Consider the following 55,812-nt stretch of genomic DNA (forward strand, 5'->3'; position numbering starts at 1 on the left):
GAGACAGGGCGTGGTTTTGCAGTGGTGGCCGATGAAGTGCGGGCCCTGGCGAGCAAGACGCAGAGCTCCACCGGCGATATCCAGGCGCATATCGTTGCCTTGCAGCAGGGGGCGAAAGAGGCTGTGGCCACCATCGGCCAAGCCGGGCGTCAGGCCAGCGAAGGGCTGCTGGTGCTGCGCGATAACGAACGTCGCCAGCAGTCGGTGCAGGCGGCGGTGGAGCAGGTGCATGCCGCAATCGGCCTGGCGACTCGCGCCGCCGAACAGCAAGCCAGCGGCGCCCAGGCGGTGCGGGGGCGGGTCGAGAATATCCACGCGCAGGCAGAGCGCTCGGCCGAAGTGGTGATGCAGACCACTGCCAGCAGCAAGGTGCTGGATGATCTGGCGGCGCAGTTAAGGGCGAGCCTGGGGCAGTTCAGGGCTTGAGCAGGTGTCGATCCAGACAGGCACGAGATATCGTTGAGTTGCGCAGCGGCGGCAGCATTCTCGTAACGCTGTGCTTGTAGCGTCAGCGGTACGGTGCCGAACCGACGGGCTGGCCGCGCGATAAATATCGCGCGACAGCATTCGTCAACGTTGTGGCAAATTGATATCGCTCAAGGCCCGGTTGTTGTAGCTTCGCTAGGCTCGCACCTTTCTGGGTGCGGCTGGGGCGGCTTCACACTCATGGAGAGAATAATTAATGCAATGGATGGGCGACATGCTGTCGGCGGTTTATGACGCGCGCGATACGCAAACGTTGTTGGAAGAGGTCAAGGCAGCCGCACGCCATCTGGGCTTCGATTACTGTGCCTATGGCCTGCGCACGCCGCTGCCAGTCACCAAGCCACGGATCTTCATGCTCAGCAACTACAGCCGGCCATGGTGTGATCATTACCATGCCAATGGGTACCTGCTTCTTGATCCGACGGTCCGCCACTGTCAGCGCTCGATGCAGCCAGTGGTCTGGGGCGACGAAATATTTGCCGACGCTCCGCAATTGTGGGATGAGGCGCGGCAGGCCGGTCTTCGCCACGGGTGGGCACAATCGTGTCTGGAGGGGAGCAAGGGCGGGGGGATGCTGACCCTGGCGCGCTCCGGTGAAGGCATCGGCGAAGGTGAGTTGCGTGCCCATGAGACGCGGATGCGCTGGCTGGCGAATGTCGCCCACCAAGGCTTCTCGCGGCTGCTGTCGGATTCCTGGCAACCGCAGCCGCAGTCCCCGCTTTCCGAACGGGAGCGCGAAGTGCTGCGTTGGGCTGCCGATGGCAAGACGCTCAACGAGGTTGCCGACATCCTCACCTTGTCGATTGAAACGGTGAAATTCCACACCCGCAATGCCGGCGCCAAACTGGGCGCTGCGAATCGTACGGCAGCGGTAGCGCGGGCGGCGCTTCTGGGGTTGCTGGCCTAGCGCGAACGCCCTGCGCTTATGTGCAGAAGTACCCTGCCAAATAGTGCAGTTTTGCTATCACCCTACTTCGAGTCGAATACGCGTCCTTTCCACATTGGCCGGAGGACGCGAGATGGAGATCGTCGTTGGAACACAGCAGGAGCTAGGGCAGACGCGCCTGCTGCAGATGGACCGTTATCGTTATCGGGTATTCGTCGACACCCTGGGTTGGGAGCTGGCTTGTGATCCAGGTCGCGAGCGTGATCAGTTCGACCATGACGAGACGCTCTATGTGCTTGCCTGCAACGATCAGGAGCAGGTCATAGGCACCGCGCGCTTGCTGCCAACCAGCCAACGCTACCTGCTTGCAGAGGTGTTCCCGCAGTTGATGGGCGATCAGACACTGCCATGTGATTCGCGTATCTGGGAGCTGTCGCGCTTCTCCGCCATGGACTTTGGCCTGGCCGGGACGAGCTCTGGCGGCCAATTTTCCTCCGTCGTTGCCACACAGTTGCTGGATGCCGTGTTGCGCTGCGCGGCCGCTCGGGGCGTGCGGCAGTTGATCACCGTGTCACCACTGGGCATCGAGCGGTTGCTGCGCCGTGCAGGCTATCGCGCCCGTCGAGCCGCGGCGCCGATGCGCGTGGGCGATCATTGGCTGTTCGCCTGCTGGATCGACGTCCCGACCCAGGCCTGCACAATTGGGGAGGTTACAGATGCCGCGGACTATCGTTCAATCCACCGCGCCGCATAGAAGCCCCTGGCTGCGGCCTGGACACCATCACTTGAAAGGACTTCTCCATGGATAACATTCTGGTCGTAATCGGTCATCCTGACTTGAGCAGCTCGCGGGCCAATGCCGCCATCGTCGAAGCCCTGCAAGGCAGCAATGTCACACTGCACCCCCTGTCGGCGGCATTGGGCAGCAATGGCTTCGACATTGCCGCCGAGCAGAAGCTGCTGTGCGCCCATGAGCGTATCGTGCTGCTGTTCCCGCTTTACTGGTACTCGTGCCCGGCATTGATGAAGCGCTGGATCGACGATGTCTTCACGCCCGGTTTTGCCTATGCACGCGGTGGCGACAAGCTGCAGGACAAAGAGTTTCTGATCGTCACCACCGTCGGGGCGCCAGCGTCCGGCTACCGCGCGGGCGGGTTCAACCGGTTCACGCTGGATGAGCTTCTGCGACCGCTGCAGCAGACCGTCGCCTATGTGAAAGGTCATTACCTGCCGCCGATTCCGTTGTTCGAGTCGGTGTTCATCGCCGATGAGCCGCTGGACGAGTCGGCGCGTGAAATCGCGGGCTTGATCACCAGCCGCCAGGAGTCGCCCGACGAGGCCTACGAGAAGCTCCTGCTCAAGGCCGAATTGGCTGCCATCGCCCTGCTGCAGCAATGACTGGGGCGTGCAGATGATGCCAGCGGCCCTGATTTGCGCCCCCAAGGATGTTCGCCTGGTCGCCGAGCTTGCGCAGCTGGATTTCCTGCACTGCGCTGCGGTGCGCGTCGGTGGGCGCATCACGGCCCTGCAGGCTTACTGCGCGATGACTGCGCATATCCCGGCGTGGCTGTCTGCGGCTTTTCGCCTTCGTGACTTCGTTTCCCGCCGGTTTCGGGTGGCCGACATCCATGGTTTTACACCCCGAACGGCCGAGCGGGAACCTGCGGTGGGCGAGCGCCTCGACTTCTTCACGGTGGAGGCGATCGATGCGCATCGGCTGGTCCTCACCTCCCGCGATACGCATCTGGCGGTCATGGTCTGCCTCGATCTCACACCTGCGGGCGAGGGGGGGCAGCGCTTGAGCGTGACGACCTCCGTCCAGCGATACAACGCCTTTGGAAGGCTCTACATGATCCCGGTCGGCCCTGCGCACGGCCCCATCGTCAAGCGCATGCTGAAGAACGCTGTGCTCGCCTTCCCCGTCGAACCCTATTAGGTAATCAACATGGAACGTCAGTTACCCCTGACCCCACAGGTCTTGCACAAGGGCACTGTGGACGACGTACTGCTCTCCGGATTTCAGGATCTTCTTCCGGCTCGTCTGACCCTCGAAGAGACCGACTTCCTGCTCGAGCATCTCGATGAGCGCGGTTGTGCTGTGTTGGGCGCCCTGTATCGCGACGACGATCAAGGTGGCCGGGTGCTTGCCAGCGTCCCCGCCACACTCGGGCAGGAAGACTTCGATTCCCTCGACAGTTTCGAAATGAATGCCCAGGGCTACTATGCGTTGCACGAGGGCGGCTATCGACTGTCCGCCGCCTGGCTGCCGCGCCAGGTCGAGTGCTACCTGCAGAGGCGTTTCGGGTTGCCGGTAGCAGATCCGGCGTTGGTCACTCAATTGGCCGACACGCTGCACGCGCTGCCGGGCTGGACACGTGCCAACCTGTCGTCGTACGGCCTGATGAACGACACCAACAACTACTTTTTCTACAACAAGCCCCATGAGCACGTGCCTGGCCTGATGCTGATCGAAGTGGCTCGTCAGGCGATGTACCACTATTTCTACAGCCATTCGGGTTACCGGCGCGGTGAAATCTCGATCTCGATCGAAGATTTGTCCGTCTCCTTCAACAACTACACCGAGTCCACCTATGCGGTGGAGGTCGTGGTCCAGCACAGCGCTGGCGAGAAGCGCGCCCAGCCCCGGACGGTGGACAAGACCGCGATGTTCTTCCAGAACGGTAATCTGGTCACCACGCTGCGCCTGCGTGGCAGTGCGATCAAGATGCCGCTGTTCAAGCGCATGCGCACGGTCAACTTTCCGGAGAACCACTGGTTCGCCCCCTCCGACCGGGTGTTGCCGCAGGTCTTGTTGCACACGGCGCAAGGCACGGCAGTCGAAGGGTTGCTCGAGCATGTTTCATTGCGGGCGGTGAGGTTTCGCATGGAGGAAAACGCGCAGGCCCCTGAGGTGGTGCAACTGTCCATCTATGTACGGGACATGGGTTTCCTGAGCTTCCCGATCGCAGAATGCCGACCTTCGCAACAGCCCTCGGTGCAACTGGCCGTATTCGCCAAGCTCGATCGCGCCACCCTGTCCACGCTCAAGGAAGTCATCAAGTGCCATTGCTTCCACGAGCCCTTGCAGGAGCTGTCGGTGGCTGCCCAGGCGAGCAATGATGCCCAGGGCACGCCTTGCAATGATCGGCAGAGCGGGTAACTGGCGTGGCCTCGGGATACCCGTTGACACGCCAGTCGATCACCCTCGGACGACACCTGAACCTGAAGAACCGTGTGTACTTCGCACCCATGGGTATCGATCTGGGTCGTGAAGGTTGCCTGACGCCGCAGATGCTGACCTTCTACAAGGGCATCATCGACGGAGGCTGCGCCATGGTGGTGTTGGCCAACTCAGCAGTCGATGCATCCACGCGGCTGCACGAGGGAGGGTTGTGCCTGTACGAGCAGCGTCACGTCGAGCACTTGGCGCCGCTGATCGACTACGGGCGGGAAAATGCCTGCCCTGTGGTCGTGCAATTGCAGCACTACGGCAGCCAAGGCGATCTGGCGCGCAGTGGCGGTGTTCTGCTGACGCCCAGCCGGGCGGTGGGTAGTCGAAGCCGTCGCGGTACGAGGGTCATGACTCACGAGGACGCCCGCAGCGTCTGTGCCCAGTTCGCCAATGCCGCACGTCTGGCGCAGCAAGCCGGTGCGCGCATGGTGCAATTGCAGGCCTCCAATGGCTACCTGTTGAGCAGCTTCCTCTCGCCCTACAGCAACCGACGAACGGATCGCTACGGCGGCTCGCCGTTGCGCCGGGCCCGTCTGCTGCTGGAGGTCATGGACGCGATCGTGGAGGCAACCCAGGGCGGAATCGACATCTCCGTGCGTCTGGGTATCGATGATTGCCTGGGTGACAAGGGGCAGCAACCGGCACTGCTCGAGCAGGTGGTCCCTGCGCTGGAGCGTGCAGGTGTGGCGGCCTTGATGTGTTCGGCGGCAATCAAGGAAACGTTCCACTACATGCTGCGTGCCGATCCGCGTGTTCACGCCATGCTGGTGCATGGCGTGAAGCACATCCGCGAACTGACGTCGCTCCCGGTCGGCTTTGCCGGCTTCACAGGCTCGCTGGCCCAGGCCGAGGCCTTGCTCGAGCTGGGTGTCACTGACCTGGTGGGCATGAGTCGTGCCCTGTTCGCTGACAACGATCTGGTGAACAAGTCGTTGCAGGGCAAGCCGGGAAGCGTTCAGGCCTGTCGATTCGAGGGCAACTGTTTCCGTGACAAGAGCAATCCCCAGCTGGATCGCGTGTACTGCTGCGTCAATGAGCGGTACAAGCGGCCAGCCTCTATTCGATATGACTAAGGAGAGTCCAGATGCAGTTCCAGGGAAAGACCATCGTTGTCACCGGTGGCAGCAGTGGTATCGGCCTGAGCATTGCCCGGCGGCTGAGCGAGGAGGGGGCGCGCGTCGTCGTGCTTGGGCGCAGCCTGGAGAAGGGGCGTTCGGCGCTTGAGCAACTGGGCGCGCAGGCCAGTTTCATCCCGTGCGATGTCGCTGAGCCTGGCGCGGTGCGCGATGCCTTCGCCGAGATCGAGGCGCGTTTCGGCGGACTCGACCATGCCGTCAATGCCGCGGGTATCACTGCACCGTATGCGCAGGTCGCCGACCTTCAGGTACAGGACTGGGAGCGGGTCGTGCGTATCAATCTGAACGGCCCGTTGTATTGCCTGCAACATGAGTTGCGGTTGATCGCCAGGAAGCCAGGTGGCTCGATCGTCAATCTGTCCTCCTGCGCGGGGGTGATGGCCATGCCCAACCAGGCTGCTTATGTGGCGAGCAAGGCAGGGCTCAACGCCCTGACCCAAGTGGTGGCGATGGAGAATGCCTGCGACCGCGATGGACGCCACGCGGTGCGTGTCAATGCGGTAGCGCCAGGGCCGATTCTTGGCGGGATGAATTCTCCGGAACGGCTGGCGGCCAATCCTGCGGGCACCGAGCGCAAGATCAACGCCACTGTCATGAAGCGCTTCGGCGAGGCAAGCGAGGTGGCTGCTGCAGTGCTGTTCCTGCTTGGCGACGGCGCCAGCTACATGACTGGCAGCGTGTTGAGCGTCGATGGCGGTTATCACATCGGCAAGTTCGAGTGAGGCGCTGATGGCTCACATATTCATTACGGGCGTCAGTTCGGGCATCGGGCTGGCACTGGCCAGGTTGCACCTTGAGCGGGGCGATGAGGTCTGGGGTATTTCGCGACGGATACCAACGGCGCTGCTGGAGCATCCGCGCATGCATTTCCGGGCGCTGGATCTTTGTGCGGGCGAGGCTGTCCAGCCTGTTCTGCAGGCCTTCATCGGTGAGACGACATTCGAAACGGCCTACCTTAACGCCGGAACATTCGGTAGCGCGCCGGAGCTTGCGAGCAATACGCCAGTGGAGTCCTTCCGTTCGGTGCTGGAGCTCAATCTGGTGGCGGTGAAATGGGTGCTGGACCTGCTGCTGTGCCGACAGGCCAAGGTTAGCCAGGTGGTGTTCTCGGCCTCGGTTTCAGGCATCCGTCAGCGCGCAGGCATGCTTTCCTACAGCGTCTCCAAAGCCGCCCTCAACGCCCTGGCCAAGGTCTACCAGTTGGAGAATCCGCAGGTGTTCTTTGCGGTGCTGGGGTTATGCAATGTCGCCACCACCGTGGCGCAAACCATCCTGCAGGCCGACGAGCGCTTTCCCGAACTGGTGGCCTTGCGAGAGCGCTCGACGCAGCCGGGGTACATCGTCAGCGCACAACAACGCGCCGCGCAAATCGTCGACCTGCTTGGCCGACGTCACGCAATCGCGCTGCAATCAGGACAATTCTACGAAGTCAGAGAGCTTCTCGAACGCATGCACATGGAGGTTTGCCAATGAATCAATCCCGTTACGCCAACATCGTCCGGATCGGCGCGATCTATGACATCGTCGCCACCCTGCCATTTGCCGTTCCATTGCTGAGTGCCTGGGCATTCCAGCTTTTTGCAGGGCTCGATGCCTGGCTTGGCCTGGGTACGTCCTTCAGCGTGCTCGACCCCACCTCGATGTTCTTCATCAATCTAGGTGCCCTGGCTTATGTCATCTGGGGTGTGGCGCGCCTGCGCGAACCTTCGGTGGCCAATGGTCGACTCGATGCGTTGCTGCGTCTGTTGGTCGTCGGTCTGCAGATGGTGGCTCTGAGCCAGGGAGCGACGCCGATCCTTTGGGGGCTGGCGGTGGTTCTGTCGATTTTCGCGGTATTGCAACTGCGCAGACCGAACCATGCCGTTAGTGCCGCAGCGGAAAAACGCGCGCTGGGCTATTGAATGGCTGTGCCCGGGCCGCCTGCGCCCGGGCCTCGATGCTACGCCTTGTTCAGGTACATCCGCGTGGTCAGCAGGTATACCGGCAATCCCGATACCAGGATCAGCAACGCCGCATAGGGCGCTGCCGCTGCGAACTCGACGTTGGCCGTGTGCGCCCAGACTTCCGTGGCCAGGGTGGTCATGCCCGTGGGGCTGAGCAGCAGGGTCGCGGTCAGCTCCTTCATGGCGTCCAGGAACACCAGGGCGAAGGCCGCCGCCAGTGCCGGGAAGATGATCGGCAGGGTGACCCGGCAGAACGCCGCGAAGCTGCTGGCGCCCAGGGTGCGGGCGGCTTCCTCGAGTGTCGGCGAGGCCTTGTTCAGCGCTGTGCGCACTGGCGCCTGGGCCAGGGGCAGGAAGAGCAGGGCGTAGGCCAGGATCAGCAGTGCAGTGGTCTGGTAGAGCGCTGGCACGTAGTGCAGGGCGAAGAACACCAGTGTCAATGCGATCACCAGGCCCGGCAGAGCATGCAGCAGGTAGGGCAGGCGTTCGGCCCAGATCGCCAGACGGCCTTTGTAGCGCACCACCAGGAAGCTGATCGGCAATGCCAGCACTACGCAGAAGCCAGCACCGCCAAGCGATACCGACAGGGAGGTGAGCAAGGCCTTGCCGATTGCCGCGACCGGGAAGGCTGCCGATGAGCCGACACTCAGCCAGTAGCCGAGCATGGCCAGCGGAATCCCGCTGCCCAACACCGCCAGTCCAAGGCAGAACAGTTGTGCCGGCAGGCTCCAGCCTTTGAGTCGCAATGGCTGTGCACGACGCGCCACGCCCTGGCCGATGCGCACGTGGCGGGCCTTGCCGCGTACGCGCAGTTCCAGCCAAAGCATCACCAGGCACAGTGCCAGCAGCACAGCCGAGAGCATTGCCGCGTTAGCGTTGCTGAACTCCAGTTCGAACTGCTGGTAGATCGCCGTGGTGAAGGTCTGCAGGCCGAGGATCGACAGTGCGCCGAACTCCACCAGCATGTGCAGGGCGATCAGCAACGCACCGCCGAGCATGGCTGGCCACAGCAACGGCAGGGTGACCTTGAGGAACACGTCCCAGCGGCTGCAGCCGAGGGTGCGGGCCGACTCCTCCAGCGAGGTGTCCAGATTGCGCAGGGTAGCGGCCACCGGCAGGAACACCAGCGGATACTTTGACAGCGCCATCACCAGGATCGCCCCGCCGAGCCCTTCGAAGTCCGAGCTCAGCGACACCCAGGTGAAGCTGCTGACGAACGACGGTACGGCAAACGGCAGACACAACACCACGCCCCACAGGCGGCGCCCGCGCAGGTCGCTGCGTTCGAGCAGCCAGGCCAGCGCCAGGCCGACCACCATGCACACCAAGGTGACACCGACCATCAGCAGCAAGGTGTTGCGCAGCAACCCCCAGACGAAGGGGCGCCAGAGCAGGCGCAGGGCTTCATGCCAGCCGGCTTCCCAGGCTTTGATGGCGACATACAGCAATGGCAACAGGCTCATCGCCACCAGGAACAGCACAGGCAGCACCACCCATACGGAGGGGCGCTTGCGGCGTGGCACGAAGCGTACCAGGGCCGGGTCGGGCGCGGCGGCAGTCATCAGAGCAAACCGACCTCGCGTTCGAGCTCGATGGCTTCTTCGGCATTGCCGAGGTCTGCCGGGCTGATCTTCGGTGGGCGCAGCTCTTCGAACGGCTTCAGACCGCGGTCAGACACCATGCCTTTGTGCAGTGGATATTCGGCGGTGGTCTGGGTGATCACGCGCTGGCCTTCTTCGCTGGCCATCCAGTTGAGCAGCGCTTGGGCTTCCTTGGGATGCTTGCTGGCCTTGACCGCTGCGGCGCCGGAAATGGTGACCAGGTTGCCGGCATCGCCATCGGCCAGGTAGTACAGCTTGGAGTCGAGCTTGCCGCGCTCGCGCTCCAGGGCGTACCAGTAATAGTTGTTCACCAGCACGGCAGCGACTTCGCCTTTTTCCACCGCTTTCAGGGCGACCATGTTGTTGGTGTAGGTCTTGCCGAACGCCTTCAGGCCGGTGAGCCATTCTTCGGTGGCTTCGCGGCCGTGCATCTTGAGGATGGCCACGGCCTGTTCCTGGAAGGCGCCGCTGGTCGGTACGTAACCGACGCGGCCGTCCCACTCAGGATCGGCAAAGTCCATCACGGTGGTGGGTAGGTCTTTCTCGTCGATCTTCTTCGGGTTGTAGACCACCACGCGGGTGCGCGCGGTCACGCCCATCCAGGTGCCGTTGGCGCCCACGTATTCCTTGGGCAGCATGTCCAGGGTGGCGTCGTCGATTTTCGCCAGCAGGCCCAGTTCGCCCAGGTTGTTCAGGGGTGGGGATTCTTCGGTGTAGATGACGTCGGCAGGCGAGCGTGTGCCTTCCTCGATGATCTGGCTGGCCAGCTGGTTGCTGCTGCCCTTGCGGATATTGATGTGGATACCGGTCTTGGCCTCGTAGGCCTTGGCGATGGCTTCGCCGATTTCCTTGTGCTGGCCGTTGTACAGGGTCAGGCTGACCGGTTCGTCTGCCAGGGCGGCCGGCGCGCCAATCACCAGGCCCAGGACAGCGGCGGCCAAGGTGCGCATCAGCGGTTTCGGGCGGATCGTCATGCGGGTACTTCCTCGCTTACGGCTACATATTTCGAAACAATGGTAAACGAAATCGTTTCTCATGTGGCCGTATGAGGGCAAATAGTCGGGAGGAGGCGGATGCTGGCGCGGCGGGAGGGCAAAAAACGCAGGCAAGAAAAAACCCACTAGCAAGCTAGTGGGTTTTTATATGGTGCCCAGGAGAAGACTCGAACTTCCACGACCGTTAAGTCACTGATACCTGAAACCAGCGCGTCTACCAATTCCGCCACCTGGGCACACATTTTGTCGAGGTCACATGATGCTTTACATCAGGTTTCATCTCAACTACAACGTCGGCTGCCCGTCGTTGTGGTGCGCACTATACGGATGCCCCTGAGGGCTGTAAAGCCCCGGATCGAAAAAAATTTCAAAAAATTCAAGTTGTTGATTCCAGTGACCTATTGCCGCTGCCGGGGCGCCCGGCAGGGGCTGTCCAAGGCAAAGATTTCCGGTTTCAATACGCGTATGCCAGAATCCCTATCTATATACCCCAAGGTGAACCCCTTCTGATGGCCGATTGGCAATCCCTCGATCCCGAGGCCGCTCGCGAAGCGGAAAAATACGAGAATCCCATCCCCAGCCGTGAGCTGATCCTGCAGCGCCTTGCCGACCGTGGCGAACCCGCCGCGCGCGAGGAGCTGGCGGCAGAGTTCGGTCTGTACGAAGAAGACCAGATCGAGGCCCTGCGCCGCCGTCTGCGCGCGATGGAACGTGATGGTCAGCTTATCTATACCCGGCGCGGCACCTATGCCCCGGTAGACAAGCTCGACCTGATCTGCGGCCGTGTCTCCGGCCACCGCGATGGCTTCGGCTTCCTGATCCCTGACGACGGCAGCGAAGACCTGTTCCTCAGCCCTGCGCAGATGCGCCTGGTGTTCGACGGCGACCGTGGCCTTGCCCGGGTCTCTGGTGTCGATCGCCGTGGTCGCCGCGAAGGCGTGCTGGTCGAGATCATCTCCCGCGCCCATGAAAGCGTGGTTGGCCGCTACTTCGAAGAAGGCGGCATCGGCTATGTGACCCCCGACAACCCGAAGATCCAGCAGGAAGTGCTGGTGACTGCGGGGCGCAACGGCGGCGCCAAGATCGGCCAGTTCGTCGAGATCAAGATCACTCACTGGCCGACCCCGCGGTTCCAGCCGCAAGGTGACGTGGTCGAGGTGATCGGCAATTACATGGCGCCGGGCATGGAGATCGATGTCGCCCTGCGCAGCTACGACATTCCGCACGTCTGGCCCAAGGACGTGATCAAGGAAGCGCGCAAGTTCCGCTCCGAAGTAGAAGAGAAGGACAAGGAAAAACGCATCGACCTGCGCCACCTGCCGTTCGTCACCATCGACGGCGAGGACGCCCGCGACTTCGACGATGCCGTCTATTGCGAGCCTTTGGGCAAGCTGCGCCTGTTCTCCGGCGGCTGGCGCCTGTACGTGGCGATTGCCGACGTTTCCAGCTACGTGCGCCTGGGCTCGGCCCTGGACGTCGAGGCCCAGCAGCGCGGCAACTCGGTGTACTTCCCCGAGCGTGTGATTCCGATGCTGCCCGAGGAACTCTCCAACGGCCTTTGCTCGCTGAATCCGCATGTCGATCGCCTGGCCATGGTCTGCGAGATGACCATCAACAAGGCCGGCCAGATGGTCGACTACCAGTTCTATGAAGGCGTGATCCACTCCCATGCGCGTCTGACCTACAACAAGGTCAGCAGCATGCTCGAGCACTCCCGCACTCGCGAAGGCAAGGCGCTGCGTGAGGAGTACAGCGCAGTCCTGCCGGACCTCAAGCACCTCTACGCGCTGTACAAGGTGCTGGTCGATGCCCGCCATACCCGTGGTGCAATCGACTTTGAAACCCAGGAAACCCGGATCATCTTCGGCGAAGACCGCAAGATCGACGAAATTCGTCCGACCGTGCGCAACGACGCCCACAAGCTGATCGAGGAATGCATGCTGGCGGCCAACGTCGCCACCGCCGAGTTCCTGCAGAAGCACAACGTGCCGTCGCTGTACCGCGTGCACGATGGTCCGCCACCGGAGCGCCTGGAAAAACTGCGCGCCTTCCTCGGTGAACTGGGGCTGTCGCTGCACAAGGGCAAGGATCCATCGCCGAAGGACTACCAGGCCCTGCTGGCGAGCATCGCCGGGCGCCCGGACTTCCACCTGATCCAGACCGTCATGCTGCGCTCGCTGAGCCAGGCGGTGTACAGCACCGAGAACAACGGCCACTTCGGCCTGAACTACGAGGCTTACACCCACTTCACCTCGCCGATCCGCCGTTACCCTGACCTGCTGGTGCACCGCGCCATCCGCAGTGTGATCCGCTCGAAGATCGATACCCCGCACGTCAAGCGCGCCGGTGCGATGAGCATTCCCAAGGCGCGGATCTACCCGTACGACGAGAACAGCCTCGAGCAGATGGGCGAGCAGTGCTCGATGACCGAGCGCCGCGCCGATGAAGCCACCCGCGACGTGGTCAACTGGCTCAAGTGCGAATACATGCGCGACCGCGTGGGTGAGACTTTCCCTGGCGTGATCACCGCAGTGACCGGTTTCGGCCTGTTCATCGAGTTGACCGACATCTATGTCGAAGGCCTGGTGCACGTCAGTGCGCTGCCGGGCGATTACTACCACTTCGATCCTGTGCACCATCGCCTGGCCGGTGAGCGTACTGGCCGCAGCTTCCGCCTGGGCGACACCATCGAAGTCAAGGTGATGCGCGTCGACCTCGAGCAGCGCAAGATCGACTTCGAGCTTTCCGAGGCCGCGATCAAGGCGCCGGGCGGCCGCAAGCCGCGTAGCGAATCGGCTGACACCGGCAAGCCTGCGGGCACCAAAGGTTCGGTCAGGTCCGAGCCTGCACCGGCTACCGAGGCGAAGATTTCGCCCAAGCCGCGCAGCCGCAAGAGCGAAGCTTCCGAGGCCTACTTCCCGAAAGATGCCGTGCAGCGTAATGCCGAGGTGCGCAAGAGCCGCGAAATGAAGAAGGCGCTGATGGGGGATGCGCGGCAGCACACCAGTGCCAAGGCCGAGAAGGGCACCAAGGCGTCCGGCAAGACCAAGCATCGCAAAGGCCCGTCGAAGTCCGGCGCGCCACGTAAGGGCAAGAGCGGCAAGTCATGAGTCAGCTGGAAAAAATCTACGGCGTGCATGCCGTGCAGGCGTTGTTGCAGCACCATCCCAAGCGGGTCAAGCAGATCTGGTTGTCGGAAGGGCGTAGCGAGCCACGTCTTCAGACGCTGCTGGCGCTGGCTGCAGAAAACCGCGTTGCGGTCGGCCAGGCCGAGCGCCGTGAGCTGGACGCCTGGGTCGAGGGCGTGCACCAGGGTGTGGTCGCCGAGGTGAGCCCCAGCCAAGTGTGGGGCGAGGCGATGCTCGAGGAGTTGCTCGAGCGCACCGAGACGCCGCCGCTGATCCTGGTGCTCGACGGTGTCACCGACCCGCACAACCTCGGCGCCTGCCTGCGCACCGCCGATGCTGCGGGCGCGACGGCCGTGGTGATTCCCAAGGACAAGTCGGCCACGCTCACCGGCGTGGTGCGCAAGGTCGCCTGTGGTGCTGCCGAGGTGATTCCGCTGGTGGCCGTGACGAACCTGGCGCGTACCCTGGAGAAACTCCAGCAGCGTGGCCTTTGGGTGGTCGGCACTGCTGGCGAAGCGGAGCAGGAGATCTATCAGCAGGACCTCACCGGGCCCCTGGTGATGATCATGGGCGCCGAAGGCAAGGGCATGCGCCGCCTGACCCGCGAGCATTGCGACTTCCTGGTGAAGCTGCCGATGGCCGGCAGTGTCAGCAGCCTGAACGTCTCGGTGGCGACCGGGGTGTGTCTGTTCGAGGCGGTGAGGCAGCGTCAGGCCAAGCGTTGAGAGCCTGAAGCGGCGGCGTTCCTTTCGCGGGCAAGTCGGACCGCCGAACCGCCGCTCCCACGGGGCCTGTGCAGGTCTGTAGGAGCGGGCTTGCCCGCGAAAGAGTCACCGCCGCTCTCACATACCCCACCAATATGTTTCCGACTGTTCAAATAATCGCCAATCACCTTGCTTGTCCAACCCGCCTTCTCTACAATTGCGCCCCTTGCCGGGCTGGCAGGTGCGCATGCGCCTTCCCTCAAGCAAGACATACAGTGTCATTCACTCCTTGTCTGACCAGATTCGCTGGCAGACTACTAACCCGTAAGGAGCATTCATGCGTCATTACGAAATCATCTTCCTGGTTCACCCGGACCAGAGCGAGCAAGTCGGCGGCATGGTCGAGCGTTACACCAAGCTGATCGAAGAAGATGGTGGCAAGATCCACCGCCTGGAAGACTGGGGCCGTCGTCAACTGGCCTACGCAATCAACAATGTTCACAAGGCTCACTACGTGATGCTGAACGTTGAGTGCACCGGCAAGGCCCTGGCCGAGCTGGAAGACAACTTCCGCTACAACGATGCCGTGATCCGTAACCTGGTCATCCGTCGCGACGAAGCCGTTACCGGCCAGTCCGAGATGCTGAAGGCTGAAGAGAACCGCAGCGAGCGCCGTGAGCGTCGCGAGCGTCCTGAGCATGCTGACTCCGCCGATGGCGACGACAGCAATGACAGCGACTCCAGCGATAACGCTGACGAGTAATCCACGGACCTTTAGAGGAGCCTATTAAATGGCACGTTTCTTCCGTCGTCGTAAATTCTGCCGCTTCACTGCTGAAGACGTGAAAGAGATCGACTTCAAAGATCTCAACACCCTGAAAGCTTACGTATCCGAAACCGGCAAGATCGTTCCAAGCCGTATCACTGGTACCAAAGCTCGTTATCAGCGTCAGCTGGCTACCGCTATCAAGCGCGCCCGCTTCCTGGCCCTGCTGCCCTACACCGACAGCCACGGCCGCTGAGACCGGGTCGTCGACAAGCAGTAAGGGATAGGCATGCGAGCGTTGGCTGATTTCATCATGCGCGGTCGTGTGCAGGCCACTGTCGTGGTGGCTGGTTGTGCGGCATTGCCGCTGTTGTTCTGGTTGAGTGCCGCCGCCGGGAGCCTGGTGTTCCTGCGGCGTGGTTTCAAGGACGCATCCTCGGTCATCGTGTGGGGCATCTTGCCCGCGCTGGCCTGGTGGGTCTTCGGCGAGCCGCGCACCTTGATGGTGCTGCTGGGGACGCTGGGGCTGGCTGCGCTGTTGCGCGCCGGGCATTCCTGGAACCGGGTGCTGTTGTCCAGCATCGCCTTGGGCCTGTTGTACGGTGTCATCCTCGGTTCAGTGTTTCGCGAACCGATCGAAGCTCTGGCGCGAGCGCTTGAAAAAGCCCTGCCGCAGATGCTCGACGGTCTCTACCAGCAGTTGACGGTAGAGGAGCAGGCACACCTGGGGGCACTCATCGTACCGGTGCTCAACGGCCTGATTGCAGCTTTGCTGCAGGTCGTCAGCGTTCTGGCCCTGATGTTGGGCCGGTACTGGCAGGCCGCGTTGTACAACCCGGGAGGTTTCGGCCGCGAGTTTCAAGCGGTGCGGATTCCCCTGGTGCCGGCACTGGTGCTGCTGGCGTGCATGGTGTTCGGACCGAACTTCGGTTCCGCCGTCGCCTTGCTTACGCCGCTGTGCAGTGTGCCGCTCATGTTCGCGGGCATCGCCCTGCTGCATGGGCTGGTGGCCCAGAAACGCCTGGCCAGGTTCTGGCTGGTGGGGTTGTACGTAACGCTGGTGCTGTTCATGCAGCTGACCTATCCGTTGCTCGTGGTCTTGGCCATTGTCGACAGCCTGATTGATTTTCGCGGTCGCCACTCCCCCAAGGGGAATGATTCCGCGAACGGTGAAGGTTAAAAGTTAAGAGGTTTTACCAAATGGAACTGATCCTGCTGGAAAAAGTCGCCAACCTGGGCAACCTGGGCGACAAAGTAAAAGTTAAGGCTGGTTACGGCCGTAACTTCCTGCTGCCATTCGGCAAGGCCACCGTTGCCAACGCCGCTAACCTGGCTGCATTCGAAGAGCGTCGCGCAGAGCTGGAAAAAGCCGCTGCCGACAAGAAAGCTTCGGCTGAAAGCCGCGCTGCCCAACTGGCCGAGCTGGAAGTGACCATCACTGCCACCGCTGGCGACGAAGGCAAGCTGTTCGGTTCGATCGGCACCCACGACATCGCTGATGCCCTGACCGCCTCCGGCGTTGAAGTGGCCAAGGCTGAAGTTCGTCTGCCGAACGGCACCATCCGTCAGGTTGGCGAATACGACGTAGCCGTGCACCTGCACAGCGACGTTGAAGCCACCGTACGTGTGGTCGTCGTAGCTGCCTAAGCTGCGCTGACTGACTGGCCCCTCGCGGGCCAGCCGGTTAACATCGGGCACGGTCCTGTTTTTCAGGCCGTGCCCTTTGTCTTTTTGAACCCCCCCAGAATTCTTGCGTGGCCATGAACGAGATTACCAATCCCGAACAGCTCGACCTGCAAACCGCTGCCCTGAAGGTGCCGCCGCATTCCATCGAGGCCGAACAGGCTGTGCTCGGTGGCTTGATGCTGGATAACAACGCCTGGGAGCGAGTGCTGGACCAGGTGTCCGATGGCGATTTCTACCGGCATGACCACCGCCTGATCTTCCGTGCCGTGCACAAGCTGGCCGATGCCAACCAGCCGTTCGACGTGGTCACCCTGCACGAGCAACTGGACAAGGAAGGCCTATCGACCCAGGTCGGTGGCCTGGCGTACCTGGCCGAGCTGGCCAAGAACACTCCGTCGGTGGCCAACATCAAGGCCTACGCCGCGATCATCCGCGAGCGGGCGACGCTGCGCCAATTGATCAGCATCAGTACCGACATCGCCGACAATGCCTTCAACCCGCAAGGGCGCAACGCCGAAGAGATTCTCGACGACGCCGAGCGGCAGATCTTCCAGATCGCCGAGGCGCGGCCCAAGACCGGTGGCCCGGTGGGGGTCAACGAGCTGTTGACCATGGCCATCGACCGCATCGACACCTTGTTCAACTCCGACAGCGACATCACCGGTGTGTCCACCGGCTTCACCGACCTGGACGAGAAGACCAGCGGCCTGCAGCCCGCCGACCTGATCATCGTCGCCGGCCGTCCGTCGATGGGCAAGACCACCTTCGCCATGAACCTGGTCGAGAACGCGGTGCTGCGCAGCGACAAGGCCGTGCTGGTGTTCTCCCTCGAGATGCCTGGCGAATCGCTGATCATGCGTATGCTCTCGTCGCTGGGGCGCATCGACCAGACCAAGGTCCGTTCCGGCCAGCTCGACGACGACGACTGGCCGCGCCTGACCTCGGCGGTCAATCTGCTCAATGACCGCAAGCTGTTCATCGACGACACCGCCGGGATCAGCCCCTCGGAGATGCGTGCTCGTACCCGCCGCCTGGCGCGCGAGCACGGCGAGATCGCGCTGATCATGGTCGACTACCTGCAGCTGATGCAGATCCCGGGCTCGGCTGGTGACAACCGGACCAACGAAATTTCCGAGATCTCGCGCTCGCTCAAGGCCCTGGCCAAGGAATTCAACTGCCCGGTCATCGCCCTGTCCCAGCTCAACCGCTCCCTGGAGCAGCGTCCGAACAAACGCCCGGTGAACTCCGACTTGCGTGAATCCGGTGCAATCGAGCAGGACGCCGACGTGATCATGTTCGTCTACCGTGACGAGGTGTATCACCCAGAGACCGAGCACAAGGGCGTGGCGGAAATCATCATCGGCAAGCAGCGTAACGGCCCGATCGGTTTTGTACGCCTGGCCTTCATCGGCAAGTACACCCGCTTCGAGAACCTCGCGCCGGGCATGTACAACTTCGACGACGACGAATAACCACCCGGAACTGAATCGGCCCCTCTGTGGGAGCGGGTTTACCCGCGAATGCGAGGTTGAACCCGCCATCGCATTCGCGGGTAAACCCGCTCCCACAGGGGGCGATGTTTTTCTGGGCGATCACTATGATTCCGACCACCACCGTCGGATTTGGTCAAAATTTGTGCTATATTCCGCGCCCGCGATTTCCCTGCACACCAGAACCGGTCACTGACATGCAAGCAGCCAAACCACTCTACGACTATCCCAAGTACTGGGCCGAATGCTTCGGGCCAGCGCCTTTCCTGCCAATGAGCAGGGAGGAGATGGATCAGCTCGGCTGGGACTCCTGCGACATCATCATCGTGACCGGTGACGCCTACGTCGACCATCCGTCGTTCGGCATGGCCATCATCGGCCGCCTGCTGGAAGCCCAGGGCTTTCGCGTCGGCATCATCGCCCAGCCGAACTGGCAGTCCAAAGACGACTTCATGAAGCTCGGCGAGCCGAACCTGTTCTTCGGTGTCGCGGCCGGCAACATGGACTCGATGATCAACCGCTACACCGCCGACAAGAAGGTCCGTTCCGACGACGCCTACACGCCTGGTGGCCTGGCCGGCAGCCGTCCGGACCGCGCCAGCCTGGTGTACAGCCAGCGCTGCAAGGAAGCCTACAAGCACGTGCCGATCGTGCTCGGTGGCATCGAGGCGTCGCTGCGCCGCATCGCCCATTACGACTACTGGCAGGACAAGGTCCGCCACTCGATCCTGGTCGATGCCAGCGCCGATATCCTGCTGTTCGGCAATGCCGAGCGCGCGGTGGTCGAGGTTGCCCAGCGCTTGTCCAACGGCGAGAAGATCGAATCCATCACCGACGTGCGTGGCACTGCGTTCATCCGTCGTGACACCCCCGAGGGCTGGTACGAGATCGACTCCACCCGCATCGACCGTCCGGGCCGTGTCGACAAGATCATCAACCCCTACGTCAACACCCAGGATACCCAGGCCTGCGCCATCGAGCAGGCCAAGGGCGAGGTGGAAGACCCGAACGAAGCCAAGGTCGTACAGATTCTCGACAGCCCGCGCGTGACCCGCGAGAAGTCGGTGATCCGTCTGCCATCGTTCGAGAAGGTACGCAACGACCCGGTGCTCTATGCCCACGCCAACCGCGTGCTGCACCTGGAGACCAACCCGGGCAACGCCCGTGCCCTGGTGCAGAAGCATGGTGAATTGGATGTGTGGTTCAACCCGCCACCCATTCCCATGAGCACCGAGGAAATGGACTACGTGTTCGGCATGCCCTACGCGCGCGTGCCGCACCCGGCCTACGGCAAGGAGCGCATCCCGGCCTACGAGATGATCCGTTTCTCGGTGAACATCATGCGCGGCTGCTTCGGCGGCTGCACCTTCTGCTCGATCACCGAGCACGAAGGCCGGATCATCCAGAACCGCTCCCACGAATCGATCCTGCACGAGATCGAGGAGATGCGTGACAAGGTGCCGGGCTTCACCGGCGTGGTCTCCGACCTGGGCGGCCCGACCGCCAACATGTACCGCATCGCCTGCAAGAGCCACGAGATCGAGAAGCACTGCCGCAAGCCGTCATGCGTGTTCCCGGGGATCTGCGAGAACCTCAACACCGACCACAGCTCGCTGATTTCGCTGTACCGCAAGGCCCGCGCGTTGCCGGGGGTGAAGAAGATCCTCATCGCCTCGGGCCTGCGTTACGACCTGGCGGTCGAGTCGCCGGAGTACGTGAAGGAGCTGGTCACCCACCACGTAGGTGGCTACCTCAAGATCGCCCCGGAGCACACCGAGCGTGGTCCGCTGGACAAGATGATGAAGCCGGGCATCGGCAGCTACGACCGCTTCAAGCGCATGTTCGAGAAATACTCGAAAGAAGCGGGCAAGGAGCAGTACCTGATCCCGTACTTCATCGCGGCGCACCCAGGCACCACCGACGAAGACATGATGAACCTGGCCCTGTGGCTCAAGGGCAACGGTTTCCGCGCCGACCAGGTGCAGGCGTTCTACCCTTCGCCCATGGCCTCGGCCACGGCCATGTACCACTCGGGCAAGAATCCGCTGCGCAAGGTCACCTACAAGAGCGAGGGTGTGGAGATCGTCAAGAGCGACGAGCAGCGCCGCCTGCACAAGGCATTCCTGCGCTACCACGACCCGAAGGGCTGGCCGATGCTGCGTGAAGCGCTGACCCGCATGGGCCGCGCCGACCTGATCGGCCCGGGCAAGCACCAGTTGATCCCGCTGCACCAGCCGCAGACCGACAGCTACCAGAGCGCCCGTCGCAAGAACTCGACGCCTGCCGGTAGCCACAAGGTGGCCAAGGAGCAGAAGATCCTCACCCAGCACAACGGCCTGCCGCCGCGTGCCAGCGATGGCAGCAAGCCGTGGGACAAGCGCGAGAAGGCCAAGGCCGAGGCATTCGCCCGCAACCAGCAGGCGGCCAAGGAGCGCAAGGAAGCGGCCAAGGGCGGTGGCAAGAAGAAGCCGCGTCAGCCCGTTATCCCGCGCTGACCTCCAAGCCTGCATGGAGCATTGTGGGGGCGAAGCGCTGCCCCCACAGGTTCTGTAAAAGCTGTCAATCAGGCTTGTGATCGACCCACTTCGGTGCCACCGGGGCGATGAAGCTGTCCATGCCATCGAGCAACTCATCCGCCTGCTGACCGAGCAGCAGCATCGCCCGGTGCTGCGGCCGCACGAAACCTTCCTCGACGATATGGTCGAGGAAGCCGCCAAGCTTTTCATAGAAGCCATTCACATCCAGCAGCCCCAGTGGCTTGGCGTGATAGCCCAGTTGGCCCCAGGTCCAGACTTCGAACAATTCCTCCAACGTACCCAGCCCACCCGGCAGGGCGATAAAGGCATCGCTGAGTTCGGCCATGCGCGCCTTGCGGGCATGCATGCCGTCGACCACTTCCAGGCGCGTCAACCCTTTGTGGCCAACCTCGGCGTCCATCAGGCTCTGCGGGATGATGCCGATGACTTCGCCACCTGCCGCCATGGCAGCATCGGCGACGATGCCCATGAGGCCGACGGCGCCACCGCCGTAGACCAGGGTCAGGCCGCGGTGGGCGATGGCCTGGCCGAGGGCGATGGCGGCTTCACGATAGGCTGGGTTGGCGCCGATGCTGGCGCCGCAGAAGACACAGACGGAACGTACGGGCATTGCTTATCTCCAGTGCAGTTCACCCGCTGCGCAGGCAGCGGGGCACACAGGGTAAGGCGCAATGGCGCGTGCTCCAAGCGTCGAATTCACTCCGGTCGGGCGAACTCGCAGACCGCAGCACCAGTTGCGCCGCACGCATAGGCAGCCAACAGGCTGCGCATGAAATTTCCGAGATTCATGGCACTTGCTCCTAAATGAGAGGTTGTCCCATCGTCTATCAAGCAGGCATGATGTGCTCTTAGATTGTTTGTATACAATCCATTGAACAATACTACTGGCTGGCTCATTGATGGCCCTTGACTCAAATCAGCAAGGGTCTGGCCGGTTTCAGGCAGTCTCGCAATTGATAAAACCCTGCCAAGGAGATTCACGATGTTTGCGAAAGCTGTAGCGGTATCCCTGCTGACCCTCGCCAGCGCTTCTGTGTTCGCCGCCGAGTGCTCGGTGACCGTCGACTCGACTGACCAGATGTCCTTCAGCACCAAGGAAATCGCCGTCGACAAGAGCTGCAAGGAGTTCACCGTCAAGCTGACCCACTCCGGCAGCCTGCCGAAGAACGTCATGGGTCACAACCTGGTGATCAGCAAGACCGCCGACATGCAGGCCATCGCCACCGAAGGCATGACCCAGGGTCTGGACAAGGACTACATCAAGGCTGACAACGCTGCGATCATCGCCCACACCAAGATGATCGGCGCGCCTGAGAAGGAAACCGAAGTGAAGTTCGATGCGACCAAGCTCGAAGCCGGTGGCGACTACAGCTTCTTCTGCACCTTCCCGGGCCACATCTCGATGATGAAGGGCAAGGTTGTCGTCAAGTAATGACAGCTGTGTAGGGCCTTAGGGCCCCATTCGCGGGCAAGCCCGCTCCCACAGGTTGTTCACTGCCATTGAGAACAGTGAACAACCTGTGGGAGCGGGCTTGCCCGCGAAGCTTTTTATGGGGCGAACGGCAGTTCGCGCTTGTGCTGGGTCTTGCGGTAGGTGGCGACGATGATGTCGAACGCTGCCTGGTCAACCGGCTGCCCATGCAGGAAGGCATCGATCTGCTGATAGGTCACGCCATGTGATGCCTCGTCCGGCTTGCCTGGTTCCAGGTCTTCCAGGTCTGCAGTCGGCACCTTCTCCACCAGCGATTCCGGCGCACCGAAGCTGCGCGCGATCGCCCGCACCTGGTTCTTCACCAGCCCGCTCAGCGGCGCCAGGTCACAGGCACCATCACCGAACTTGGTAAAGAAGCCCATCACCGCCTCGGCGGCGTGGTCGGTGCCGATCACCAGGCCTGCGCGCGCGCCAGCGATGGTGTACTGGGCGACCATGCGGGTGCGCGCCTTGACGTTGCCAACGACGAAGTCGACCAGGGTCGGCGAGCCGTTCTTCAGCTCCACCACTTCGGCGGCCAGGGCTCGGACGGCCGGGGCGATATCGACGGTGTGCACTTCGTCTGCCTTGATCACCTCCAGGCAGGCCTGGGCGTCGTGTTCGTCGTGCTGCACCTGGTAGGGCAGGCGTACGGCGATGAAGGTGTAGGCCTTGTCGCCGGTCTCGGCGCGCAGCTCATTGACGGCGCGCTGGGCGAGCAGGGCGGCGGTCAGCGAATCGACGCCGCCGCTGATGCCCAGCACCAGGGTCTTGAGTCGGGCGTTGGCCAGGCAGTCCTTGATGAAGGCCACGCGCCGGGCCACTTCCTTCTCGAGCGCGGCGGCGTCGGCGAAGGGTGGCTGTACCTTGAGCGCCTGGGCAATCTCTTGCTGAACGGCTTGCATGGGTTACTCCTTGCTAGGGACTTTGAATACGTGACGCAGGTAGGCGACGAAGTTCTCGTCGCGGCATTGGGTCTTGGCGGCTTCGTCGGAAATCTTCGCCACTGGCGAGCCGTTGCAGTCGGTCATTTTAAGCACGATGCTCATCGGCGCCACACCCGGGATGTCACAGGTCAGGTTGGTGCCGATGCCGAAGCTGACATTGATGCGGCCGCGCAGTGCGCGGAAGATCTGCAGGGTGCGCGGCAGGTCCAGGCCATCGGAGAACACCAGGGTCTTGGTCATCGGATCGATCCCCAGCTTGCGATAGTGCGCGATGGCCTTTTCCGCCCAGGCCACCGGCTCGCCCGAATCGTGGCGCAGGCCGTCGAAGAGCTTGGCGAAGTACAGGTCGAAGTCGCCGAGGAACGCATCCATGGTGATGCAGTCGGTCAGGGCGATGCCGAGCAGCCCGCGGTACTCGCGTACCCAGCAGTCCAGCGCGGCGATCTGGCTGTCGATCAGCCGCGGGCCGAGCTGCTGGTGGGCCATGATCCATTCATGGGCCATGGTGCCGAGCGGCTTGATATCCAGTTTCCATGCCAGGTCGACGTTGCTGGTGCCGACGAAGCGTGCCGGGAAGTCATCGCGCATCACCCGTACCACCTCTTCCTGCACGCGGCTCGAGAAGCGTCGGCGGGTGCCGAAGTCGGCGACTTGCAGGGCGCTCAGCTCTTCTTCGCTGGCATTGGCGCGCAACCAGTCGAACTTGTGATAGAGCTGGTCGCGCGCAGTCTCAAGGCGCATCTGCGGATGCAGGGCGCGGTTGCGCACTTCGCTGATGATCGCCAGCAGCGGCACCTCGAACAGGATCACGTGCAGCCATGGGCCGCGCAGGCGCAGGAACAACTGGTCGTGCTCGATGCCGATGCGCAGGTAGCGCAGGTTGAAGCGGAACAGGCCGAGAAAGCGCAGGAAGTCGGGCTTGAGGAAGCTGATGCGTTCGAGGAACGCCAGTTGGCCGTCGTCGAGGGTGAGGTCGGCCAGCCGTTCGATCTGCTGACGGATTTCACCCAGATAGGGGCGCAGGTCTTCGCCGTTGCGGCAGCGGAATTCCCATTCCACGTCGGCGTCCGGGTAGTTGTGCAGGACGCCCTGCATCATGGTGAGCTTGTAGAAGTCGGTGTCGAGCAGGTTATGCACGATGCGCTCGGCGAATGCGCTCTCGCTCATCAAAAAGGCTCCGGAAGCAGCGAATGGCGGACATTGTGCCAGCCTTTTGGGTGTTGTGGTGTCTGGGCTGGCCTCTTCGCGGGCAAGCTCGCTCCTACAGGAGTGGGAGCGGGCTTGCCCGCGAAGAGGCCAGAACCGCCAGATCGGGTGTTTTTCCGTGCACCAGCTAGCCTTCAAACAGTGCTGCCTGTAGCAGTGACGCACCACCGGTGTGCACTTCGGTGACGTCATGCTGTTACAGGATGGTTGCACGTAAACACTTGCGAGGGTTGCAATGATGGCACCTTGCGGTTGCTCCTTTGTTTTGCGTTCAGTGGCGCCTGCCCTGTGGCAGACGGTTGCACGCTCAATAAAGAAACGACCGCCGGAGGTCTGCAGTGGCCCAGCGAAGTGTGTTTTCCCGGAAGACAAAACTGATGGCACGGCCCTTGCTCGGAGCACAGGGTTGATGAAGTTGTAGTGCCAACTAAAAAAACTCTAGGAGCACCACCTCATGTCGCAGACGTTTTACAAGAAAGGTTTCCTGGCACTGGCCGTGGCTACGGCACTGGGTGTTTCTTCGTACGTACAGGCCGACGTAAAGATCGGCGTAGCGGGCCCGATGACCGGCGCCAACGCAGCGTTTGGCGAGCAATACATGAAGGGCGCCCAGGCGGCAGCCGATGTGGTCAACAAGGCTGGCGGCATCAACGGCGAGAAGATCGTCCTGGTCAAGGGCGATGACGCGTGCGAGCCGAAGCAGGCCGTGGCCGTGGCCAACCGCCTGGTCGATCAGGACAAGGTGATCGGCGTGGTCGGACACTTCTGCTCCTCCAACACCATTCCCGCTTCCGAGGTGTACGACGAAGCCGGCGTCATCGCGATCACCCCCGGGTCGACCAACCCGCAGGTCACCGAGCGCGGCCTGTCGGCCATGTTCCGCATGTGCGGACGTGACGACCAGCAGGGCATCGTCGCCGGCGACTACATCGTCGATGTGCTCAAGGGCAAGAAGGTCGCGGTCCTGCACGACAAGGACACCTATGGCCAGGGCCTGGCCGATGCGACCAAGGCGCAGCTCGAGAAGCGCGGCGTCAAGCCTGTGCTGTACGAAGGCCTGACCCGTGGCGAGAAGGACTTCAGTGCCGTGGTCACCAAGATCCGCGCCAATGGTGCCGACGTCGTCTACTTCGGCGGGCTGCACCCGGAAGCCGGTCCGCTGGTGCGCCAGCTGCGCGAGCAGGGCCTGAAGGACGTCAAGTTCATGTCCGACGACGGTATCGTCACCGACGAACTGGTGGCCACCGCAGGCGGTGCGCAGTACACCGACGGCGTGTACATGACCTTTGGTGCCGACCCGCGCCTGCTGCCAGACAGCAAGGCGGTGGTCGAGGAGTTCCGCAAGGCCGGCACCGAGCCTGAGGGCTACACCCTGTACGCCTACGCCTCGATCCAGGCGCTGGCCGCCGCGTTCAACGGCGCCAAGTCGAACAAGGGCGAAGACGCCGCCAAGTGGCTCAAGGCCAACCCGGTCAAGACCGTCATGGGCGAGAAGAAGTGGGACAGCAAGGGCGACCTGACCGTCTCCGATTACGTGGTCTACCAGTGGGATGCCAACGGCAAGTACCACCAGCTGGAAAAACAAAAATAACAATGGCTTGAAGCCCGGTCGCCTTGGCGCACCGGGCCGCGGCCCCGCGGTATTTGTACTTTATCCGTAGATCTGCACAGTCCTGCGCGGCGAGGGACGCTCTACCCTTGCCCCCGCCGTGGTCGGCGCTCGTGCAATCTCAATAGGTGAGATTGCGTTATGGATGGTATTTTCCTGCAGCAACTGATCAATGGGCTGACCCTCGGGTCTGTCTATGGTCTGATCGCCATCGGCTACACAATGGTCTATGGCATCATCGGCATGATCAACTTCGCGCACGGCGAGGTGTATATGATCTCCGCGTATCTCGCGGCGATCAGCCTGGCATTGCTGGCCTACTTCGGTATCGAATCCTTCCCGCTGCTGATGCTTGGCACGCTGTTGTTCACCATTGTCGTCACCGGTGTCTATGGCTTCACCATCGAGCGCATCGCCTACAAGCCGCTGCGCAACTCCACTCGCCTGGCTCCGCTGATCAGCGCCATCGGCATCTCGCTGATCCTGCAGAACTACGCGCAGCTCAGCCAGGGTGCGCGCCAGCAAGGCGTACCGACCCTGCTCGAAGGCGCCTGGCGCGTCGATATCGGCACCGGCTTCGTCCAGCTCACCTACACCAAGATCTTCATCCTGGTTGCCGCCTTCGTCGGCATGGGCCTGCTCACCTACGTGATCAAGTACACCAAGCTCGGACGCATGTGCCGCGCCACCCAGCAGGACCGCAAGATGGCGTCGATCCTCGGAATCAACACCGACCGGGTGATCTCCTATGTGTTCGTCATCGGCGCGGTGATGGCGGCGCTGGCGGGTGTGCTGATCACCATGAACTACGGCACCTTCGACTTCTACGCGGGCTTCATCATCGGCATCAAGGCGTTCACTGCCGCGGTGCTCGGGGGCATCGGCTCGTTGCCGGGTGCCATGCTCGGCGGGATCATCCTGGGCATCTCCGAATCGCTGTTCTCTGGCCTGGTCAACTCCGACTACAAGGACGTGTTCAGCTTCTCGCTGTTGGTGATGATCCTCATCTTCCGTCCACAAGGCCTGCTCGGTCGCCCGCTCGTGGCTAAGGTGTGATCATGTCCGTTGCCAATACTGCCTCCACTTCTCCAAGCAAGGGCTTCGACATCAAGCGCAGCCTGATCGAGACCCTCGTCGCCGGCCTGCTGGCGCTCATCGTTTTCGGCCCGATCGTCGGCGTGGTGCTCGACGGCTACAGCTTCAATGCAGAACCCCGGCGAGTCGCGTGGCTGGTCGGCGGGGTGATGATCGGTCGCTTCGTGCTCAGCCTGTTCCTGCAGACACCCACCGGCCAACGCCTGCTGCAAGGCTTCGACAGCGGCGGCTCCGGCGTGCACGTGCTGGCTCCCGACTACAAGTCGCGCCTGCGCTACATCATCCCGGCGCTGATCGTCATCGCCATCGTCTTCCCGATCTTTGCCAACAAGTACCTGCTGACCGTGGTCATCCTCGGGCTGATCTACGTGCTGCTGGGCTTGGGCCTGAACATCGTGGTCGGCCTTGCCGGACTGCTCGACCTGGGTTACGTGGCGTTCTACGCCATCGGCGCCTACGGCCTGGCGTTGGGCTACCAGTACCTGGGGCTGGGCTTCTGGACCGTGCTGCCATTGGCGGCCATCGCTGCGGCGCTGGCGGGATGCATACTGGGCTTCCCGGTGCTGCGCATGCATGGCGACTACCTGGCGATCGTCACCCTGGGGTTCGGTGAAATCATTCGCCTGGTGCTGAACAACTGGTTGTCGTTCACCGGTGGCCCGAACGGCATGCCGGCGCCGTCGCCGACCTTCTTCGGGCTGGAGTTCGGCCGTCGGGCGAAGGATGGCGGGGTGCCGTTCCACGAGTTCTTCGGTATCGAATACAACGCCAACTACAAGTTCCTGTTCATCTACATCGTGCTGTTCCTGGTGGTATTGGCGGTGCTCTACATCAAGCACCGGCTCACGCGCATGCCGGTCGGTCGAGCCTGGGAGGCGCTGCGTGAAGACGAGATCGCCTGCCGTTCGATGGGCCTGAACCACGTGCTGGTCAAGCTTTCGGCCTTTACCCTGGGCGCCTCTACTGCGGGCCTTGCCGGGGTGTTCTTCGCCACTTACCAGGGTTTCGTCAACCCGTCGTCGTTCACCTTCTTCGAATCGGCCTTGATCCTGGCCATCGTCGTGCTTGGCGGCATGGGCTCGACCGTGGGCGTGGTGATCGCCGCCTTCGTGCTGACCGTGGCGCCGGAGCTGCTGCGCAGCTTCTCCGAGTACCGCGTGCTGCTGTTCGGTGTGCTGATGGTGCTGATGATGATCTGGCGACCGCGAGGGCTGATCCGCATCAGCCGCACTGGTGTGGTCCCACGTAAAGGAGTGGCGCCATGAGTGACGAAATCATTCTCTCGGTCGATAACCTGATGATGCAGTTCGGCGGCATCAAGGCGCTCAGCGACGTCAGCCTGAAGGTCAAGCGCAACCAGATCTTCGCCCTGATCGGCCCCAACGGCGCCGGCAAGACCACGGTGTTCAACTGCCTGACCGGCTTCTACAAGGCCAGCGGCGGGCGCATCGAGCTGAACGTGCGTGGCCGTCACACCAACGTCATCCAACTGCTGGGCGAACGCTTCGAGGCGACGGATTTCGTCTCCCCGGCGCGCTTCGCCAACCGCCTGTACTACAAGATGTTCGGTGGCACCCACCTGGTGAACCGCGCGGGCCTGGCACGCACCTTCCAGAACATCCGCCTGTTCAAGGAAATGTCGGTGGTGGAAAACCTGCTGGTGGCCCAGCACATGTGGGTCAACCGCAATCTGCTGGCCGGGGTGCTCAACACCAAGGGCTATCGCCAGGCCGAAAGCGATGCGTTGGACCACGCGTTCTACTGGTTGGAGGTGGTCGATCTGGTCGATTGTGCCAACCGCCTGGCCGGCGAGCTGTCGTACGGTCAGCAGCGCCGCCTGGAGATCGCCCGGGCCATGTGCACGCGGCCGAAGATCATCTGCCTGGACGAGCCGGCCGCCGGCCTCAACCCGCAGGAGACCGAGGCCCTGAGCCGCATGATTCGTGTGCTGCGCGACGAGCACGACATCACCGTGGTGCTGATCGAGCATGACATGGGCATGGTCATGAGCATTTCCGATCACATCGTCGTGCTCGACCACGGCAATGTGATCGCCGAAGGCGCCCCGCAGGACATCCGCAACAACCCGACGGTAATCGCCGCCTACCTGGGTGCCGACGAAGAGGAACTGATATGAGTGCACCCATTCTCGAGCTCAAGGACCTGGATGTGTTCTACGGGCCGATCCAGGCGCTGAAGAAGGTCTCGATGCATATCGAGGAGGGCGAGACGGTCAGCCTGATCGGTGCCAACGGCGCGGGCAAGTCCACGCTGCTGATGTCGATTTTCGGCCAGCCGCGGGCAGCTTCCGGGCAGATCCTCTACCGTGGCACCGACATTACCCGCAAGTCGTCGCACTACATCGCCTCCAACGGCATCGCCCAGTCGCCGGAAGGGCGGCGGGTGTTCCCCGACATGACCGTCGAGGAGAACCTGATGATGGGCACCATCCCCATCGGCGACAAGCATGCCGACGAAGACATGCAGCGCATGTACGAGCTGTTCCCGCGACTCAAGGAGCGCCGCAACCAGCGGGCCATGACCATGTCCGGCGGCGAGCAGCAGATGCTGGCCATCGCCCGTGCCTTGATGAGCCGCCCCAAGCTGCTGTTGCTGGACGAGCCGTCGCTGGGGTTGGCGCCGATCGTGGTCAAGCAGATCTTCTCGACCCTGCGCGAACTGGCCAAGACCGGCATGACCATTTTCCTGGTCGAGCAGAACGCCAACCATGCGCTGAAACTGTCGGACCGGGCTTATGTGATGGTCAACGGCCAGATTCGCATGACCGGGACCGGGCAGGAGTTGCTGGTCAACGAAGAGGTGCGCAGCGCGTATCTGGGCGGGCATTGAGGTGGGGCAGGGGCTGCAAGGCAGCCCCGGTCGCCAATGTGGACAACTTGTCGCACATCGCGCTTGAAACACCGTAGATTCCTTGCATAAACCCTTGTTTCCACAGGCACGGTCTTTTCCACGATTAATGTGGAACCGCCTGTGGAAAACATGGTGGCACCTCGCTGGACCCCTCGCACTCCAAGGCCTGCATGGCAATGATCAATAATTGATCAATCGAGCTTTGTGCACAATTCCGTGGCTCTTTTGCCGTTGAAACGCGGCCAGGGATCGCTGCTGTCTTTCTGTGGATAAGTCTGTGTGCAACCCTTGGACAGACCGCTGTACACGGCATGGCTGAAAGCGTTGAGCCATCACCCTGAGCGCTCTGAAAGAGTTCCCTCAGGCCACAGGGTTCCCTTTACCCGACGAGTTGCCCCCAATCCGTGGGGAAAGCCTTGTGGATAAGATGCGTATAGCCTGCACCAGCCCTTGTGCTGCAAGGCTTTCGAGGCGTTGCCTGTTTTTTGACCAGTACCGAAAACGGCTTGCTGCCGGCGAGCGCCGCGGGCATGCTGCAAGGCCTGCGACGACCCCTACAGCGAAGGAGAACAGCATGACGTCCACCGTATTCATCACAGGTGCCACTTCCGGTTTCGGTGAAGCCACTGCCCGTCGTTTCGCCGACGCGGGCTGGAAGCTGGTGCTCACCGGTCGCCGCAAGGAGCGCCTGGATGCCCTGTGCGCCGAGCTGTCGGCCAAGACCGAGGTGTTGGGCCTGGTGGTCGATGTGCGCGACCGCAAGGCAATGGAGGCGGCGATTGCCGGCCTGCCGCCGACCTTCGACAAGTTGCAGGGCCTGGTCAACAACGCAGGGCTGGCCCTGGGCGCCGACCCTGCGCCGCAGTGCGACCTGGACGACTGGGAAACCATGGTCGACACCAACATCAAGGGCCTGATGTACACCACCCGCCTGCTGTTGCCGCGCCTGATCGCGCATGGCCGTGGCGCAAGCATCCTCAACGTGGGTTCGGTGGCGGGCAACTACCCCTATCCGGGCAGCCATGTGTATGGCGGCACCAAGGCCTTTGTCGGGCAGTTCTCCCTGAGCCTGCGCTGCGACCTGCGCGGCACCGGCGTACGGGTGACCAACATCGAGCCGGGGCTGTGCGAAAGCGAGTTCTCGCTGGTGCGCTTCGGTGGCGACCAGTCGCGCTACGACGCTACCTACGCGGGCGCCGAGCCGATCCAGCCGCAGGACATCGCCGACACCATCTTCTGGGTGCTCAACCAGCCGGCGCACATCAACATCAACAACCTTGAACTGATGCCGGTAAGCCAGGACTGGGCTGGGTTCTCGATCGACCGCTCGGCCAAGGGCTGAAAACGGTTCCTCGCCAACTCTTGTAGGAGCAACTGTCTTGCTCAAAATCTAAAGGTCAGCCCAATCCCCCTGTAGGAGCGGGCTTGCCCGCGAACACGGGCGTAGCCCGTGCCAGGCAGCGCGGTGTCTTTTTCGCGGGCAAGTCGGGGCGCCGAATCGCCGCCCCTACAGCCATTAGTGCAGGCGTTGCAGACCTTCGAGGCAAGTGGCCAGGTGGTAGGGCGTGGTGGACGGCATGTCGTGCCGGCTGACTGCGCCCTGGCCATCACGGCATTCGTGCCAGCCGCCGGCATGCAGGAAGTTGTCTTCGAGGGCTTTGAGCTGGGTCATCAGCTTTGCCTCGTTGCCTGGCTTCAACGCCAGCGCCCGCAGATATTCGGCCTGGGCCCAGATCCGCTGGGTCGCATCAATGGCCTTGCCATCCACATCCAGCGACGCGAGCACCGCCGCATCCTTCACGCCGCAGCCCTCGGCGTACTCGAACGCCCGGCTGATCGATGCATGCAGCGGGGTCCCGCGCAGCAGTGGCGAGGTGTCGAGCAGGTAGAACCATTCGAACTGATGGCCGGGCTCGAACCAGTTATCCACAGCACCGCGGGGTTTTTCCAGCATCACGCCGTGGGTCGGATCGATGAACTGCGCCTGCAGGGCTGTGCATAACTGCAGCAGGGCCGCTTGCGCGGCATCGTCCTTACGCACGGCCAGGGTTTGCAGGAAGGCTTCGGCCAGGTGCATCTGCGGGTTCTGCAGCGGGCCGCTGCCAAGGTCGGACCAGTCTTCGCCCAGCACGGCTTCGTACAGACCATCATCCCGAGCGAACTGCTCCTCGATGATTTCCAGGGCCGCGTTCAGCGCCGACTCGACCAGCCCTTCGCCGACCTTGCCCCAGTAGTGGGCGCAGGCGAAGACGATGAAGGCGTGGGTGTAGAGGTCCTTGCGTCGGTCCAGTGGCTTGCCGTCGGCATCGATGCTGTAGAACCAGCCGCCGTGCTCGGCGTCGTGAAAATGTCGCTGCAGCGAGCGGAACAGCGCGGCAGCGCGCTCGGCGGCACCGGGTTGCTCGATGCGGCTGCTGAACAGGTAGAGCTGACGTGCGCAGGCCATGGCGCGGTAGCGCTGCACCGGCAGGGGGTGGTGTTTGGCGTCGAGGGCTTCGAAGGGCAGGGCCATGTCGGCGTTCCACCCGGGACCTTGCCACAAGGGCACGATGCGCTCGGCGAAATGTTCGCGCACAGAAGCCAGGCAGGTGGTCAACTCGGACGGGGTAGGGCGGGGGTTGGACATGAAGGCGCTCGTCGCAATCGGGCAGGGCGCCATGGTAGCAGAACTGGGGAAGGGGTTGATTGTGCTGGCCGCCTCGCGGGCTTCAGCCAGGATTCCCCAACCCCTGCCAATGCCGCGCCCCGACGAAGATGAAGCGCAGTTGCTGGGTGATCTTGTCCTGCGCGGTCAGCGCCTGTGGACAAGCCGGATCAGGGCTGTCGATCAGCTCTGGCAGGGTGGCGAACACGGTCTTGACCACCAGGTCGGCCATCACCCCCAGGGCGGCGCTGTCCAGGTGCTGCCAGCGGGTCATGCGTGCAAGGTCGGTGGCCAGGTCAGAGCTGATGTCCCGGCGCAGCCGGGCGATGGCTTGGCGCACGGGCTGCGATCCGCCGTACTGTTCACGGGCGAGGAACAGGAATTGGGCGCGGTGTGCCGCCACCACATCGAGAAAGATGCGCACCGAGGCGTCGGTGATGCCGCCGAGTTCGAATTCGTTGTGGCGCACCAGGCGAATGGTCTGGCGGAAGGTTGCGTCGACCTCGGCGACTAGCGCGAGGCCCAGGGCATCCATGTCGGGGAAATGCCGATAGAAACCGGTGGGGACGATGCCAGCGGCCTTGGCCACTTCGCGCAGGCTGATGCTGCCAAAGCCACGGCCACTCTCCATCAGCTGGCAGGCGGCGTCGAGCAAGGCCTGGCGGGTCTGTTGCTTCTGTTCGGCACGCGGCAGCATGGGGTTCTGGATTCTGTGACAGTACGGCTGGGCACTCTAGATAAAAAAACGAAGCCCGGTCAATGGACCGGGCTTTGGAGGGGAGCAAGCGCTGTATGTCGAGTTGTCGTTATCAGCCATGGGCATCAGCTCACGCGGCGGATTTCGACCAGACGATCCGAGCCACCTTCGGCAACGCGGTTGTTACGTTCGATCAGACGGTCCGAGCCACCTTCGGCAACGCGGTTGTTGCGTTCGATCAGACGGTCCGAGCCACCTTCGGCAACGCGATTGTTACGTTCGATCAGACGATCCGAGCCACCCTCGGCAACGCGGTTGTTACGTTCGATCAGGCGATCCGAGCCACCCTCGGCAACGCGGTTGTTACGTTCGATCAAGCGATCCGAGCCACCTTCGGCAACGCGGTTGTTACGTTCGATCAAGCGGTCCGAGCCACCTTCGGCAACGCGGTTGTTACGTTCGATCAGACGATCCGAGCCACCTTCGGCAACGGTCTTCAGGGGCTGGGCAATCACTGCCGAGCTGGAACGGGCTTCGGCACTCAGGTGTTGGTCGGCAGCCGGCAGGGCGAAGGCGTTGGCGGCAAGGATGGAAAGACTCAGGCTCAGCAGCAGTTGGCGTTTCATGATTCGGTGCTCCTCGTGGGACGCTGGAAAGTGGGTACGAGGGCAATGCTACGCTTGGTAACTCAAGAAAAAAGTTCATATGGCTAATGGTAACAATCGACGGAAATGATGGTTGGGCGCAAAGGCTCTGAATCAATGATTTCGGGGTGATGGGTGGCTACGTGCTACCCCGTTTTGCCGGTAACACCCGGGTCGATTTCATCCCCGAAGCTGAGAATTAGGTCAGGAAAAACTTCGCTATCATTGCTGTCATCGATAAAACCCCTCGGGCTTTCATCAGTCCGAAGTAATGAACGCCTTTGCCGCACCGCTTCAAGTCTTGCAGTCAGGAGAGCCCCGCAATGACGCGCCCCGCCAGAATCTTTACCTGGACCCTCGCTATCCTCGCGGCCTTGCTGGCGATACTGGTGGTGGTGATCGCCACCTTCGACTGGAACCGTATCAAGCCGTTGCTCAACGAGAAGGTCTCCGAGGCCCTGCATCGGCCTTTCGCCATCAATGGCAACCTCGCCGTGCACTGGCAGCGCGAGCCCGATGAGGGCGGCTGGCGCGCCTGGGTGCCGTGGCCGCGCTTCGTGGCCGAAGACCTGACCCTGGGCAATCCCGACTGGCTCAAGGAGCCGCAGATGGTCGGCCTGGAACGTGTCGAGTTTCGCCTGTCGCCGCTACCGCTGTTGTTCCAGCAGATCTCGATCCCGCGCATCGACCTCACCCACCCCACCGCCAGCCTGACCCGCCTGGCCGACGGCCGGGCCAACTGGACCTTCGACTTCGGGCCCAAGGACGAGAACGCCGAACCGTCGAAATGGGTGCTGGATATCGGGGCCATCGGCTTCGACCAAGGCAACGTCACTTTCGACGACCAGACCCTGCAGACCAGCATGAAAGTGCAGATCGACCCGCTGGGCAAGCCGATCCCTTTCAGCGAGATCGTCGGCAAGGCCAGCGCGGAAAAGGCCGGTGGGGCACAGGACTACGCGTTCGGGCTCAAGGCCGCAGGCCGCTACAAGGGCCAGGCAGTGTCCGCGACCGGCAAGATCGGCGGCCTGCTGGCGCTGCAGGACGCCAGGCAGCCATTCCCGTTGCAGGTCGATGCACGCGTGGGCGATACGCACGCAGCGGTCGCCGGCACCTTGACCGATCCACGCAACCTCGGCGCCCTTGACCTGCGCCTGAAGCTTTCCGGCAGCAGCCTGGGCAACCTCTATCCACTGACTGGCGTGACCTTGCCCGATACTCCGGCCTATACCACCGACGGTCATCTCACCGCCAACCTGCACGATCCGCAGGGCGCGCGTTTTCGCTATGAAGGGTTCAACGGCAAGATCGGCGACAGCGACATCCATGGCGACCTGGCCTTCGTCGCCAGCCAGCCACGGCCCAAGCTTTCCGGCAACCTGGTCTCCAACCAGTTGCTGTTCAAGGACCTGGCGCCACTGATCGGCGCCGACTCCAACGCCGAGCAGAAAGCCCGTGGTGGCGCCAGCAAGCAGCCGACCGGCAAGGTGCTGCCGGTAGAGGAGTTCCGCACCGACCGGTGGCGGGCGATGGATGCCGACGTGACGTTCGCCGGCAAGCGCATCGTGCATAGCGAGCAATTGCCGTTCAAGGACCTGTCCGCCCATGTGGTGCTCGAGGACGGCCTGCTGCGCATGGTGCCGCTGCGCTTCGGTGTGGCAGGTGGCAACCTTGACGCCAATATCCGTCTGGACGGTCGCTCGGTGCCGATGCAGGGGCGCGCCCGCCTGACCGCGCGCGGTTTCAAGCTCAAGGAACTGTTCCCCACCTTTGCCCCGATGCAGACCAGTTTCGGTGAGCTGAACGGCGATGCCGACCTGAGCGGACGCGGCAATTCAGTGGCGGCGTTGCTGGGCACCTCCAATGGCGACCTGCGCCTGCTGATCAACGATGGCGCGATCAGCCGCAGCCTGATGGAGATCGCCGGGCTCAACGTCGGCAACTATGTGGTCGACAAGCTGTTCGGTGACGAGGATGTGAAGATCAACTGCGCGGCGGCCGATGTCGGTATCAAGGATGGTTTGGCGACCACGCGGCTGTTCGTGTTCGACACCGAGAACGCGATCATCTACATCAACGGCACGGCGAATTTCGCCAGCGAGCAACTGGACCTGAAGGTCACCCCGGAATCCAAGGGCCTGCGCCTGTTCTCGCTGCGCTCACCGCTGTACGTGCGCGGGCCTTTCGCCAAGCCCAGTGCTGGCGTGCAGGCGGTGCCGCTGGCTTTGCGTGGCGCAGGGATGGTAGCGCTGGGTGTGGCGATCGGGCCGGCCGCCGGGTTGCTGGCGCTGATCGCTCCGAGTGGTGATGTGCCCAACCAGTGCACGCCGCTGCTGGAGCGGATGAAGGCCGGCAAGGCGCCTGCGGCGGTGAAGCCGAAGAAATAACGAGGCGAGGAATTAGGGGGAAATAGAGGGAAAGATACGCGATGGCTTACAGGTTGCTCGCGGACATCCTTGCCGCGAGCGATCCGCACCTGCAGTGCTTACAACCCTTGCAGCAGGTCCGACATATCGTCGGCGTGTTCTTCTTCCTGGGCCAGGATGTCCTCAAAGATACGACGGGTGGTCGGGTCCTTGTCACCGATGTACTGGATGATCTCGCGGTAGCTGTCGATGGCGATACGCTCGGCGACCAGGTCTTCGAGCACCATCTCCTTGAGATTGCTGCCGGCCACGTACTGCGCGTGGGAGTTCTTGCTCAGGTTGTCCGGGTTGAAATCCGGCTCGCCGCCCAGTTGGACGATCCGCTCGGCCAGCTTGTCGGCGTGTTCGGACTCCTGGTTCGCGTGCTCGAGAAACTCCTCGGCGGCGACACTGGCCTTGATACCGCTGGCCATGAAGTAGTGGCGCTTGTAGCGCAGGGTGCAGACCAGCTCGGTGGCCAGCGACTCGTTCAGCAGGCGGATGATTTCCTGGCGGTCGGCGTTGTAGCCCTCGGTGACCGCGCCTTGCTCGACATGCTGGCGCGCGCGCTGGCGCAAGGTGTTGATATCGGTCAGTTCAACGTTGCTCATGACTCTCTCCATACAGATCAGGGGTTGGGGCGGGAGGGCTCACTGGCCGGGGACGGCCTTGCGGTCCTCTTCTCGTTGCTTGCACGTCTTGAAGCCTTTGGCATCGACATGGCCGCTGGCGTCGAAGCGCACGTAGTAGGGCTGCTGCTTGCCATCCTTGTAGAGGATGTAGTCGTTGCAGATCCCGCCGTTGGGCAGGTCGCTCATGTTCGACGGGCTGCCGCCGATGGCGATGACCTTTTGCGTGGTCATGCCGTGCTCGACCTGCTTGACCAGCGGCTCGTCGCGGTAGGTCACGTAGTCCACCGGGTTCTCCGGGCGACTGCCGCAGGCGGCGAGGGTCGTGCTTGCGACAAGAATGGCCAGGATCGCTTTGTTCATGGTTCCGCTCCTTGCAGAAGGTCCGTTGCGGGTAGCTGTTAAGGTTGGAACCGCACGGCGCGTCAGGAGTTCGATTCATCAAGCGAAGCGGCGACTACTCTGAGAAGGGCAGGGTTCAGGGAGAGAAATGGCAGATGGCAAACGAACTGGCCACACGCTACCCGCTGGTGCTGGTGCCGGGCATGCTCGGTTTCGTGCGGTTGCTGCTCTATCCGTACTGGTTCGGCATCGTCCCGGCGTTGCGCCGGGGCGGGGCGCAGGTGTTTGCAGTGCAGGTCTCGCCGCTGCATTCCAGCGAGGTGCGTGGCGAGCAGTTGCTGGCGATCATCGAAGACATCTGCCAGCGCACCGGGGCAGACAAGGTCAATCTCATCGGCCACAGCCAGGGTGCGTTGAGTGCGCGCTATGCCGCGGCCTGCAGGCCCGGGCGGGTGGCGTCGGTGACCTCGGTGGCCGGCCCCAACCAGGGCTCGGAACTTGCCGATTATCTCGAACGCAGCGCCCCTGGCGACTCGGCCCGGGGGCGCCTGCTCAAGGCTGCGCTGCATGGCCTGGCGCTGCTGCTGGTGTGGCTGGAGACCGGCTGGCGCCGTGATCCGCTACCCATCGATGTGCATGCCTCGCATCAGTCGCTGACCTGTTCGGGCGTGGCGCTGTTCAACCAGGCGTATCCGCAGGGATTGCCGCAGCACTGGGGCGGCGAGGGGGCCGCCGAGGTCGGTGGCGTGCGCTATTACTCCTGGTCCGGCATCCTGCAGCCCGGGCGTACCGACAACGGCTGGAACCGCTTCGATGGCAGCAACCGGTTCTGCCGCCTGTTCGCCCGCAGTTTTACCCGCGAGAAAGGCCAGTGCGATGGCATGGTCGGGCGTTGCAGTTCGCACCTGGGCCAGGTGATCGGCGACGATTACCCGCTCGATCACCTGGACATCGTCAACCAGCAGTTCGGTGCCGTGGGCAAGGGCGTCGACCCGGTGCGCCTGTTCACCGAGCACGCTGCCCGACTCAAGGCTGCCGGGCTGTAGGCGCGCGGCGCACGGGGGTGGTCCAGCGTTCGGCGAGGATGACCCCGGCCAGTGTCAGCAGGCCGCCATACAAGTGATAGCTGGCCAACTGCTCGTTCAGGACCCCGGCGGCGATCACGGCAGTCACCACCGGCAACAGGTTGAAGAACAGGGTCGTGCGGGTCGGCCCGAGCCTGTGCACGGCCTGCATCCAGAACTGCGGCGCGATCATCGACGCCAGCACACAGGCGTACAGCACCAGGCCGATATTGTTCGCGGTCAGCCCGGTCTTCTCTGACAGCAGGTACATCGGCAGCAGTACCAGGATCGCCATCCAGATCTGCATGTACAGCAGTTGCATCTGTGGCAGGCGCAATTGCCATTTCTTCAGCAGCACGCTGTACAGGGCGTAGGCGAAGGTGGCTACCAGCATCAGCAGGTCACCGCCATTGAGCCCTTGGTGCAGCAGCGCGCCGGGGTTGCCGGCGGACACCACCTCCAGCACGCCGGAGAACGACACCAGGGCGCCGAGCGAGGCGCCGTAGGTCAGGCGCTGGCCGAGCCAGGCGATCGACAGGGCCAGCGACATCAGCGGCATCAGCGAGAGGATGATGCCCATGTTGGTGGCACTGGTTATGCCGGCGGCGAAGTAGGCCATGCTCTGGTACATGACCATGCCCAGCACGCCGAGGACGAACAGCTTGCCCAACTGCGCACGGATCGCCGCGCGGTTGCGCCACACCTGCGGCAGCAGGAACGGGGTGAGCAGCAGGCCGGCGAGCAGCCAGCGGTAGAAGCCGATCTCGGCGGGAAAGATCGCTCCAGCGGACATCTTGGTGACGACGGTGTTGCCGGCCCAGATAAGAATCGCCAGGACGGGGAAGCTGTAGTTCATGAGGCTTTGACTCGTGGGAATTGCTGTTTCGGTGCGGGCTTTTGCGGGAGTGAGGTTGTCCGCGAAAAACCACCGCAGATGCTCGCCATTATCCACTGTCTGTCTGCAAGGCTATACTCCCATCCAGACAACTCACCCTATGAAGCAGACAGCATGTCCGCCAAATACCTCGACCATCCCCGTTTCCCCGAGCTCCCGGCCCCGGTGTACTTTCGCTACGACGAGTTCGGCGCCGACACGGTCAGCGCCCCGCACTTTCATCCGTGGGGCCAGCTCAACTATGCCGCCCACGGCGTCATGCACCTGGATGTTGACGGCCAGCGTTTCATCTCGCCGCCAAACCATGCGGTCTGGGTGCCGCCTGACCGTGAACACGGTTGCTACAACCCGCAGGCCGTCGTGTTCCGCTCGGTCTATCTCGACCGCAGCCTGTGCGCCGAGCTGCCTTCCCAGCCCTGCAGCCTGGCGATCAGCGACATCCTCAAGGCGATCCTCGGCGACTTCGCCCGTCGTGACCTCAAGATCGCCCAGGACGAACGCGACCAGCGTCTGGTCCAGGTACTGCTCGACCAACTGCTGCTGGCACCCACGCAAACCTGCTACCTGCCTTTCGCCCGCAGCGACGGCCTGCGTCAGGTGCTCGAGGCCCTGCACGCCGAACCCGGCGACAACCGCCCGCTCGGCCACTGGGCGGGGCTGGTGCATGTCAGCGAGCGTACCCTGGCCCGCCAGTTCATCCGCGAACTGGGCATGAGCTTTGGTGAGTGGCGCCTGCGCCTGCGCTTTCTGCGCGCCATCGAAGCGCTGGAGACCGGCACGCCGATCCAGAGCATCGCCTTCGACCTGGGCTACAGCAGTGCCTCGGCGTTCATCGCCATGTTCCAGCGCCAGGCCCGATGCACGCCGGAGCAGTACCGGCGGCGGGCGCGGGCAGGGATGTAAGAATTCTTGTCTACACTCTGCACGACGACCGTGCATCCGGCGCGGCGACAAGGAGACCACTCCATGAAGATGCTGCACGTTTCATTGCTGGTACTGGGGATGTCGATCGTCGGCCAGGGATTCGCCGCCACCCCGCAACAGGAAAAGATGAAGACCTGCAACGCGGACGCGACCGCCAAGGCGCTCAAGGGTGACGAGCGCAAGGCGTTCATGAGCACCTGCCTGAAAAAAGCCGAGCCTGCCAAGCCAACCACGCCGCAGGAGCGCATGAAGGCCTGTAACGCCGACCCGAAAGCCACGGCGCTCAAGGGCGACGAGCGCAAGGCATTCATGAGCGAATGCTTGAAGAAGAAGTGACCTGCGCCTATGCCTGTCGCCTGAAGGCTGGCAGACTGCGGGTCTTTCCGCTGTCTGCCGCCGAGGCTGTATGACTTTCACCCCCCGCCAGATCACCCTGGCCAGCTGCATCATCGTCGTTGCCGGCCTGCTCCTGGCGTTGCCCCTCAAGCTGTTGCCGAGCCTGCTCGCGGGCCTGCTGGTGTTCGAGCTGGTGAACATGCTCACCCCGCGCCTGCAGCCGCTGATCGCCGGGCAACGGGCGCGCTGGCTGGCGGTAGCGCTGCTCGGCACCCTGGTGGTGAGCACACTGACTTTGCTGATTGCCGGGGCTTTCAGCTTTCTGCTGCACGAAGCCGAAAACCCTGGCGCCTCGCTGGACAAGTTCATGGGCCTGGTGGAGCGCGCCCGGGGGCAGTTGCCGCCGTTCATCGAGGGCTACCTGCCGGCCAGCGCGGCAGAGTTCAAGGTGGCCATCGGCGACTGGATCCGCAGCCACCTGAGCGACCTGCAACTAGTGGGCAAGGGCATGGCGCACATGTTCGTGACCTTGCTGATCGGCATGATCCTTGGTGCGATCATCGCCTTGCAGCGGCTGCCCGACCTGTCCCGACGCAAGCCGCTGGCCGCCGCGCTGTTCGAGCGCCTGAGCCTGCTGGTGCAGGCGTTTCGCAACATCGTCTTCGCGCAGATCAAGATCTCGCTGCTCAACACGGCGTTCACCGGCATCTTCCTCGCCGTGGTGCTGCCGCTGTTCGACGTGCACCTGCCGCTGACCAAGACCCTGATCGTACTGACCTTCCTGCTCGGGCTGTTGCCAGTGATCGGCAACCTGATGTCCAACACCCTGATCACCATCGTCGGGCTGTCGCTGTCGATCTGGGTGGCGGCGGCGGCGCTGGGCTACCTGATCGTCATCCACAAGGTCGAGTATTTCCTCAACGCGCGGATCGTCGGTGGGCAGATCAGGGCCAAGTCGTGGGAACTGTTGCTGGCGATGCTGGTGTTCGAAGCGGCGTTCGGCTTGCCGGGGGTGGTGGCGGGGCCGATCTACTATGCCTACCTGAAGAGTGAGCTCAGGCGGATGGAGCTGGTCTGAGGGGGGCTTGAAATTGTACTGGCCTCTTCGCGGGTAAACCCGCGAAGAGGCCAGTACAGGCAAAGGATCAAATTGTCCCGTAACGCTTGCGCGCCTCGATGGCCAGCCCGCTGCCAATGCTGCCGAAGATATTGCCTTCCACATGCCGCGCATTGGGCAGCATCGCCGCAACGCTGTTGCGCAGCGCCGGAATACCGCTCGAACCCCCGGTGAAGAACACCGTATCCACCTGCGCTTCACTGACCCCAGCCTTGGCCAGCAGCTCGCTGACACTGCCACGGACCCGCTGCAGCAGGCCGTCGATGGCGTCCTCGAACAGGCCGCGGGTCAGGTCCGCCGCCAGGCCCGGCTCGACCCGGCCCAGGTCGATGCGCCGACTGGCCTGGTCGGTCAGCTCGATCTTGCTGGCCTCCACTTCCATCGCCAGCCAGTGCCCGGCGCGCTGTTCGATCAGGTTGAACAGGCGGTCGATGCCCAGCGCATCCTCGATGTCGTAGCGCATGCTGCCCAGGGCCAGTTGCGACTTTTGCGAATACAGGGCGTTGATGGTGTGCCAGGTCGCCAGGTTCAGGTGGTAGCTGGTCGGCATCAGCGCGCCGCTCTTCATCCGGCTGCCATAACCGAACAGCGGCATCACGCCCTGCAGGCTCAGTTGCTTGTCGAAGTCGGTTCCGCCGATGTGCACGCCGCCGGTGGCGAGGATGTCATCCTGGCGCTCATCGACCAGGTGGCGCTCGGGCGACAGGCGGATCAGGGTAAAGTCCGAAGTACCGCCGCCGATATCGACGATGAGCACCAGCTCTTCGCGGCTGATGCCCGATTCATAGTCGAAGGCTGCGGCGATCGGTTCGTACTGGAACGACACGTCCTTGAAGCCGATCTTGCGCGCTACTTCGGCGAGGGTATCCTCGGCCTCCTGGTCGGCCGCCGGGTCTTCATCGACGAAGAACGCCGGGCGGCCCAGCACCACCTGGTCGAAGCTGCGCCCGGCATTGGCCTCGGCGCGTTTCTTCAGCTCGCCGATGAACATGCCCAGCAGATCCTTGAACGGCAGGGCGCTGCCCAGCACGCTGGTGTCGTGCTTGATCAGCTTGGAGCCCAGCAGGCTCTTGAGCGAGCGCATCAGGCGGCCTTCGTAGCCTTCCAGGTACTCGTGCAGGGCCAGGCGGCCGTAGACCGGGCGCCGCTCCTCGATGTTGAAGAACACCACCGACGGCAGGGTGATCTTGCCCTCTTCCAGGGCGATCAGCGATTCGACGCCAGGGCGGTGCCAACCCACCGTGGAGTTGGAGGTGCCGAAGTCGATGCCAAGGGCGCGAGCCGGGGATAGGTCAGACATGGGGAGGGGCTTCCGGAGGCCAAACGGCCGCGCAGTTTATGCCAGTGGCCGACAGAATCAAGACCGATCGTCTGCCATAAGACAAACCCAAGCGAACCTTGAAAGGCTATGCTTGACCCCAATCTTCAGATGCAACACGAAAATTCCTACTGGTGATCCTTAGATGGACTTCAAAGACTATTACAAGATACTCGGCGTCGAGCCCAGCGCGGACGAGAAGGCGATCAAGGCCGCGTACCGCAAGCTGGCGCGCAAGTATCACCCTGACGTCAGCAAGGAACGTGACGCCGAGGACAAGTTCAAGGAGGCCAACGAGGCCTACGAAGTGCTGGGCGATGCGCAGAAACGCGCCGAATTCGACGAGATCCGCAAGTACGGCGGCCAGCATGGCCGGCCGTTCCAGGCGCCGCCAGGCTGGGAAAGCCGCGGCGGTGGTGGCGGCTTCGAGGGCGGCGATTTCTCTGACTTCTTCAGCTCGATCTTCGGTGCCCGTGGCGGCAATCCCTTTGGCGGCGCACGCGGCCAGCAGCGCAGTGCCGGCAGGCGAGGGCAGGACGTGGAACTGGAACTGGCGGTCTTTCTCGAAGAGACCCTGAGCAAGGAATCCAAGCAGATCAGTTTCCAGGTCCCGCAGACCAACGCTGCCGGGCAGCGCACCGGTTTCACCACCAAGACGCTGAACGTGAAGATCCCCGCCGGAGTGACCGATGGCGAGCGCATCCGCCTCAAGGGCCAGGGCGCTCCGGGCGTGGGCGGTGGCGCCAACGGCGACCTGTTCCTGACCATCCGCATGGCGCCGCACCCGCTGTTCGATGTCGAAGGTCACGACCTGATCATCACCGTGCCGCTGGCCCCCTGGGAGGCGGCGCTGGGGACCAAGGTGGCGGTACCGACACTGACCGGCAAGATCAACCTGACCATCCGCCCCGACAGCCAGAGCGGGCAGCGCCTGCGGGTCAAGGGCATGGGCCTTGCGAACAAGCAGGGCGAGCGTGGCGATCTCTACGCCCAGCTCAAGGTGGTCATGCCGAGCACCTCCGATGCGACCACTCGCGAACTGTGGACCAAACTCTCCGAGAAGGCCGCGTTCAACCCGAGGACACAATGGAGTAAGTGACCATGAGCAGCACCCTGATCGTTCAACTGGACATGCGAACCTTGTGTCAGGAGGCCGATGTCACGGCCGACTGTGTGATCGAAATCGTCGAGCACGGCATTGTCGAACCCTCCGGGCGCACCCCGGAGGACTGGTTATTCGACGATCAGGCGCCGCTGCTGGCCAAGCGTGCGGCAAAGCTGCACCAGGAGCTGGAACTGGAGTGGGAAGGGGTGGCGCTGGCGCTGGAGTTGCTGCAGGAAGTGCAGCAGTTGCGCAGTGAGAACAGTATGTTGAGGCAGCGTTTGGGGCGGTTTACCCAGATGTAGAACTGCGGTGTTTTCAAGCGCCAGCCAGCACCTTGTAATACAGCGCCGTCGCCCGATACACACCGTCCGGGCCGCAGGCATAGTCGGGGATCTCCCCGGCCTTGTCATACCCCAGTGCCCGGTAGAACCCCTCGGCACCCGACCCTGCCTCGGTGTCCAGGTACAGCATCCCGCGGTTCAGACGTCGGGCATCGGCCTCCAGCGCCGCTATCAACTGTTGCCCCAGCCCACGCCGCCTGGCACGGCTGTGCACCAGCAGCTTCTGCACCTCGGCGCGGTTCAGACCGTTGGGTTTCAGACACAGCCCCAACTGCACGCTGGCCAGCACCTCCTGCCCCTGGGCGATCACCCAGAGCAACTGCTCACCGCTGACAAGCCGGCTGCGAACCTCAGCGAAATACGCAAGCGCCTGGGCCTCGTCGATGTCCGCCAGAAACCCTACCGAAGCCCCATTGCGTACCGCATCGAGCAACAGCGCCACCAGGCTGTCGCGATAGTAGGTCAGGCTCTCGTGGGTGACGCGCTGTAGCTGGGCGGCGTTCATGAATCAGTCCTTTCGAGGTGGTTCGCGGTTGTCGTCCAACGCCAGTTGCATGAACGTCAGGTCGAGCCAGCGACCGAATTTCACCCCCACCTGGGCCATTTGCCCGGTCGTGACGAAACCCAGCCGCTCATGCAGACGGATCGAGGCAGCGTTGCCGCTCTCGATGGCCGCGACCATCATGTGCTTGCCGCACTGTCGGGCGCGTTCGACCAGCGCCTGCATCAGCACCGGGCCCAGGCCCTTGCCACGCTGGTCGCCGCGGATGTACACCGAGTGTTCGACCGTGAGGCGAAAACCTTCGAACGGCCGCCAGTCGCCAAACGAGGCGTAGCCCAGTACGCCGGTTGCGTCGGCCGCGACCAGGATCGGGTAACCCTGCTCGGCGCGGGCGGCGAACCAGGCCTGGCGGTTGGCCAGGTCGACCGGGGTTTCGTTCCAGATCGCCGTGGTGTTGCGCACGGCGTCGTTGTAGATGTCGAGGATGCCCGCCACGTCGTCGGGTAGGGCATCACGGATCAGGTAGCTCATGGCAGTGTCTTCGCGAAGTCGATGCTGCAGATTAAATGGTTACCAGCCCGCGCACACCTTCGGCCTGCATGTTTTCGCCGCGGCCACGCTGGACGATTTCACCTCGGGCCATGACCAGGTACTGGTCGGCCAGCTCCTCGGCAAAGTCGTAGAACTGCTCGACCAGCAGGATGGCCATGTCGCCGCGCTGGGCCAGGCTGCGGATGACCGCGCCGATTTCCTTGATCACCGACGGCTGGATGCCTTCGGTGGGTTCATCGAGGATCAGCAGGCGCGGGCGGCTGGCCAGGGCGCGACCGATCGCCAGCTGTTGCTGCTGGCCGCCGGAGAGGTCGCCGCCACGGCGCTGCTTCATCTGCTCGAGCACCGGAAACAGCTCGTAGATGAACGCCGGCACTTCCCGCGCCTCGCGGGCGCTGAAGCGCGACAGGCCCATCAGCAGGTTTTCCTCCACGGTCAGGCGCGGGAATATCTCGCGGCCCTGAGGCACGTAGGCGATGCCGGCATGCACCCGCTGCTGGGGCTTGAGCGCGGTGATCGGCTTGCCCTCCCACTCGATGCTGCCTTCGCGGGCGGGGACCAGGCCCATCAGGCAGCGCAGCAGGGTGGTCTTGCCCACACCATTGCGGCCCAGCAGGCAGGTGACTTCGCCGATCCTGGCTTCGAACGACAGGCCTCGGAGGATGTGGCTGCCGCCGTAGTACTGGTGCAGGGTGTCGATCTTGAGCATGTTTGGTTCCTGACAATTCTGCTTTGACTGTGCCGGCCCTTTCGCGGGCAAGCCCGCTCCTACAGGGATCACGCTGTCCTTGTGGGAGCGCGAAAAGGCCGACACAACTCCCTCTGTTCAACGACCGAGATACACCTCGACCACCCGCTCATCCGCCTGTACCTGCGCAAGTGACCCCTCGGCCAGCACCGAGCCTTGGTGCAGCACCGTCACATGGTCGGCAATGCTGCCGACGAAGCCCATGTCGTGCTCCACCACCATCAGCGAATGCGTGCCCGCCAGGCCCTTGAACAGCTCGGCGGTGAATTCGGTCTCGGCGTCGGTCATGCCCGCAACCGGCTCATCGAGCAGCAGCAACTGCGGCTCCTGCACCAGCAGCATGGCGATCTCCAGGAACTGCTTCTGGCCATGGGACAGCAGCCCGGCCTGGCGCGAGGCCAGGCTGTTCAGGCGCACGGTCGTCAGCACGTGCTCTATCCGTTCACGCTGCTCGCCGGTCAAGCGCGCCGCGAGGCTGGCCCAGACCGACTTGTCGGCCTTGAGCGCCAACTCGAGGTTTTCATGCACGCTCAGCGCCTCGAACACCGTTGGCTTCTGGAATTTGCGGCCGATGCCCGCCTGGGCGATCTGGTACTCGCTCATGCGGGTCAGGTCCAGGGTATCGCCAAAGAACGCACTGCCGGTGTCGGGGCGGGTCTTGCCGGTGATCACGTCCATCATCGTGGTCTTGCCCGCGCCATTGGGGCCGATGATGCAGCGCAGTTCGCCGACGCCGATGTACAGGTTGAGCGCGTTGAGCGCCTTGAAACCGTCGAAGCTGACGCTGATGTCTTCAAGGCTCAGCACCGTGCCGTGGCGGGTGTCGAGCCCGGCCTTGCGCGGCTGGCCCAGGCCGATGGCGTCGCGGCCAGTGCCAACCTGGTCGAAGACCGGCTCCAGCATGAATTCCGGATGAACCGCAGGGATGCCTCTCATGGCTGGCTCCTTTTCTTCAGCAACCCGACCACGCCCTTGGGCAGGTACAGGGTGACCAGGATGAACAGTGCGCCGAGGAAGAACAGCCAGAACTCCGGGAAGGCCACGGTGAACCAGCTCTTCATGCCATTGACCAGGCCGGCGCCAAGCAGCGGGCCGATCAGCGTGCCGCGCCCGCCCAGGGCAACCCAGACGGCGGCTTCGATGGAGTTGGTCGGCGACATCTCGCTGGGGTTGATGATGCCCACCTGCGGCACGTACAGCGCCCCGGCCAGGCCGCACAGCACGGCGCTGAGCACCCACACCAGCAGCTTGAAGCCGCGTGGGTCGTAACCGCAGAACATCAGGCGGTTCTCGGCGTCGCGCAGCGCGGTGAGCAGGCGCCCGAACTTGCTGCGCGTCAGCCGCCAGCACAGGTACAGGCTGCCCAGCAGCAGTGCGACAGTGAGCAGGAACAGCACCGCGCGGGTGCCCGGCGCGGTGATCTCGAAGCCCAGGATGGTGCGGAAGCTGGTGAAGCCGTTGTTGCCACCGAACCCGGTTTCGTTGCGGAAGAACAGCAGCATCCCGGCAAAGGTCAGGGCCTGGGTCATGATCGAGAAGTACACGCCCTTGATCCGCGAGCGGAAGGCGAACCAGCCGAACACCAGTGCCAGCATCCCCGGCGCCAGTACCGCCAGGCACAGCGCCCAGGAGAAATGCTGGGTGCCGGCCCAGTACCAGGGCAGCTCGCTCCACGACAGGAAGGTCATGAAGCCCGGCAGGCCGTCGCCGGCCGCCTGGCGCATCAGGTACATGCCCATGGCGTAGCCGCCGAGGGCGAAGAACAGGCCGTGGCCCAGCGACAGCAGCCCGGCGTAGCCCCAGACCAGGTCCAGCGCGAGGGCGACGATGGCGTAGCAAAGGATCTTGCCGACCAGGGTCAGGGTGTAGGCCGAGACCTGCAGAGCATGGCCATCAGGCAGCAGCGACAGCAGCGGCAGGGCCAGCAGTGCCAGGACGACGACAACGCCGATGGCCATCGACAGCCGGGGGCCGGCCTTTTGTGTGGCAGTGACAAGCAGTGGCTGGTTCATCAGTCGATTACCCGTCCCTTGAGGGCGAACAGGCCTTGCGGGCGTTTCTGGATGAACAGAATGATCAGCGCAAGGATGAGGATCTTGCCGAGTACCGCACCGATCTGCGGCTCCAGCAGCTTGTTGGCGATACCCAACCCGAAGGCGGCCCAGAGGCTGCCGGCCAGTTGCCCGACCCCGCCGAGCACCACCACCAGGAAGGAGTCGATGATGTAGCTCTGGCCCAGGTCAGGGCCGACGTTGCCGACCTGGCTCAGGGCGACCCCGCCCAGCCCGGCGATACCCGAGCCCAGGCCGAAGGCGAGCATGTCGACGCGCCCGGTGGACACCCCGCAGCAGGCCGCCATGTTGCGATTCTGCGTGACCGCGCGCACGTTCAGCCCCAGCCGCGTGCGGTTGAGCAACAGCCAGGTGAGCAGCACCACCGCCAGGGCGAAGCCGATGATCACCAGGCGGTTGTACGGCAGCACCAGGTTGGGCAGCACCTGGATGCCGCCAGACAACCACGCCGGGTTGCTCACCTCGACGTTCTGCGCGCCGAACAACAGGCGTACCGCCTGGATCAGGATCAGGCTGATGCCCCAGGTCGCCAGCAGGGTTTCCAGCGGGCGACCGTACAGATGGCGGATCACCGTGCGCTCCAGCGCCATGCCGATGCCGGCACTGACGGCGAAGGCTACCGGCAGCGCGATCAGCGGGTAGAACTCGATCGCGCCTGGGGCATAGCGCTGCACCAGCACCTGCACCAGGTAGGTGCTGTAGGCGCCGAGCATCAGCATCTCGCCGTGGGCCATGTTGATCACCCCGAGCAGGCCGAAGGTGATCGCCAGGCCCAGGGCCGCCAGCAGCAGGATCGAACCCAGCGACAGGCCGCTGAACGCCTGGCCGAGGATTTCACCGAACAGCAGCTTGCGCTGCACTTGGGCCAGGCTGGTCTCGGCGGCGGTGCGCACTCCGGCGTCGGGTTCTGCGCCAGGCTGCAACAGAGCTTCCAGACGGGTACGTGCCAGCGGGTCGCCGGTTTCCCCGAGCAGGCGCACTGCGGCCAGGCGTACCCGAGGTTCGCTGGCGCCCAGTTGCAGGTTGGCCAGGGCAAGGCCCAGGGCGGCGTGCACGGCGGCGTCCGGCTCGCTGGCGAAGGTACGGTCGAGCAGCGCCATTTGCGCCGGTTGCGCGCTCTTTTGCAGTTGCCGTGCTGCGGCCAGACGCACGCTGCTGTCGGCGCTGAGCAACTGATGGCTGGCCAGGGCGTTGTCGATCAGGCTGCGCAGGCGATTGTTCAGGCGCAGCTTGCGCGTGTCGTCTTCGGCGATGCGCCCTTCGCGCAGGTTTTCCAGCAGCGCCAGGCGGGCCGGTTCGGGTTGTGCGGCCCAGCCTTCGAGCAGGCTGGCCTGTTCGGCGGGCTTGGCACCGAGGAAGAATTCGCCCTCGCTGGCTTGGGTGGCCAGAGGCAGGAGCAGCAGGAGGGAGAGCAGGAGTCTGAACATGCGGGTAATCCTGGAAATCAGCGGTGGATTCTTCGCGGGTGAACCCGCTCTCACAGGGACCGCGCCGGTTCCAGACCTTGCACCGTACCTGTGGGAGCGGGCTTGCCCGCGAATGGGCCGCAACGCGGCCCCCGTGCAATCAGTTGCCCTTCACCGCATAGTCAGGTCGCTTGTCGTTACCCGGAATGAACGGGCTCCACGGCTGCGCACGCAGCGGCTGCTCGGTCTGCCAGACCACACTGAACTGCCCGTCATCCTGGATCTCGCCGATCATCACCGGCTTGTGCAGGTGGTGGTTGGTCTTGTCCATGGTCAGGGTGAAGCCGGACGGTGCCTGGAAGCTCTGCCCGGCCAAGGCCTCACGCACTTTGTCGACATCGGTGGACTTGGCTTTCTCGACCGCCTGCGCCCACATGTGGATGCCCACGTAAGTGGCCTCCATCGGGTCGTTGGTCACCGCCTTGTCGGCACCCGGCAGGCCCTTGGCCTTGGCGTAGGCCTTCCAGTCGGCGACGAACTTCTGGTTGACCGGGTTCTCCACCGACTCGAAGTAGTTCCACGCCGCCAAGTGGCCGACCAGCGGCTTGGTGTCGATACCACGCAGTTCCTCTTCACCCACCGAGAAGGCCACCACCGGCACGTCGGTGGCTTTCAGTCCCTGGTTGGCCAGCTCTTTGTAGAAGGGCACGTTGGAGTCGCCATTGACGGTGGAGATCACCGCCGTCTTGCCGCCCGCGGAGAACTTCTTGATGTTGGCGACGATGGTCTGGTAGTCGGCATGGCCGAACGGCGTGTAGACCTCTTCGATGTCCTTGTCGGCCACGCCCTTGCTGTGCAGGAAGGCGCGCAGGATCTTGTTGGTGGTGCGCGGGTAGACGTAGTCGGTGCCCAGCAGGAAGAAGCGCTTGGCGCCGCCGCCGTCTTCGCTCATCAGGTACTCCACCGCCGGGATCGCCTGCTGGTTGGGCGCAGCGCCGGTGTAGAACACGTTCGGCGACATCTCCTCGCCTTCATACTGCACCGGATAGAACAGCAGCCCGTTGAGCTCCTCGAACACCGGCAGCACCGACTTGCGCGACACCGAGGTCCAGCAGCCGAACACTACCGCGACCTTGTCCTGGGTCAGCAGCTGGCGACTCTTCTCGGCGAACAGCGGCCAGTTCGAGGCCGGGTCGACCACCACCGGTTCGAGCAGCTTGCCGTTGACCCCGCCCTTGGCGTTGATCTCGTCGATGGTCATCAGCGCCATGTCCTTGAGCGACGTCTCGGAAATGGCCATGGTCCCGGACAGCGAATGCAGGATGCCGACCTTGATGGTCTCGGCCGCCTGGATGCTCCAGCTCAGGCCCATCGCCGCGATCGATGCGCTGAGGGTGAAGGCCTTGATCAGACTGCGTCGCTTCATGTGCTCTCTCCGCTGAGTTGTTGTGGTGTTGGCAGAGGGGAGATTGCAAAGGCTGTGCCGTGGTGCGCGAAGCTGCGGATTAGAAGGGTTGTGCTTCGATGCGGGGCTCTGGCAGGGGCCAGGTTGGTGCTTGCTCGGCGAGCCTGCACAGGATTGGGGCCAGAGGGTGAGCAGTTTATGCGCAGCGCGCTGGGGGCGAAGTGAAACTGCACACCATGAGTGTGAGAGCGGGGTTTGCCCGCGAAAGGGCTGCAGAGCAGCCCTGTGCAGATCAGTTATCGCGCACCACCGCTCGTGGCTGGCGCTTGCTGCGCACGAACTGGTAAGTGACCGCCAGGATCACAAACCAGATCGGCGTCACCACCAGCGCCGAACGGGTGTCGGCCTCAAGGCTCAACAGCACCAGAATGCCGGCGAAGAACACCAGGCACACGTAGCACATGAAGCGCCCGCCAGGCATCTTGTAGATCGACTTCTCGTGCAGCGCCGCACGTTGCTTGCGGTAGCTCAGGTACGACAGCAGGATCAGCGTCCAGACGAACATGAACAGCACCGCCGACACCGTGGTCACCAGGGTGAAGGCTTCGATCACGTTCGGCACCAGGTAGATCAGCACCGCGCCGAGCAGCAGGCACAGGCAGGAGAAGTACAGGCCGTTGGCCGGCACGGCGCGGCGCGACAGCTTCTCGAAGGCCTTCGGCGCGTCGCCTTCCTGGGCCAGGCCGTACAGCATGCGGCTGGTGGAGAACACGCCGCTGTTGGCCGACGAAGCGGCCGAGGTCAGAACCACGAAGTTGATGATGCTCGCCGCTGCCGGCAGGCCAGCCAGCACGAACAGCTCGACGAACGGGCTCTTGCCCGGCACCACGTCGCGCCAGGGCGTGACCGCCATGATCGCAATCAGCGCCAGCACGTAGAACACGATGATGCGGATCGGGATCGAGTTGATCGCCCGCGGCAGGGTGCGCTCGGGGTTCTTCGCTTCGGCGGCGGTGGTGCCCACCAGCTCGATGCCGACGAAGGCGAACACCGCGATCTGGAAACCGGCGAAGAAACCGAACAGGCCATTGGGGAACATGCCGCCGTCATTCCACAGGTTGGCCAGGCTGGCCATGTGGCCGCTCGGCGACTGGAAGCCGGTGACGACCATGTACAGCCCGGTCGCGACCAGGCCGAGGATGGCGATGATCTTGATCAGGGCGAACCAGAACTCCATTTCGCCGAACAGTTTCACCGTGACCAGGTTCAGCGACAGCAGCACCGCCACGCAGGTCAGCGCCGGTATCCACTGCGGCAGGTCGGGGAACCAGAACTGTGTATAGGCGGCGATCGCCACCACGTCGGCGATGCCGGTGACGACCCAGCAGAACCAGTAGGTCCAGCCGGTGAAGTAGCCGGCCCAGGGGCCGAGCAGGTCGGCGGAGAAGTCGATGAACGACTTGTAGTTGAGGTTCGACAGCAACAGCTCGCCCATCGCCCGCATGACGAAGAACAGCATGAAGCCGATGATCATGTAGACGAAGATGATCGATGGGCCGGCGAGGCTGATGGTCTTGCCCGAGCCCATGAACAGGCCGGTGCCGATGGCGCCACCGATGGCGATGAGCTGGATGTGGCGGTTGGTCAGGTTGCGTTGCAGATGCTGGTCATCTGCCTGGGGGGATGAGGTCCGGGTCATAGGCTGCATTCCATTGAGGGTCAGTCTTCTTGTGAGCGAAAGCCGGTTAGGCTAACACGCACTGCAAAGGTGCGGGCGTGACAGATCGCCACGATCTTGGCGGTGCAGTGGCGATTCTTGAATGACTGAAATCAACGGATGCCCTTTTCGCGGGCAAGCCCGCTCCCACAAGGTACGGCGCCGCTGTACCTTGTGGGAGCGGGCTTGCCCGCGAAAAGGCCGACGCGATTCAGGCCTGTACCGCGACCCGCCTACGCCGCACCACCAGGCTGTCCACCACCCACATCACTACCATCGACACCCCTACCAGCGGGAACACGACACCCAGCACCAGCATCACCCCCACGGCAGTCTTCCAGCGCGGCAGGTCATGGCGCAGCGGCGGTACGCCAAGCCCACCGGACGGGCGGCGCTTCCACCACATCACCAACCCGCTCACCGAGCCCAGCAGGATCATCAGGCACACCAGCAGGATGACGATCTGGTTGAGCGCCCCGAACATCTTGCCCTCGTGCAGCATCACCCCAAGCTCGGTGGCGCGGGCTACCGGGCTGTAGTCGCGCCAGCGCACGTCGGCCAGGACCTTGCCGGTGTACTGGTCAACATGCAGGGTGGCGTCGTTGCGCGGATCGTCGGCGAACACTGCGATGGTGAACACACCTTCAGCGGTACTCGGCGAGGTGATGCTGTAGCCCGGCGCCACGCCGCGGGCGTTGGCCAGGTCCTCGACCTGCTGCAGGGTGATCTGCGGCGCGGCTGGGGCGCTGTGCATGTCGTGATGGCCCATGTGCTCGGCATGCGCGCCGGACACCGGCATCGGCGTGTTTTCCAGGGCCCAGGGCACGGTCTGGCGATGGGCGCTGTTCAGCGCGCCGGCCTGCTGGTCGGATTTCGGTACGTCGTTCCACATCGCCGCCGGGAAACGGTTCCACAGATCGGCGTACTGTTTGCCCCACAGCCCGGTCCAGGTCATGCCGCTGAGCAGCATCAGCAACAGCAGCGCCGAACCCCAGAAGCCGCTGACCGCATGCAGGTCGCGCCACAGCACGCGCCCGCGTGCCGACAGGCGTGGCCACAGTACGCCACGGCTGTTGCGGCCACGTGGCCACCACAGATAAAGCCCGGACACCACCAGCACGATGCCCCAGCCTGCGGCCAGCTCCACCAGCCGATCGCCGACGGTGCCGACCATCAGCTCGCCATGCAGGGCACGGGCGATGGCCTGCAGGTTCTGCTTGCCGTCCTGCGCGCCCAGCACCTTGGCGCTGTACGGGTCGACGAACACGTTCAGTTCGCGGCCGCCGTCATGCACCACGAACTGCGCGCTGCGCTCGGCGTTCAACGGTGGCAGGTACTGGCCGACATGGCCCTGTGGATAAGCCTGGCGCACCTGGGCCAGCAGGGTATCGGCGCTTTGGCGTTGCTGGCCGGCCTCGACCACCATCAGGTCGCGGTACATCCACGGGTCGAGCTGCGGCTTGAACAGGTAGATGATCCCGGTGATCGCCAACAGGATCATGAAGGGCGCGACGAACAGCCCGGCATAGAAATGCCAGCGCCAGGCCAGGTTGTAGAAGGATTGCTTTGGTTTGCTCATGGAGCCTCCCGTTCGACCAGGTGGGGCGCGGTCAGGCCCGCGCCCCGATTGTTATTGTCAGAAGCTGAAATCGACCTTGGTCCAGAAGGTCCTGCCCGGCTCGTTGACCGGCTGCGGGTCTGCCGCCGGATAGCCGAACCCGGCGTTCCCGGCCAGGTTCAAGTGCTCGGCGTAGGCCTTGTCGAACAGGTTGTCGACGCCCGCGCTGAGCTTGAGGTTGTGGTTGACCTTGTAGGCACCGTTGAGCGAGAACACGCCGAAACCGCCGCTCTTCTCGTAGTCCTTGCCCACCACGTTGCCCTGGTTCTCGGCGATGCGGTTCTGCGCCGCGACCAGCCGCCACAGCGCACCGACGCTCCAGGTATCGCGGCTGTAGCTCAGGCCCAGGCGGCTTTCCAGCGGGGGCATCTGCGGCAGGGCCTTGCCGTCGCTGCTGTTCTTGCCCCAGGCGTAGGCCAGCGTGGCGTCGGCCTTCCAGTTCTCGTCCAGCTTGTAGGCCGCGCCCAGCTCGCCACCCATGATGCGGGCGTCGATGTTCTGCGCCTGGGTGCTGCTCATGCCCATCATGCTGCGGTAGTCGAACAGGATGTAGTCGCGGATCTGCCCGACGTAGCCGGAGGCCCAGGCCTGCAGGCGTTCGTCCTGGTACTGGATGCCGAAGTCGAGCTGGGTGGTCTTCTCTGGCTTGATGCTGTCGAAGGCATTGACCGAGCCACGCGGGCCGTTGGTTGGCGAGAACAGCTCCCAGTAGTCTGGGAAGCGCTGGGCGTGGCCCAGGCCGATATAGCTGGTGGCCGGGATCGACGCCAGGTCATGCTCGTAGCGGATGAAGCCGCTGGGCAGGGTATCGGCGCGGGTGTCGCCGTTGGTGGCACTGGCCTGGCGGAAGTCGCGGGCCGAGGCGCGGTCCAGGCGCGCACCGCTGATCAGGCGATCCTCGCCGGTGGCGTACCAGGTCAGCTCGCTGAACACGCCGTAGTTATGGAAGTCGGCGTCCTTGGTCCAGGGCTGGCCCTTGTGCGCATCGACGCCCATGCCGCCGCGTTTGCGGTGTTCGTTGGTCTGCGCGTCGATGCCGCTGATCAACTGCACGTCGGCCCAGCGCCAGGTCGCCTTGATGCGTGCGCCGAGGGTACGGCGATCGACATTGCTGACCATGGGCATGCCCATCATGCCGCTGCCCGAGGGCGTGCGCAGGCTGTAGTTGTCCATCACGTGGTCGGCGTAGTTGTAGTAGACCTGCGCCTCGACCTTGTCGAGCACCTCGCCGAGGTTGGACTTTTCAAAGCGCAGGCCCAGGCTTTCGCGCTTGAACTGCGAGCCGTCCATGCCGCGCCCGGCGTAGCGCGCCTCGCCATCGCCCTTACCGGCGGTGAGTTCGAGCAGGGTGTCGGTATCCGGGGTCCAGCCGAGGGTCACGTCGCCGTTCCATTTGTCCCAGCGCGACGGCACGGTATCGCCGTTGCCATCCTTGTAGTCATCCGAGCGCGATTGGTTGCCGACGAAGCGCGCGTAGGCCTGGCTGTTGCCGGCGGCGGCGTCGAGCACCTTGTCGAAGCGGCCGTTGGAGCCGGCGAGCAG

General features: G+C 63.4%; 53 protein-coding genes, 1 tRNA gene and 1 pseudogene (2 of these 55 only partly in view). 32 read left to right on the plus strand and 23 right to left on the minus strand.

Going from position 1 to position 55,812, the window contains the following annotated elements; genetic code table 11:
* The 10 genes and pseudogenes from AC2CGW_RS17460 to AC2CGW_RS17505 form a co-directional block, all read left to right on the plus strand.
* Positions 1-426 (plus strand): annotated as a pseudogene (locus tag AC2CGW_RS17460) (methyl-accepting chemotaxis protein) (its annotated part extends 90 nt beyond the left edge of the window); the annotation flags it as partial.
* 256 nt (positions 427-682) lie between these two features.
* On the plus strand, positions 683-1,393 hold the full coding sequence (locus AC2CGW_RS17465; RefSeq protein ID WP_186665926.1) for an autoinducer binding domain-containing protein: 711 nt from the start codon (positions 683-685) through the stop codon (positions 1,391-1,393).
* A gap of 112 nt (positions 1,394-1,505) precedes the next feature.
* The gene (locus AC2CGW_RS17470; RefSeq protein WP_186665927.1) at positions 1,506-2,126 is read left to right on the plus strand and encodes an acyl-homoserine-lactone synthase; all 621 of its coding nucleotides are present in this window, start codon (positions 1,506-1,508) and stop codon (positions 2,124-2,126) included.
* A 47-nt stretch (positions 2,127-2,173) separates the two neighbouring features.
* Positions 2,174-2,770, plus strand: coding sequence for an NAD(P)H-dependent oxidoreductase (locus AC2CGW_RS17475; RefSeq protein WP_054893190.1), 597 nt, complete (start codon positions 2,174-2,176; stop codon positions 2,768-2,770).
* A gap of 16 nt (positions 2,771-2,786) precedes the next feature.
* Positions 2,787-3,308 carry a DUF2867 domain-containing protein gene (locus AC2CGW_RS17480; protein ID WP_411384505.1) on the plus strand — a complete coding sequence of 174 codons (522 nt, stop codon included), beginning with the start codon at positions 2,787-2,789 and terminating at the stop codon, positions 3,306-3,308.
* 9 nt (positions 3,309-3,317) lie between these two features.
* On the plus strand, positions 3,318-4,532 hold the full coding sequence (locus tag AC2CGW_RS17485) for an AfsA-related hotdog domain-containing protein (RefSeq protein WP_186721265.1): 1,215 nt from the start codon (positions 3,318-3,320) through the stop codon (positions 4,530-4,532).
* Positions 4,533-4,537: 5 nt separating this feature from the next.
* Positions 4,538-5,677: an NADH:flavin oxidoreductase gene (locus AC2CGW_RS17490; RefSeq protein ID WP_186665929.1), complete on the plus strand. Its 1,140-nt coding sequence runs from the start codon at positions 4,538-4,540 to the stop codon at positions 5,675-5,677.
* An 11-nt stretch (positions 5,678-5,688) separates the two neighbouring features.
* Positions 5,689-6,462, plus strand: coding sequence for an SDR family NAD(P)-dependent oxidoreductase (locus AC2CGW_RS17495; protein ID WP_186665930.1), 774 nt, complete (start codon positions 5,689-5,691; stop codon positions 6,460-6,462).
* Positions 6,431-7,213 (plus strand): SDR family NAD(P)-dependent oxidoreductase, encoded by a 783-nt coding sequence (locus AC2CGW_RS17500; protein ID WP_426352569.1) that lies wholly within the window; start codon positions 6,431-6,433, stop codon positions 7,211-7,213. Before AC2CGW_RS17495 ends, AC2CGW_RS17500 begins: the two co-directional genes overlap by 32 nt.
* Complete coding sequence (locus AC2CGW_RS17505) at positions 7,210-7,641, plus strand: hypothetical protein (RefSeq protein ID WP_186665932.1); 432 nt, start codon at positions 7,210-7,212, stop codon at positions 7,639-7,641. Before AC2CGW_RS17500 ends, AC2CGW_RS17505 begins: the two co-directional genes overlap by 4 nt.
* Positions 7,642-7,679: 38 nt before the next feature.
* Here AC2CGW_RS17505 and AC2CGW_RS17510 read toward each other — a convergent pair whose 3' ends face one another.
* The 3 genes from AC2CGW_RS17510 to AC2CGW_RS17520 form a co-directional block, all read right to left on the minus strand.
* Positions 7,680-9,245: an ABC transporter permease gene (locus tag AC2CGW_RS17510; protein WP_186665934.1), complete on the minus strand. Its 1,566-nt coding sequence runs from the start codon at positions 9,243-9,245 to the stop codon at positions 7,680-7,682.
* Positions 9,245-10,258 (minus strand): extracellular solute-binding protein, encoded by a 1,014-nt coding sequence (locus AC2CGW_RS17515; RefSeq protein ID WP_186665935.1) that lies wholly within the window; start codon positions 10,256-10,258, stop codon positions 9,245-9,247. The genes AC2CGW_RS17510 and AC2CGW_RS17515 overlap by 1 nt, the downstream gene beginning before the upstream one ends.
* A 170-nt stretch (positions 10,259-10,428) precedes the next feature.
* Positions 10,429-10,515: transfer RNA gene (locus AC2CGW_RS17520), tRNA-Leu, on the minus strand.
* Positions 10,516-10,788: 273 nt separating this feature from the next.
* On the opposite strand from AC2CGW_RS17520, the gene rnr reads away from it, so the two are divergent.
* The 8 genes from rnr (at position 10,789) to AC2CGW_RS17560 (ending at position 20,548) form a co-directional block, all read left to right on the plus strand.
* Positions 10,789-13,389, plus strand: coding sequence for a ribonuclease R (rnr, locus tag AC2CGW_RS17525; protein WP_186665936.1), 2,601 nt, complete (start codon positions 10,789-10,791; stop codon positions 13,387-13,389).
* Positions 13,386-14,132, plus strand: coding sequence for a 23S rRNA (guanosine(2251)-2'-O)-methyltransferase RlmB (rlmB, locus tag AC2CGW_RS17530; RefSeq protein ID WP_186665937.1), 747 nt, complete (start codon positions 13,386-13,388; stop codon positions 14,130-14,132). Before rnr ends, rlmB begins: the two co-directional genes overlap by 4 nt.
* A 316-nt stretch (positions 14,133-14,448) precedes the next feature.
* Positions 14,449-14,874 carry a 30S ribosomal protein S6 gene (gene rpsF, locus AC2CGW_RS17535; RefSeq protein WP_029612766.1) on the plus strand — a complete coding sequence of 142 codons (426 nt, stop codon included), beginning with the start codon at positions 14,449-14,451 and terminating at the stop codon, positions 14,872-14,874.
* A gap of 28 nt (positions 14,875-14,902) precedes the next feature.
* Positions 14,903-15,133 carry a 30S ribosomal protein S18 gene (rpsR, locus tag AC2CGW_RS17540; RefSeq protein ID WP_003249563.1) on the plus strand — a complete coding sequence of 77 codons (231 nt, stop codon included), beginning with the start codon at positions 14,903-14,905 and terminating at the stop codon, positions 15,131-15,133.
* Between the two features lie 33 nt (positions 15,134-15,166).
* On the plus strand, positions 15,167-16,057 hold the full coding sequence (locus AC2CGW_RS17545) for a YybS family protein (protein ID WP_186665938.1): 891 nt from the start codon (positions 15,167-15,169) through the stop codon (positions 16,055-16,057).
* A 20-nt stretch (positions 16,058-16,077) separates the two neighbouring features.
* On the plus strand, positions 16,078-16,524 hold the full coding sequence (rplI, locus tag AC2CGW_RS17550) for a 50S ribosomal protein L9 (RefSeq protein ID WP_003249568.1): 447 nt from the start codon (positions 16,078-16,080) through the stop codon (positions 16,522-16,524).
* Between the two features lie 113 nt (positions 16,525-16,637).
* Complete coding sequence (gene dnaB / locus AC2CGW_RS17555) at positions 16,638-18,035, plus strand: replicative DNA helicase (RefSeq protein WP_186665939.1); 1,398 nt, start codon at positions 16,638-16,640, stop codon at positions 18,033-18,035.
* A 215-nt stretch (positions 18,036-18,250) separates the two neighbouring features.
* Positions 18,251-20,548 carry a YgiQ family radical SAM protein gene (locus tag AC2CGW_RS17560; RefSeq protein WP_186665940.1) on the plus strand — a complete coding sequence of 766 codons (2,298 nt, stop codon included), beginning with the start codon at positions 18,251-18,253 and terminating at the stop codon, positions 20,546-20,548.
* Between the two features lie 64 nt (positions 20,549-20,612).
* Here AC2CGW_RS17560 and AC2CGW_RS17565 read toward each other — a convergent pair whose 3' ends face one another.
* Positions 20,613-21,200: a cytokinin riboside 5'-monophosphate phosphoribohydrolase gene (locus AC2CGW_RS17565; RefSeq protein WP_054894542.1), complete on the minus strand. Its 588-nt coding sequence runs from the start codon at positions 21,198-21,200 to the stop codon at positions 20,613-20,615.
* 372 nt (positions 21,201-21,572) lie between these two features.
* Between AC2CGW_RS17565 and azu the strand changes: the two genes are divergently transcribed.
* Positions 21,573-22,022, plus strand: coding sequence for an azurin (azu, locus tag AC2CGW_RS17570; RefSeq protein WP_484574358.1), 450 nt, complete (start codon positions 21,573-21,575; stop codon positions 22,020-22,022).
* A gap of 116 nt (positions 22,023-22,138) precedes the next feature.
* Here the strand turns inward: azu and nadE are convergent, their stop codons facing one another.
* Positions 22,139-22,966, minus strand: coding sequence for an ammonia-dependent NAD(+) synthetase (nadE, locus tag AC2CGW_RS17575; RefSeq protein WP_186711696.1), 828 nt, complete (start codon positions 22,964-22,966; stop codon positions 22,139-22,141).
* A gap of 3 nt (positions 22,967-22,969) precedes the next feature.
* Positions 22,970-24,175 (minus strand): nicotinate phosphoribosyltransferase, encoded by a 1,206-nt coding sequence (gene pncB, locus AC2CGW_RS17580; protein ID WP_484574359.1) that lies wholly within the window; start codon positions 24,173-24,175, stop codon positions 22,970-22,972.
* Positions 24,176-24,668: 493 nt separating this feature from the next.
* Between pncB and AC2CGW_RS17585 the strand changes: the two genes are divergently transcribed.
* The 6 genes from AC2CGW_RS17585 (at position 24,669) to AC2CGW_RS17610 (ending at position 31,131) form a co-directional block, all read left to right on the plus strand.
* Entirely contained in the window at positions 24,669-25,805 is a 1,137-nt protein-coding gene (locus tag AC2CGW_RS17585) for a branched-chain amino acid ABC transporter substrate-binding protein (protein ID WP_411383366.1), read from the plus strand.
* Between the two features lie 159 nt (positions 25,806-25,964).
* Complete coding sequence (locus AC2CGW_RS17590) at positions 25,965-26,879, plus strand: ABC transporter permease subunit (RefSeq protein WP_186665947.1); 915 nt, start codon at positions 25,965-25,967, stop codon at positions 26,877-26,879.
* 2 nt (positions 26,880-26,881) lie between these two features.
* The gene (livM, locus tag AC2CGW_RS17595; RefSeq protein ID WP_186711698.1) at positions 26,882-28,183 is read left to right on the plus strand and encodes a high-affinity branched-chain amino acid ABC transporter permease LivM; all 1,302 of its coding nucleotides are present in this window, start codon (positions 26,882-26,884) and stop codon (positions 28,181-28,183) included.
* Positions 28,180-29,055 (plus strand): ATP-binding cassette domain-containing protein, encoded by an 876-nt coding sequence (locus AC2CGW_RS17600; RefSeq protein ID WP_186665953.1) that lies wholly within the window; start codon positions 28,180-28,182, stop codon positions 29,053-29,055. The genes livM and AC2CGW_RS17600 overlap by 4 nt, the downstream gene beginning before the upstream one ends.
* Positions 29,052-29,768 carry an ABC transporter ATP-binding protein gene (locus AC2CGW_RS17605; RefSeq protein WP_054894550.1) on the plus strand — a complete coding sequence of 239 codons (717 nt, stop codon included), beginning with the start codon at positions 29,052-29,054 and terminating at the stop codon, positions 29,766-29,768. The genes AC2CGW_RS17600 and AC2CGW_RS17605 overlap by 4 nt, the downstream gene beginning before the upstream one ends.
* A 595-nt stretch (positions 29,769-30,363) precedes the next feature.
* Positions 30,364-31,131, plus strand: coding sequence for an SDR family oxidoreductase (locus AC2CGW_RS17610; RefSeq protein WP_186665955.1), 768 nt, complete (start codon positions 30,364-30,366; stop codon positions 31,129-31,131).
* Positions 31,132-31,305: 174 nt separating this feature from the next.
* Here AC2CGW_RS17610 and AC2CGW_RS17615 read toward each other — a convergent pair whose 3' ends face one another.
* From AC2CGW_RS17615 to AC2CGW_RS17625, 3 genes are all read right to left on the minus strand, one after another.
* Positions 31,306-32,415 (minus strand): AGE family epimerase/isomerase, encoded by a 1,110-nt coding sequence (locus AC2CGW_RS17615; RefSeq protein WP_288376561.1) that lies wholly within the window; start codon positions 32,413-32,415, stop codon positions 31,306-31,308.
* A gap of 82 nt (positions 32,416-32,497) precedes the next feature.
* Positions 32,498-33,130 (minus strand): TetR family transcriptional regulator, encoded by a 633-nt coding sequence (locus tag AC2CGW_RS17620; protein ID WP_054894553.1) that lies wholly within the window; start codon positions 33,128-33,130, stop codon positions 32,498-32,500.
* A 125-nt stretch (positions 33,131-33,255) separates the two neighbouring features.
* Positions 33,256-33,756, minus strand: coding sequence for a phage infection protein (locus tag AC2CGW_RS17625; RefSeq protein ID WP_411383363.1), 501 nt, complete (start codon positions 33,754-33,756; stop codon positions 33,256-33,258).
* Positions 33,757-34,097: 341 nt separating this feature from the next.
* Between AC2CGW_RS17625 and AC2CGW_RS17630 the strand changes: the two genes are divergently transcribed.
* Positions 34,098-36,161, plus strand: coding sequence for an AsmA family protein (locus AC2CGW_RS17630; RefSeq protein ID WP_484574360.1), 2,064 nt, complete (start codon positions 34,098-34,100; stop codon positions 36,159-36,161).
* 98 nt (positions 36,162-36,259) lie between these two features.
* On the opposite strand, the gene AC2CGW_RS17635 is transcribed toward AC2CGW_RS17630, so the two are convergent.
* Together AC2CGW_RS17635 and osmE are read right to left on the minus strand one after the other, a co-directional pair.
* Complete coding sequence (locus AC2CGW_RS17635; RefSeq protein ID WP_186721836.1) at positions 36,260-36,790, minus strand: ferritin-like domain-containing protein; 531 nt, start codon at positions 36,788-36,790, stop codon at positions 36,260-36,262.
* A gap of 39 nt (positions 36,791-36,829) precedes the next feature.
* Entirely contained in the window at positions 36,830-37,171 is a 342-nt protein-coding gene (osmE, locus tag AC2CGW_RS17640) for an osmotically-inducible lipoprotein OsmE (protein ID WP_186665960.1), read from the minus strand.
* A gap of 134 nt (positions 37,172-37,305) precedes the next feature.
* Here osmE and AC2CGW_RS17645 point away from each other — a divergent pair, with 134 nt between their 5' ends.
* On the plus strand, positions 37,306-38,196 hold the full coding sequence (locus tag AC2CGW_RS17645; RefSeq protein WP_484574361.1) for an esterase/lipase family protein: 891 nt from the start codon (positions 37,306-37,308) through the stop codon (positions 38,194-38,196).
* Here the strand turns inward: AC2CGW_RS17645 and AC2CGW_RS17650 are convergent.
* Entirely contained in the window at positions 38,177-39,070 is an 894-nt protein-coding gene (locus AC2CGW_RS17650; RefSeq protein WP_484574362.1) for a DMT family transporter, read from the minus strand. The two genes, AC2CGW_RS17645 and AC2CGW_RS17650, sit on opposite strands and share 20 nt — an antisense overlap.
* Before the next feature lie 153 nt (positions 39,071-39,223).
* On the opposite strand from AC2CGW_RS17650, the gene AC2CGW_RS17655 reads away from it, so the two are divergent.
* From AC2CGW_RS17655 to AC2CGW_RS17665, 3 genes are all read left to right on the plus strand, one after another.
* Entirely contained in the window at positions 39,224-40,012 is a 789-nt protein-coding gene (locus AC2CGW_RS17655; protein WP_484574363.1) for an AraC family transcriptional regulator, read from the plus strand.
* Positions 40,013-40,075: 63 nt separating this feature from the next.
* The gene (locus AC2CGW_RS17660; RefSeq protein WP_484574364.1) at positions 40,076-40,369 is read left to right on the plus strand and encodes a PsiF family protein; all 294 of its coding nucleotides are present in this window, start codon (positions 40,076-40,078) and stop codon (positions 40,367-40,369) included.
* A gap of 70 nt (positions 40,370-40,439) precedes the next feature.
* Positions 40,440-41,447 (plus strand): AI-2E family transporter, encoded by a 1,008-nt coding sequence (locus AC2CGW_RS17665; protein WP_054894564.1) that lies wholly within the window; start codon positions 40,440-40,442, stop codon positions 41,445-41,447.
* Between the two features lie 67 nt (positions 41,448-41,514).
* On the opposite strand, the gene AC2CGW_RS17670 is transcribed toward AC2CGW_RS17665, so the two are convergent.
* Complete coding sequence (locus AC2CGW_RS17670) at positions 41,515-42,786, minus strand: Hsp70 family protein (protein ID WP_484574365.1); 1,272 nt, start codon at positions 42,784-42,786, stop codon at positions 41,515-41,517.
* Between the two features lie 163 nt (positions 42,787-42,949).
* On the opposite strand from AC2CGW_RS17670, the gene cbpA reads away from it, so the two are divergent.
* Positions 42,950-43,903, plus strand: coding sequence for a curved DNA-binding protein (gene cbpA, locus AC2CGW_RS17675; protein WP_186665967.1), 954 nt, complete (start codon positions 42,950-42,952; stop codon positions 43,901-43,903).
* 2 nt (positions 43,904-43,905) lie between these two features.
* Positions 43,906-44,211 (plus strand): chaperone modulator CbpM, encoded by a 306-nt coding sequence (locus tag AC2CGW_RS17680; protein ID WP_186665968.1) that lies wholly within the window; start codon positions 43,906-43,908, stop codon positions 44,209-44,211.
* Positions 44,212-44,224: 13 nt separating this feature from the next.
* Here the strand turns inward: AC2CGW_RS17680 and AC2CGW_RS17685 are convergent, their stop codons facing one another.
* The 10 genes from AC2CGW_RS17685 to AC2CGW_RS17730 all read right to left on the minus strand — a co-directional run.
* Entirely contained in the window at positions 44,225-44,755 is a 531-nt protein-coding gene (locus tag AC2CGW_RS17685; RefSeq protein WP_288376576.1) for a GNAT family N-acetyltransferase, read from the minus strand.
* Positions 44,756-44,758: 3 nt separating this feature from the next.
* Positions 44,759-45,283, minus strand: a complete 525-nt coding sequence (locus AC2CGW_RS17690; protein WP_186665970.1) for a GNAT family N-acetyltransferase — start codon at positions 45,281-45,283, stop codon at positions 44,759-44,761.
* 31 nt (positions 45,284-45,314) lie between these two features.
* Positions 45,315-46,013: an urea ABC transporter ATP-binding subunit UrtE gene (gene urtE, locus AC2CGW_RS17695; RefSeq protein ID WP_054894570.1), complete on the minus strand. Its 699-nt coding sequence runs from the start codon at positions 46,011-46,013 to the stop codon at positions 45,315-45,317.
* Positions 46,014-46,130: 117 nt separating this feature from the next.
* Entirely contained in the window at positions 46,131-46,988 is an 858-nt protein-coding gene (gene urtD / locus AC2CGW_RS17700) for an urea ABC transporter ATP-binding protein UrtD (protein ID WP_186665971.1), read from the minus strand.
* Positions 46,985-48,064: an urea ABC transporter permease subunit UrtC gene (urtC, locus tag AC2CGW_RS17705; RefSeq protein ID WP_484574366.1), complete on the minus strand. Its 1,080-nt coding sequence runs from the start codon at positions 48,062-48,064 to the stop codon at positions 46,985-46,987. The genes urtD and urtC overlap by 4 nt, the downstream gene beginning before the upstream one ends.
* The gene (gene urtB, locus AC2CGW_RS17710; protein ID WP_484574367.1) at positions 48,064-49,551 is read right to left on the minus strand and encodes an urea ABC transporter permease subunit UrtB; all 1,488 of its coding nucleotides are present in this window, start codon (positions 49,549-49,551) and stop codon (positions 48,064-48,066) included. Before urtB ends, urtC begins: the two co-directional genes overlap by 1 nt.
* 139 nt (positions 49,552-49,690) lie before the next feature.
* Complete coding sequence (gene urtA, locus AC2CGW_RS17715; RefSeq protein WP_186665977.1) at positions 49,691-50,956, minus strand: urea ABC transporter substrate-binding protein; 1,266 nt, start codon at positions 50,954-50,956, stop codon at positions 49,691-49,693.
* 271 nt (positions 50,957-51,227) lie between these two features.
* On the minus strand, positions 51,228-52,634 hold the full coding sequence (cycA, locus tag AC2CGW_RS17720; RefSeq protein ID WP_484574368.1) for a D-serine/D-alanine/glycine transporter: 1,407 nt from the start codon (positions 52,632-52,634) through the stop codon (positions 51,228-51,230).
* Between the two features lie 229 nt (positions 52,635-52,863).
* A complete protein-coding gene (locus tag AC2CGW_RS17725; RefSeq protein ID WP_484574369.1) occupies positions 52,864-54,231 on the minus strand; it encodes a PepSY-associated TM helix domain-containing protein in 1,368 nt (455 codons plus the stop codon).
* 57 nt (positions 54,232-54,288) lie between these two features.
* Positions 54,289-55,812, minus strand: the 3' portion of a protein-coding gene (locus AC2CGW_RS17730; protein WP_186710785.1) for a TonB-dependent copper receptor. Its footprint extends 534 nt past the window's final position; 1,524 of the gene's 2,058 nt are visible here — the last part of the coding sequence; the start codon falls outside the window, past its right edge; its stop codon occupies positions 54,289-54,291.

Source organism: Pseudomonas sp. SYWMCR5 (assembly GCF_057197165.1).

Coding starts and splice junctions, on each gene's coding strand:
- cycA (WP_484574368.1), bottom strand. CDS start 52,634: ATGACCCGGACCTCATCCCCCCAGGCAGATGACCAGCATCTGCAACGC.
- rpsF (WP_029612766.1), top strand. CDS start 14,449: ATGCGTCATTACGAAATCATCTTCCTGGTTCACCCGGACCAGAGCGAG.
- AC2CGW_RS17690 (WP_186665970.1), bottom strand. CDS start 45,283: ATGAGCTACCTGATCCGTGATGCCCTACCCGACGACGTGGCGGGCATC.
- AC2CGW_RS17475 (WP_054893190.1), top strand. CDS start 2,174: ATGGATAACATTCTGGTCGTAATCGGTCATCCTGACTTGAGCAGCTCG.
- rnr (WP_186665936.1), top strand. CDS start 10,789: ATGGCCGATTGGCAATCCCTCGATCCCGAGGCCGCTCGCGAAGCGGAA.
- AC2CGW_RS17650 (WP_484574362.1), bottom strand. CDS start 39,070: ATGAACTACAGCTTCCCCGTCCTGGCGATTCTTATCTGGGCCGGCAAC.
- AC2CGW_RS17635 (WP_186721836.1), bottom strand. CDS start 36,790: ATGAGCAACGTTGAACTGACCGATATCAACACCTTGCGCCAGCGCGCG.
- AC2CGW_RS17500 (WP_426352569.1), top strand. CDS start 6,431: ATGGCGGTTATCACATCGGCAAGTTCGAGTGAGGCGCTGATGGCTCAC.
- AC2CGW_RS17685 (WP_288376576.1), bottom strand. CDS start 44,755: ATGAACGCCGCCCAGCTACAGCGCGTCACCCACGAGAGCCTGACCTAC.
- AC2CGW_RS17670 (WP_484574365.1), bottom strand. CDS start 42,786: ATGTCTGACCTATCCCCGGCTCGCGCCCTTGGCATCGACTTCGGCACC.
- AC2CGW_RS17505 (WP_186665932.1), top strand. CDS start 7,210: ATGAATCAATCCCGTTACGCCAACATCGTCCGGATCGGCGCGATCTAT.
- AC2CGW_RS17600 (WP_186665953.1), top strand. CDS start 28,180: ATGAGTGACGAAATCATTCTCTCGGTCGATAACCTGATGATGCAGTTC.
- AC2CGW_RS17545 (WP_186665938.1), top strand. CDS start 15,167: ATGCGAGCGTTGGCTGATTTCATCATGCGCGGTCGTGTGCAGGCCACT.
- urtD (WP_186665971.1), bottom strand. CDS start 46,988: ATGAGAGGCATCCCTGCGGTTCATCCGGAATTCATGCTGGAGCCGGTC.
- AC2CGW_RS17565 (WP_054894542.1), bottom strand. CDS start 21,200: ATGCCCGTACGTTCCGTCTGTGTCTTCTGCGGCGCCAGCATCGGCGCC.
- osmE (WP_186665960.1), bottom strand. CDS start 37,171: ATGAACAAAGCGATCCTGGCCATTCTTGTCGCAAGCACGACCCTCGCC.
- AC2CGW_RS17495 (WP_186665930.1), top strand. CDS start 5,689: ATGCAGTTCCAGGGAAAGACCATCGTTGTCACCGGTGGCAGCAGTGGT.
- AC2CGW_RS17660 (WP_484574364.1), top strand. CDS start 40,076: ATGAAGATGCTGCACGTTTCATTGCTGGTACTGGGGATGTCGATCGTC.
- urtB (WP_484574367.1), bottom strand. CDS start 49,551: ATGTTCAGACTCCTGCTCTCCCTCCTGCTGCTCCTGCCTCTGGCCACC.
- livM (WP_186711698.1), top strand. CDS start 26,882: ATGTCCGTTGCCAATACTGCCTCCACTTCTCCAAGCAAGGGCTTCGAC.
- rplI (WP_003249568.1), top strand. CDS start 16,078: ATGGAACTGATCCTGCTGGAAAAAGTCGCCAACCTGGGCAACCTGGGC.
- AC2CGW_RS17680 (WP_186665968.1), top strand. CDS start 43,906: ATGAGCAGCACCCTGATCGTTCAACTGGACATGCGAACCTTGTGTCAG.
- dnaB (WP_186665939.1), top strand. CDS start 16,638: ATGAACGAGATTACCAATCCCGAACAGCTCGACCTGCAAACCGCTGCC.
- cbpA (WP_186665967.1), top strand. CDS start 42,950: ATGGACTTCAAAGACTATTACAAGATACTCGGCGTCGAGCCCAGCGCG.
- urtC (WP_484574366.1), bottom strand. CDS start 48,064: ATGAACCAGCCACTGCTTGTCACTGCCACACAAAAGGCCGGCCCCCGG.
- AC2CGW_RS17665 (WP_054894564.1), top strand. CDS start 40,440: ATGACTTTCACCCCCCGCCAGATCACCCTGGCCAGCTGCATCATCGTC.
- AC2CGW_RS17605 (WP_054894550.1), top strand. CDS start 29,052: ATGAGTGCACCCATTCTCGAGCTCAAGGACCTGGATGTGTTCTACGGG.
- rpsR (WP_003249563.1), top strand. CDS start 14,903: ATGGCACGTTTCTTCCGTCGTCGTAAATTCTGCCGCTTCACTGCTGAA.
- urtE (WP_054894570.1), bottom strand. CDS start 46,013: ATGCTCAAGATCGACACCCTGCACCAGTACTACGGCGGCAGCCACATC.
- AC2CGW_RS17585 (WP_411383366.1), top strand. CDS start 24,669: ATGTCGCAGACGTTTTACAAGAAAGGTTTCCTGGCACTGGCCGTGGCT.
- AC2CGW_RS17515 (WP_186665935.1), bottom strand. CDS start 10,258: ATGACGATCCGCCCGAAACCGCTGATGCGCACCTTGGCCGCCGCTGTC.
- AC2CGW_RS17610 (WP_186665955.1), top strand. CDS start 30,364: ATGACGTCCACCGTATTCATCACAGGTGCCACTTCCGGTTTCGGTGAA.
- AC2CGW_RS17470 (WP_186665927.1), top strand. CDS start 1,506: ATGGAGATCGTCGTTGGAACACAGCAGGAGCTAGGGCAGACGCGCCTG.
- nadE (WP_186711696.1), bottom strand. CDS start 22,966: ATGCAAGCCGTTCAGCAAGAGATTGCCCAGGCGCTCAAGGTACAGCCA.
- AC2CGW_RS17480 (WP_411384505.1), top strand. CDS start 2,787: ATGCCAGCGGCCCTGATTTGCGCCCCCAAGGATGTTCGCCTGGTCGCC.
- AC2CGW_RS17625 (WP_411383363.1), bottom strand. CDS start 33,756: ATGAAACGCCAACTGCTGCTGAGCCTGAGTCTTTCCATCCTTGCCGCC.
- AC2CGW_RS17725 (WP_484574369.1), bottom strand. CDS start 54,231: ATGAGCAAACCAAAGCAATCCTTCTACAACCTGGCCTGGCGCTGGCAT.
- urtA (WP_186665977.1), bottom strand. CDS start 50,956: ATGAAGCGACGCAGTCTGATCAAGGCCTTCACCCTCAGCGCATCGATC.
- AC2CGW_RS17620 (WP_054894553.1), bottom strand. CDS start 33,130: ATGCTGCCGCGTGCCGAACAGAAGCAACAGACCCGCCAGGCCTTGCTC.
- azu (WP_484574358.1), top strand. CDS start 21,573: ATGTTTGCGAAAGCTGTAGCGGTATCCCTGCTGACCCTCGCCAGCGCT.
- AC2CGW_RS17560 (WP_186665940.1), top strand. CDS start 18,251: ATGCAAGCAGCCAAACCACTCTACGACTATCCCAAGTACTGGGCCGAA.
- AC2CGW_RS17510 (WP_186665934.1), bottom strand. CDS start 9,245: ATGACTGCCGCCGCGCCCGACCCGGCCCTGGTACGCTTCGTGCCACGC.
- AC2CGW_RS17590 (WP_186665947.1), top strand. CDS start 25,965: ATGGATGGTATTTTCCTGCAGCAACTGATCAATGGGCTGACCCTCGGG.
- rlmB (WP_186665937.1), top strand. CDS start 13,386: ATGAGTCAGCTGGAAAAAATCTACGGCGTGCATGCCGTGCAGGCGTTG.
- AC2CGW_RS17645 (WP_484574361.1), top strand. CDS start 37,306: ATGGCAAACGAACTGGCCACACGCTACCCGCTGGTGCTGGTGCCGGGC.
- AC2CGW_RS17655 (WP_484574363.1), top strand. CDS start 39,224: ATGTCCGCCAAATACCTCGACCATCCCCGTTTCCCCGAGCTCCCGGCC.
- AC2CGW_RS17485 (WP_186721265.1), top strand. CDS start 3,318: ATGGAACGTCAGTTACCCCTGACCCCACAGGTCTTGCACAAGGGCACT.
- AC2CGW_RS17615 (WP_288376561.1), bottom strand. CDS start 32,415: ATGTCCAACCCCCGCCCTACCCCGTCCGAGTTGACCACCTGCCTGGCT.
- pncB (WP_484574359.1), bottom strand. CDS start 24,175: ATGAGCGAGAGCGCATTCGCCGAGCGCATCGTGCATAACCTGCTCGAC.
- AC2CGW_RS17465 (WP_186665926.1), top strand. CDS start 683: ATGCAATGGATGGGCGACATGCTGTCGGCGGTTTATGACGCGCGCGAT.
- AC2CGW_RS17630 (WP_484574360.1), top strand. CDS start 34,098: ATGACGCGCCCCGCCAGAATCTTTACCTGGACCCTCGCTATCCTCGCG.